Origin of the sequence: Streptomyces sp. MUSC 14, assembly GCF_001866675.1 — a bacterium.
Taxonomy (GTDB): domain Bacteria; phylum Actinomycetota; class Actinomycetes; order Streptomycetales; family Streptomycetaceae; genus Streptomyces.
Genome location: NZ_MLYN01000023.1, coordinates 1 through 56,719 on the forward strand (window position 1 = coordinate 1; position 56,719 = coordinate 56,719).

Below are 56,719 nucleotides of genomic sequence, written 5' to 3' on the forward strand. Positions count from 1 at the left end.
TCAGATGTCACCCGATCGTGCAGCAGACCCATTCGCCAACTCAAGCGCTCAGTCGCAGCACATGAAGATCTACATCTACGGCTGGAGTACTAGGCCGTGTCTCCCAACTTCGCCAGGCATGAAGGGCTTCGTCGAAGCTCGTAAACTCATTGCGTGGCATTCATGAGTACCCCGCACTGCTGTTTCCTGTGATCGGAAGGCGTTGAGGGCGATGCCAGACGGCATCGCCCTCCTTGGCGTGCCTGCTACGCGAACCACCTTCCTGGCGCTGCCCGTTCCTTCCTGAGGCAGTGACCTTCCTGTGCGCCTGCAGGCACGGTCCCTTCCCTTCGGCCGTGCCAGGAGTGCCTCGTGCCCGTGCTGCTTCGGTCATCACGCGTGAAGATCAACCCCTGCAAGCCACGCGCCGTTCGATTATGTTCGATTTGTAGCGCCAGAGTTCGTTTACTGCAGGCGCCGCTACCGTCTTGTCATGACGTGAGGAGTGGCCGTGCACAGCGGTGCTTTCCCCTGACTGAGCGGCCTCACGGACGAAGACCTACGAGTTCCTGGACGAGGTGATCCGGGCGGCTCAGGACGCCGGGACCCACACGGCCTTCCTCCGCTGGCTGGACGTCCTTGCGGATCAGCACATGCCCGTCCCCACGCTCCCTCACCGGGCCATGTCCTGACTGCCCCCCGGCCGCACGAGGGGAGAAGAGCCCCGGCTGTCTTCGGACAGTCGGGGCGGCTCTTGCGTCGTCAGCCCTCGTCTCGCGAGTAGCGGACCTCGGGCTCGTCGATCCAGCGGTACGAATAGTCCAGCACGGCCTTGACGTTCTTGACGCTACCCTCCGGCAGATGCTCCATGGCGGCCTTCTGGGCCGCTTCGACGGCTGCGTTGTAGGCGGCTCTCACTCTGGCCTCGCCAACCGTCGAACCCGCCGTCTGAAGGTCGAAGTCGAGGATGATCCTCAAGTGCTTGGGTACGGGGTCCTGCGCCATGATCCCTCCCTTGATGACGTACAAGACCGTCAGTATCGGCTGAGCGTGGGATCACTGCCATCGAACGGCCAAAAACCCTCAAGCAGATACGTGCGAGTAAAGCCGTGATGGGCCACCTCCAGTACGTCCACGTTTGCCAGTTGGGCCGCGGCCTGGAACCGCAGCAACGCCTGCTGGTCCGGGGGTTCGAGGTCGCCGAGCAGCAGCCGCAGTCCGCCCGAGCGGACCAGCATCGCGACTCTGGCGTCGTTCGGGCCGTCCGGCTCCGGCACCGGGCCCGGCGGCGGCCACAGGACCTGCCAGGCGAGCGGACCGGTGCGCCGCTCCTCCCCGGCGACAGCCCGCGTGACCGGGTCTGGCCGACCCCCGGGTGAAACCCGCGCACCCACTCCGCGCGGCGGGCGGCACTGGCCAGCCGGGCTCAAATACGGTGGCGGACGTGCTGCTGAGCTGTGCGTTTGTCAACCTGAAGCCCGGAGTCGGGAAGACGACCAGCGCTGTCTGGCTGGCCCATGCGCTCTACGAGCTGGGACTGCCCCCGCTGCTTGTCGACAGCGATCCGGCCGGTTCCGCGCTGCGCTGGAGCGAGCTCTCTGGCGGCTTCCCCTTCCCCGTGATCGCCCTTCCCGTGGGCGACGTACACCGTCGCATTGATGACTTCCTCGGCGGGCGGCAGGCCGTGGTGCTTGACGCCCCTCAGCTCGAGGACCACGCCCGGGTCGCCCGCAGCGTCATGCGCCACGCCAATGAGTGGATCGTGCCGGTCACTCCGGCCCCCATCGAGCTGGACCGGATGGCCCCCATTCAGACCGAGATGAGCGACGTGCAGTCCCTGCGTGCGGAGCCGGCCCGCACCGCGGTGCTGCTCAACCGCACCAACCGCCCCGACGCCACCCGCACCGGTCCCGACTCCGACGCCCGGGAAGTCCTCGCGGAGCGGGGGTTCGATGTGCTCGACACGCAGATCGCCCGCCTCGACCTGTACGCCCAGTCGTTCGGCGGTCCGGTCCGCGTCCAGAAAACGGCCTACATCGACCTCGCGAACGAACTCCTCAAGCGTCAGGAAGGCGTATGAATCAACGCAAGGACAACTACCGCGCAGCCTTGCAGCGCGGTCAGGCGGACCCGCAACCCCACACGCCCAAGGTGACCACGCTGAACAGCAGGTATGTCCGGATCACCATCGAGCTCGATCCGGAACTGCAGCGCCACCTGGACCGGTGGGCGGCGCCGACGGCCGCCCTGCTGACGAACACGGGTACGGTCGCCCTACGTGTCCTGACCGTGTTCGCTGCCAGCACGCCCTCGTCAGGCACGGGCAGCCGCACCTGACCGATGGTGGAGGGCGCCGTGACACTTCCTGGAGCCCCACCGTCGCCCGGTCCGAACAGTGCGGGACTCTGTCGCCCGCGGAACGGGCGTGTCGGCACGCACAGGCTCCGGTCGTGGTGTCGCGGTGGCGGGCCGAGGATTCGGGGGTGTGCCGGGGCAGGGCGGGACCACGGTGGTCGAAGCACCGTGCGTGCCTCGGTACGATCACCGCTGTCTCACCGCCGTCAGACGCCAGATACTGTGCGGCGCACAATTCCCCCTCCTTGTGCGGCCGCAGACGGTACTGCTCGCCCGACTGCACCAGGTGCCGTACGGCCTTGTACACGGCGACGAGTTCGGCCGCCCCATGTACCGGTGCACCGGCGATACCAGCAGCTGGACGACTTCCGCCACGGGCACGCCGCCCAGCCTGATCCGTGGGCGCCGGCGAGCGGTTCAGGAACGCACCCGCTGCTGTTCGTCCCACTGTGTCCGTGAGAGGGCGGTGGGCCGCGGAAGCAGGACGCCGTCCACGTGCAGGTCGACGTGCTCGTTGTAGAAGGCGACCATCCCCGCGATGGCGGAGCACGACACCGTCGGGAAGTCGTACGCCCAAGCGACATTGTCATGAGTGACGGCCCCGCTCACGAAGGACCAATACCCGCTGGTCCTGCCCTTGTACGGGCACGCCGTCACCTTGTCCGAGAAACGCAGCAGGGCCCAGTCGACGTAGGCGCGCTCCACGTAGTAGCGGGTCGGCAGGCCGGTTTCGAAGAGCTTCACCGAGGACGGCGCATCCGCCAGGACGGTGCCGTCCACCTCGACGCGCACGCTGCTGGACGAGCGCAGCGCGTCCACCCGCGTATACGGGCTCCTGGGGTGCACGAAGACCTGCTCTTCCTCCTCGTACCACGCGTCGATCGCGTCCCACCGGAAACGGGCGGTGCCGATGAGTACCTCCGGGGCCCCCTCGTCCCAGACCCACGCCGCACCCTCACGGACCTCGGAGCCGACCCGCAGCGAGTGCCGCCGCGCGGGGCCGGGAGCCAGGCGCCCCGTGCGGCCGTCGTCGGTCAGGACGCCCTCGGCCAGATCCCGCAGCGGAATACTGTACTGCGGGTAGCCGGGCCACTCCCACACATACACCGCGCGTCGGGTGTTGAATACCCACTGGCCGCCGACCTGCGCACGGATGCGCCGAGGCACCGGCTCGACATGTCCGACCGGGACGATGAGACCCGGGTAGTCCACACTCTCGTCCGTCATCGGCGATCACCTCAGTCCGCCCTGTCACTTCCGTACGCCCAGTTTCTCCGGCGGACGCGTGAACCGGCCACAGCAGGTTCCGATCATTCGAACAAGGCATCAGTCCGGAGCACGACCCGGTCCAGGGCGGCGAAGATATCGATGTTGAGCGCCTTGCCTTCCGGTACGGCTTCAATCACGGCGAGGCGCAGGGCGTAACGGTCCGGGGCCGACGGCCGGGTCGGGTCCGGACGGTCTGTCAGGCGTGGACCTGGGTGCCGACGCCCCGATACTTACAGCTACTGAGGTTTGATGCGTGATGTCGCTGGATCGACGTCTTGAACTGCGATGACGAGGGTCGCCGCGCGGCATCATGCGAAGATCACCAGTAACCGGCTCTCCCGCATTGGTCGTGAGGCGTGTTGGCCTGGCTCCTGAGGGAAGGGCCCGCTTCGCGGAGCTGCGCTAGTAGTAGCCCTTCGTGCCGTCGAGTAGCTCCCGGACGATGTCCGCGTGCCCCGCGTGTCGCCCCGTCTCCTCGACGAGGTGGATCAGTATCCAGCGGAGGTTGGCGCTGCCGTCGCGGAAGTCGGGGTGGCGGCCGGCGTCGTCCAGGTCGGCCGCGGCAACGATCTCGTTGCTGCGGGCGCACTGGGCCTCGTACTCCGCGAGGAGCTCTGCGAGGCGGCGGCCGTCGGTGTGCCAGTCGGCGTTCTTTCTTGACTCGTCGAATGCGGGGTTCTGCTTCTTGTCGCCGCCGAGGAACAGCACTTCCAGCCATATGTGCTCGGTCCAGCGCATGTGGGAGATGAGACCGGCCATCGTCATGGCTGGTGAGGTCGGGATGACCGGGCGGCGCGCGTCCTCGTCGCTCAGCCCTTTGCATTTCCAGCGCAGGATCTGCCGCTGCAGGTCCAGCCAGCCGATGAGCGCGGTGCGTTCGTCCGCTTGGCGCGGGGGGCGTTCCAGTTCCGATGACATGCCGGCGCACGCTACCAGGGCGGTCGGGAGGGGGGCACCTGGATGACGGGCTCTTCCGCGATTTACGATCTTGGTCACGGTTGGGGCCATCGGGGTGCTACTGGTGATCTTCGAAAATGCCGCGGGGCGGGCCCTCCTCTCCGCAGTTCAAGGCGTCGACCCAGCGACATCACGCATCAAACCTCAGTAGTACCAGTCGAATCCGCCAGCGCAAAGCGAACGGTCGAGTGGTCTGCCCCTCCCCGGACGGCGACAGCGGCGGGCCGGCGCTGGCTCCGGACCCCCAACCTCGCCCGCGGCGGACTGCCACAGGGCCACGAGTCGGGCGAGACGCTGGTCTTACTCTGTCGTCAGTGATCTCCCCGATCCTCGTCGAGGGGTACGCCGCGCCGCATTGCTTCCAGGGACGGGACCCGGGCCAGGCAATGCAGCTCACGGAGAGCCTCCTTCAGGTCCCTCGCCGAGATCCTCCGCTCAGGGCCTCTTCAGCGGCCGTCGCGCCTGCGCCGACGCCTGCGCCACAGCAATGGAAAACGGACTCGCCTCGCTCGGGAACGAGTTGAGCTCGTACAACACCGTCGACAGACCGGCACGACCGTCAGGCCGCGCGTTCGCGCTTCCTCCAGAGCGGTCAACGACTTCCTCCGCAGCAGCTACCCCACCCAGTACATCGAATTCGCGACGACAGTCTCCGCGGACGGCACCCCTCAGTCCTCGACCGTGAAATCGGCTGACCTCTCGGGCGGCAACCCGTCCGACGCCTACTACTCCGACCTCGCCGACGAGTACGTCAACGATGGCCCGCGGCCACCGCACGGTCTTCAGGAGTCCACACAACCCCCGATGATCACGCGCTGTCCGCTCTCGCTGTCGGCCAGGGGCACCGCAAGAGCACGAAGCCGGACTGGAACAGTTACTCAGGCAGGCCCTCAGCAAACAGGAGTCGCCGGTCGAGTGCTGACTGACGCATCTTCAGTGCCTCTGCGTACTCGGGCGACGCATACCATTCTTTGGCTCGATCCATATCGGGGAACTCGACGATCACGAGACGCCGTCCGGGAGGCCAGGCTCCTTCAACAGGTTCCGGTTGCGCGCCTCGGACAACGTAGCGGCCTCCGTAGCGATGGATCGAAGCCTCAGCCAACCTTCTGTACTCGTCCGCCAACGTCTGGTTCAAAATCTCCACCTCGGAGATCACATAAGCAGCCATGTGGGTCATGCTTCCACGCACCAGGGCGTGTCCTTCGTGTGCCCCTACGACCGCCGCTCAGGCACGGTCAAAGCACACAGATCACAAAGTCGCACTGGAGTAGGCCTCGATCGTGAGGCTCCCGGCCTTCTGGCCCGGCATAACTTTTGCCCCCCTGTCGACCATGACCCGAGGGGTGGCGTCACCAGGTCGGAAGGCGCCGGTAGATCGAGAGTGACCGCTGAAAATGCTCCCTGAGCGCACAGCGTCTGGAGCGCGATGGTGAAGCCGCAGCGGTCGGGATCGATGTCTGGGCCGGGACTCCGCCGCCTTGACCATCGCCCGGCGCAGGAGCGCAACATCTGTGCGTGCAGGATCGTGTGGTGTAGAGCGAAGTAGGCGCTTTCGTGTACCTAGCGGAGGCGTACGAGACGCTCGGCCGGGTAGCGGCGCTCGTTGACACCGCTCCTTGGACGCGACCCCGTTGGGCGAGACCCGGATTTTTCCGAAATCTGGTCTGGACGTTTCGGGAACGTCGTGTGTGGTTGTACAGCTCAACGAACTGTACAACCACACACGGGAGCTACCCAGCCATGTCGGACTTCTCGTGTCGTGTCCGGCCGAATGTCTTGGTAGAGAACTCTCCAGCCGGATCCGAGCTCTCGTGCCAGGCCACTTGCGAGTGACTCTCCTGTCGCAACGAATTCCTCCTCGGCTTGACGCGTCAGAAAACCGGATGAGATGGGGTCGTCGTGGTTGAGTGTTTGGTCGAATTGTTCAGCCCAAGTGGTGAATCGTTGCGCCAACTGAGGTGACAGATTCAGGCGAGAGTCACCGGGCGCAATGTCGCCAGCATCAGCACCGGTGAGCCAAAGCGGGTGGCACTCATAGTCCGCCATCACCTTGATGGTCTGCTGATTCCTGGTGGTCATCCCACGCTCCTTGGGTTGGCGCCGACGATGAACCCGTTGCCACCCACAGTCACGCCCACCCTCTGAGGCTTTCCCTTGTAGGTGAGTTCATAGATGGGGCGACCGGTCCCTTAACCCTGGTGTCCGACTAACTAACTAAGCCTTGTCCCGTAAATGATATACGGCAGACTGGCTGACCTGCTCACCTTCTCGGTCAACTGGCGAGGGCGAGATTGTGCAGGCGGCGATGCCGAGCATGGCGTGGTGGACGCCGTCGCCTTTGAGGCGGCAGTCGCGGAGGATCTTCCAGTTCTTCATGCGGGCGAAGGTGTGCTCGACGCGAGCTCGGACTTTCCGGTGGGAGGCGTTGTGTTTCTCCTTCCAGGCCGGTAGTTCGCTCTGGCCTTTCTCTCGGCGGTGTGGGATGACTAGGCCGGTGCCGCGGTAGCCGCCGTCCGCAATGACGGTGGTCTTGCCGACGGCGGCTTTCGCCCCGGACAGTTCCCATGCCTTGCAGTCGTTGCGGTTGCCGGGTAGCGGTCGGCCGACGGCGACAACCAGTCGGGTGTCTGCGTCAATGACGATCTGGTGCTTGGTGGAGTACCGGTAGTTTTTCGACTGCTCGGCGATGGTGTGATCGCGGGTGGGGACCAGGGTGCCGTCCGCGATCAGAACGGTGTCCTTGTGGAACCGCTTGCGCTGCTGGAGCGCAAGCGAAGGCCCGAGGTGGTCGATGATGCGATCGGCAGCCGACTTCGATACCCCGAACAGCGGTGCCAGCTGCCGCAGCGTGAGGTTGGTGCGCCAGTACGCGGCGACCAGCAGGACCCGGTCCTCCAGCGGAAGGCTCCACGGCCGGCCCTTGCGAACGGGGTCTGCACCCTCGCGTCGTAACGCCGTGATCAGCGTGCCGAACTGTCGCGGGCTCAGTCCGCTGAACGGGGCTGTCCAGGCAGGCTCCGACGCCGTGATCACACCAGTCACCGCATGATCATTCCACCGCTTCAGGAGCTCCCTGCTCAAACGCGAGGCGGCAGCGTTCGACCTGCTCAGCCACCTGCTCCATGAACCAGCGCATGATCTCGTAGGGGATGACGTGCTCGTCGTGGCTGTGGATATGGACGGCCGGCTCCAAGCTCGGGTCCTCGTCGGGTATCACCGCCACCATGAAGGCAGCTCCGGGCAGGTGGGTCTGTGCGTTGGGAATCTCAGCCCACGCAGCTGGCGCCGGCACGGCCTCGCTCAGCTCCACACACCAGGCGTCGTCCGGCAACGCGTAGTGGAACTGGACGGCGTAGTGGCGGCCTGCATGAACGCGCAGCTCTGGCATGCCAGCAGGCTGCCACAGCTGCCACGCCGGAGTCTCGCGAGTATCCGCTCAGCGCCTGGTGCCGCCGCCCCACCGACCATTTGTGGGACAGCTCTTAGTTCCTCATGCTCTGCGTAATTCGCAGGAACTCGGCGTCAGTCATGGACGGGTCGTCGGTCCAGACGGTGATGGTGTATCCGTTCTGGGTCCACACTGCCGTCCACGACAGGTCTGACGTCTTCTCAAGCCGGCCAGCATGACCGCTGAAGGACATCGGAGTCCCCTGTGTGGGTGTGGTCTCGCCAGCGTCCGCCGTGATACTCAGGGCGCCCGCCTGCTCTCCCTCGCCCGGGTTCCATTGATAGGTGTAGGTCCATGTGGGCTTGTCACCCCTGATGGGGGGCGCATTTCCGATCTTGCTCACCGCGATGACTTTTCCCGTAAGCGCGAAGCCGGACGGCAGGTATCGGGGGTAGGGGAAGTGCGTGTCGTCGAAGGGGATGATCCGCGACCCGGTGACGGAGTCGGTGATCTTCCTGTCACCCACCGGACTGTCGAGGGAGGCACTGGCGAGTCCTTCGTGTGTGACGCCGCACGAGTCGTTGGCACCCTGCATCGACGGCCGTTTCTCCTTCATTACCAGCGTGATGCCCTGGGCGGATTCGTGGGCTTCGAGGCGCGGCCTGTCCTCGCAGTCCGCCCACGCAATGGGGGTGGTCAAGGTACGCCCGTGGTTACTCATGAGCACGTTGTCCAGCACGGCCGAGTCGTGACTGTACGAGTCGTCCCAGACCATCCAGCCGGTCACAGCGCCCGCGAGGCAGACCAACGCGACGCCGGCCCACATCACGCGGCGGAAGCGTCGGGGGTTCTTCAAGGGCACGGTCGCATACTCCGTAGTCTTCCGGCGGATGGCTGACGCCAAGCCTGCCATGGCGGAACCGAAGAGAAAAAGGAGGCGGGGGCGTGCTCCGCCCCGCCCTGATGTCAACTGGTGGCGAGGGTCCAGTTCATGTCCTGGAGCGTCTGGTAGATCGGCACGTAGTAGAGACCCCTAAAGCACCACGGCGTGCGATTCCAGCCATCCGTCACAGTGCTTGAAGTTTCATCTGCCGGGCAGGGAACCGTGCTATCGAAGGTAGTGAGTGTTCCGCGTGCCTCGTCGGTCGTGAAGTTGTTCGCGCCGGCGAAGACGGGGGCGCCGCTATCGCCGTTGACTCCTGCGATGTCGTCCGCTGTTAGGGAGGTGGCGTAGGCGAGATCAGCGATCGGCCGGTACGCGCCGTTCTCGCCCGTGACTCCGATGTCGGTCTTGGAGACCTGGATGTTGCAGTGGACACCGCCGTTGGCGCCGTCCTCGCACACGTAGTCACCGACGTTGTTGTGGCCCCAGCCGCTGACCGGTTTCGCGTAGTAGTCGAACTGCAGCGCTGTCCCGTCGTACAGGGCGCCGCTGAGTTGAGGCTTCGGCAGGTCGATTCCCTGGACGTCATCGGTCATAGAGATCACGAGGCCGTCACTTGAGCCGACGGCGTCACCACCCAGATAAGTTCGCCAAAGGCCGTCGTTCCCGTTGCAGTGGGCGGCGGTGGTCAGCATGTTCACCCCCTTGTAGTTCTTGACGCCGAAGCCACTGGAGCAGATACCGCCGGTGGGATTCTTCAGCCCGGAACCTCCGGTCCAGGGTGCGGTGTCGTGCTGGCTGTGGGTCACCCCCACGTTGGGGCTTGCTGGGGCAGGACGCCTGGCCGGGGCCGTGGAAGTTGTGGCCTCTGCAGGCGGGGCCTTGTAGCTCGCAGTGGTGTTAACCTCGCGCTTTCATGAAGCGGGCTGTCCGGCAGGCGGTCACGCAAACAGAAAAAGCCTCTGACCAGCAAGAATGAGGATTGTCTAGGTCCTTGTTCCCGCTGAATCCAGAGGCACTTTCCAGGTGAAGAAGCCTACCGGCTCCTATCCCCATGTCCGCGTCCAGGGGGACGGCCGGGCCGCGGTCTCGCAGGCCGGTTCGGTCCTGCTGGTCGAAACCGTCCGCAAGAGTGGCCTTGACCAGGCCATATCCGCGGCCCTGGCCCCATGGCGGAAGCCCCGCGCCGTCCACGACGCCGGCAAGATACTCGTGGACCTCGCGCTGGCGGTCGCGCTCGGCGGGGACTGCCTGGCCGACATCGCCCTGCTGCGGTCCGAGCCGGCCGTGTTCGGGCCGGTCGCCTCCGATCCGACGGTCTCCCGCTTGATCGACACCCTCGCCTCGTCGGGCGAGAAGGCGCTCACGGCGATCCGCGCCGCACGTTCCGAAGTCCGCCGACACGTCTGGGAATTGGCCAATGACCGGGCTCCGGATGCCAGCGGGCAGGTGACCGTGGACCTGGACGGAGTGCTGGTCCACGCCCACTCGGACAAGCAGGACGCCGCCCCGACCTGGAAGAAGACCTACAGCCACCACCCGCTGATGGGATTCGTCGACCACGGCCCTGGAGGAACCGGCGAACCAGTCGCGGCCCTCCTCCGCCCCGGCAACGCGGGCTCGAACACGGCCGCCGACCACATCACCGCCACCCGCCTCGCCCTGGCTCAACTGCCGAAGAAGCACCGGCGGGGCCGACGGACTCTGATCCGCTGTGACTCCGCGGGTGGGACCCATGAGTTCGTGGCCTGGCTCGCCCAACGCGGGCGGTGGCTGTCCTACTCGGTCGGCATGATGATCACCGAGGCCATCCACCAGTACGTTCTCCAGATCCCGGCCTCGGCCTGGACCCCGGCCATCGAGTCGGACGGCAAGGTCCGTGACGGGGCCTGGGTCGCCGAACTCACCGGGGACCTGCTCGACGGCTGGCCACGGGGCATGCGGCTGATCGTCCGCAAGGAACGACCCCAACTCTGTGTCCGAGGGGGGACTTGAACCCCCACGCCCGATAAAGGGCACTAGCACCTCAAGCTAGCGCGTCTGCCATTCCGCCACCCGGACTAGGTGTCTGCCGCCTGGCCGGGGGTGTTCCCCGCGGCGACATGGACAACAATACCAAGGTTTCGGAGTGCCTTTCACCTGCGTATCCGTGCCCTGGGCGGCGGCCCCGGCCGACGGGCCGCCGAGATCGTTGACGGTATACAGAATGCGAGATCCTGTGTACACAGTGCGATTGATCAGGGCGTGAGCTGGTACTCCGGGAAGTTCCCGGGCGGCCGCTCGCCCGCCGGACCCCGGGTGACGGCGTGCACCAGGAGATCGCCGCCGACGAAGGAGCCGCGCCAGGAGGCACCGAAGCCGCCGAACAGTTCGTCGCGGTCCCCCCGGGAGCGGGGTACGCCGTGCCCGGTCTTGAAGGCGCGGATCTGCGGGACGAGCCGGTCGTAGACGGTCCGGTCGTCTGTGGCGAGGGTGGCGACCAGCGCGCCGTTGGACGCATTCATGGCGGCCAGCAGTTCGGCCTCGGTGTCGACGAGGACGATCGTGTCGACCGGCCCGAAGGGCTCCGCGTGGTGCAGTGGGGAGGAGCGTGGCGGATTGAGGAGAGCCATCGGGTGGACGTACGCCGTCGTGTCCTGCCCGGCCAGGAAGCGCGCCGGGTCCGGCCGGCCCCGGTGCAGCGATCCGGCGCCCCGCTCCACGGCCTCCGCGACCAGGTCGGTGAGTTCCTTGGCCTTGGCCGCGTGGATCAAGGGGCCGAAGTCGAGGTCCGGGAGCGGGTCGGCGGGGGCCGCCACGGCGAGGGGGTGGCCGACGCGTACGGCTCGGACCGCCGGGAGGTAGGCGGCGAGGAACGCGTCGAAGAGGGAGCGCTGGACGACGAAGCGCGGGTAAGCGGTGCAGCGCTGTTTTCCGTAGTCGAAGAGCTTGGGGATCACGGCGGCGAGCCGGTCCCAGCCGGAGAAGTCCCAGATGCCCCAGGTGTTCAGGCCCTCCTGTTCCAGGACGTGTCGTTTGCCGAGGTCGGCGACGGCGGTGGCGACGGCGGCGCCGGTGTCGCGGCCGCCGACGAAGGAGACGCAGCCGATCTCCGGCGCCCGCACCAGTGCCTGGCTCAGCTCCCGGCCGCTGCCGCCGACCAGGGTGAGGGGCACGCCTTCGCGGGCAGCCAACGCCGCGGCGAGAGTGAGGCAGGCTACGCCGCCATCGGTCGGGGTCTTGGCGATCACGGCGTTTCCGGCCAGGGCCTGGATGAGGACGGCGTGCACGAGCACGCTCATCGGATAGTTCCAGCTGGCGATGTTGGAGACCGGCCCGTCCAGCGGGGCCCGTCCGGCGAGCATCGGCTCGATGCCGTCTGCGACCGTGTCGCAGGCGGTGATCCCGCCGAAGACGTTGACGAAAACGGACTTCACGGCCGGGTCGGCGAGGATCACCTCCAGCCCATCGGCCATGATCCGCGCGGACGCTCCGCCGCCGATGTCGAGGAAGTCGGCGGGGCGGGCACCACAGCCGGCGACCACGTCCAGGGTGGACATGACCAGGCTGGCGCCGTTGCCGATGACCCCGACCTCGCCGTCGAGCCTGACGTAGTTGAGCCCGCGGGCGGCCGCCATCGCCTCCAGCGGATCGGGGTGCTCCTCGGCGTCCGCTCCCCAACGGTTCCGGCGGAAGCGTGCGTTGTCGTCCAGGGTGACCTTGCCGTCGAGGGCGAGGATCTGCCCCTGGGCGGTGCGCACCAGTGGGTTGACCTCGACGAGCAGCGCGTCCTCGCGGACCAGTACCTGCCAGAGCCGGACGAGGACGTCGGTGGTCCGCGGGGGCAGTCCGGCGGCCGCGGCGATGCGGGCCGCGACGGCGGAGGTGACACCCTCGGCCCGGTCGACGGGGATCCTGGCGACGGCCTCGGGGTGGTGCGCGGCCACCTCCTCGATCTCCATGCCGCCCTGCGCGGAGGCGATCGCGAGGAAGCCGCCGGCGGCGCGGTCGAGGACGTAGGAGACGTAGAACTCCTCTGCGATGTCGACCGGTTGGGCGAGCATGACGGTGCGGACCGTGTGACCTTTGATGTCCATGCCGAGGATCTGGCGTGCGGTCAGCTCGGCGGCGGCCGGGTCGGCGGCGAGCCTGACCCCGCCGGCCTTGCCGCGGCCTCCGGTCTTCACCTGTGCCTTGACCACGGCCCGTCCGCCGAGCCGCCGGGCTATCTCGCGGGCTTCCTTGGGTGTGCCAGTGACCTCGGCCCGCGGCACCGGGATGCCGTGGTCCTCGAAGAGCTGCCGTGCCTGGTGTTCGTACAGGTCCATGTGCGGCTCCTGTCCGCGCGGGCGGTCGCGAGCCCGCGACGCCTGCGGCGATGACGGTTGTGAAGGACTATGGGAGGGACTCCGTGAACAGCGGGGAGCGGGGGCGTGTTGCAGCTCCGCTGGCGCAAAGGTGGCGGACTCCGCTGACCGAAAACTGCGTCTGCCCCCTGGACACCGCCCACCGGAATGAGGGATAACAAGCTTCATACAGTATTCGTCGACTGTATGCAATCTACTGCATACAGCATGCCGTAGTACGCATACAGGACACCGCGAGCCATCCAAACCCCTATGAAAGGGACAGGACTTCGCCATGCCTGACGACACCCAGGACGTGATCTCCGGTGGTCACCTCGTTGCCAAGGCGCTGAAGGCCGAGGGGGTCGACCGCATCTACACGCTGTGCGGCGGCCACATCATCGACATCTACGACGGCTGCGTCGACGAGGGCATAGAAGTCGTCGACGTACGCCACGAGCAGGTCGCCGCCCACGCCGCCGACGGCTACGCCCGGATCACCGGCAAACCGGGCTGCGCGGTGGTCACCGCCGGCCCGGGCACGACCGACGCCGTCACCGGGGTCGCCAACGCCTTCCGCGCGGAGTCCCCGATGCTCCTGATCGGCGGCCAGGGCGCGCACTCCCAGCACAAGATGGGGTCGCTCCAGGACCTGCCGCACGTCGACATGATGACGCCGATCACCAAGTTCGCGGCGACGGTACCGGACACGGCCCGCGCAGCCGACATGGTCTCGATGGCCTTCCGTGAGTGCTACCACGGAGCGCCCGGCCCCTCCTTCCTGGAGATCCCCCGCGACGTCCTGGACGCCAAGGTGCCCGTGGACAGGGCGCGGGTACCCAAGGCCGGTGCCTACCGCGCCTCCACCCGCTCCGCCGGCGATCCCGAGGCCGTCGAGAAGCTCGCCGACCTGCTGGTCCACGCCGAGAAGCCGGCCATCCTGCTGGGCAGCCAGGTGTGGACGACCCGCGGCACCGAGGCGGCCGTCGACCTCGTGCGCACCCTCAACATCCCCGCGTACATGAACGGCGCCGGCCGCGGCACCCTCCCGCCCGGCGACCCGCACCACTTCCAGCTCTCACGGCGCTATGCCTTCTCGAACGCCGACGTCATCGTGATCGTCGGCACGCCGTTCGACTTCCGCATGGGCTACGGCAAACGCCTGTCACCCGACGCGACGGTCGTCCAGATCGACCTCGACTACCGCACCGTCGGCAAGAACCGCGACATCGACCTCGGCATCGTCGGCGACGCCGGCCTGGTGCTCACGTCCGTGACGGAGGCGGCCTCCGGTCGCCTCAACGGCGGTGCCTCCCGGCGCAAGGAGTGGCTGGACGAGCTGCGCACGGCCGAACAGGTGGCGGTCGAGAAGCGGTTGCCGCAACTGCGCTCGGACGCCTCCCCCATCCACCCGTACCGCCTGGTCAGCGAGATCAACGACTTCCTCACCGAGGACTCGGTCTACATCGGTGACGGCGGCGACATCGTCACGTTCTCCGGCCAGGTCGTCCAGCCCAAGTCCCCCGGCCACTGGATGGACCCGGGCCCGCTCGGCACCCTCGGCGTCGGCATCCCCTTCGTGCTCGCCGCCAAGCAGGCCCGCCCGGAAAGAGAGATCGTCGCCCTCTTCGGCGACGGCGCCTTCTCCCTGACCGGCTGGGACTTCGAGACCCTCGTCCGCTACGATCTCCCGTTCGTCGGCGTCGTCGGCAACAACTCCTCGATGAACCAGATCCGTTACGGCCAGGCCGCCAAATACGGCAAGGAACGCGAACGGGTCGGCAACACCCTCGGCGACGTCGCGTACGACAAGTTCGCGCAGATGCTCGGCGGTTACGGCGAGGAGGTCCGCGACCCCGCCGACATCGGCCCCGCGCTGCGCCGGGCCCGCGAGTCGGGCAAGCCGTCCCTGATCAACGTCTGGGTCGACCCGGACGCGTACGCCCCCGGAACCATGAACCAGACCATGTACAAGTGAGGAGCGCCAGCCATGACCAAGGCTCTTGACGGCATCCGCGTCCTGGACATGACGCACGTCCAGTCCGGGCCCTCCGCCACCCAGCTGCTCGCCTGGCTCGGCGCCGACGTCATCAAGCTGGAGGCGCCGGCCGGCGACATCACCCGCAGGCAGCTGCGCGACCTCCCCGACGTCGACTCCCTCTACTTCACGATGCTCAACTGCAACAAGCGGAGCATCACCCTCAACACCAAGACCGAGCGCGGCAAGGAGATCCTGACCGAGCTGATCCGGCGCTCGGACGTCATGGTGGAGAACTTCGGGCCGGGCGCGGTCGACCGTATGGGATTCACCTGGGATCGCATCCAGGAGATCAACCCCCGCATCGTGTACGCGTCCATCAAGGGCTTCGGCGAAGGCCCGTACACCGAATTCAAGGCGTACGAGGTCGTCGCGCAGGCCATGGGCGGGTCCATGGCGACCACCGGCTTCGAGGACGGCCCGCCCCTGGCGACGGGAGCGCAGATCGGCGACTCCGGCACCGGAGTGCATACAGTAGCCGGGATACTGGCTGCACTCTTCCAACGCGAACGCACCGGCCGCGGCCAGCGCGTCAACGTCGCCATGCAGCACGCCGTACTCAACCTCTGCCGGGTCAAGCTCCGCGACCAGCAACGACTCACGCACGGCCCGCTCGCCGAGTACCCCAACGAAGACTTCGGCGACGAGGTACCCCGCTCGGGCAACGCCTCCGGCGGCGGCCAGCCGGGCTGGGCCGTCAAGTGCGCGCCGGGCGGCCCCAACGACTACGTCTACGTCATCGTGCAGCCCGTCGGCTGGCAGCCGATCACCGAGCTCATCGGCCGGCCCGAGCTCGCCGACGACCCCGAATGGGCCACCCCCGAGGCCCGGCTGCCCCAGCTGAACAAGATGTTCCAGCTGATCGAGGAGTGGTCCTCGACCCTCCCCAAGTGGGAGGTGCTGGAGAAGCTGAACGCCCACAACATCCCGTGCGGGCCCATCCTGTCGACCAAGGAGATCATCGAGGACGCCTCGCTGGTCTCCAACGAGATGGTCGTCACCGTCCCGCACCCCGAGCGCGGCGAGTTCATCACCGTGGGCAGCCCGCTCAAACTCTCCGACTCCCCCGTGGAGGTGACGAGCTCACCCCTCCTCGGCGAGCACAACACGGAGATCTACGTCGGCGAACTCGGCCTCGGCGACGAGGAGCTGCGCCTGCTGAAGTCGAACGGAGTGATCTGACGTGATGGCAGAGGACCGAAAGCTGCGCGTCCGCGCGCTGCTCGACTCCGTGCGCGCCGAGGGCCGCACCGTGCTGACCGCGCCCGAGGGCAAGGTGATCGCCGACGCGTACGGGATCGCCGTACCGGGCGAGGAGCTGGCGAGGGACGTGGACGCGGCGGTGGCCGCGGCGGCACGCTTCGGCGGACCCGTCGTCATGAAGATCGTCTCGCCGGACATCCTGCACAAGACCGACGCCGGCGGTGTCGTCGTCGGCGTGGCGGGCGCGGCGGACGTGCGTGCCGCCTTCCACCGGATCGTCGACAACGCCCGCTCCTACGACGCCACGGCCCGCATCGACGGCGTCCAGGTCCAGGAGCTGCTGCCGCGGGGCCAGGAGGTCATCGTCGGCGCGGTCACCGATCCGACGTTCGGGAAGGTGGTGGCGTTCGGGCTCGGCGGGGTGCTCGTCGAGGTGCTGAAGGACGTGACCTTCCGGCTCGCTCCGGTGGACGGCGACGAGGCACTGTCGATGGTCGACGGCATACGGTCGGCAGAAGTCCTGCGCGGGGTGCGCGGACAGGCGGGCGTCGACCGGTGGGCGGTCGCCGAGCAGATCCGCCGCGTCTCCCATCTGGTCACTGACTTCCCGGAGATCGCCGAGGTGGACCTCAACCCGGTGATCGCGACGCCGGACGGCGCGGTCGCCGCCGACATCCGGATCATCCTCGCCGAATCGGCTCCAGTATCCCGTCGACGGTATACACGCGACGAAATTCTGTCGACGATGCGCCGCCTCATGCGCCCCTCGTCCGTCGCCGTCATCGGCGCCTCCAACGAGCCCGGAAAAATCGGCAACTCGGTGGTGCGCAACCTCATCGACGGCGGCTTCCCCGGCGAGATCCACCCGGTGAACCCCAAGGCCGACGACATCCTGGGCCGCAAGGCCTACAAGAGCGTCACGGACGTTCCCGGAGAGGTGGATGTGGCAGTCTTCGCCATTCCCGCCCCGTTCGTCGCCGCAGCCCTGGAGGAAGTGGGACGCAAGAAGATCCCCAACGCCGTCCTCATCCCCTCCGGCTTCGCCGAAACCGGCGAACACGAACTCCAGGCGGAGATCGTACGGATCGCGGAACGGCACGGCATCCGCCTGCTCGGCCCGAACATCTACGGCTACTACTCCACCTGGCACGACCTGTGCGCCACGTTCTGCACACCGTACGACGTCAAGGGCGGCGTGGCACTGACCTCACAGTCCGGCGGGATCGGCATGGCCATCCTCGGCTTCGCCCGCACCACGAAGACGGGCGTGTCGGCGATCGTCGGCCTCGGCAACAAGTCGGACCTGGACGAGGACGACCTGCTGACCTGGTTCGGCGAGGACCCGCACACCGAATGCATCGCCATGCACCTCGAAGACCTCAAGGACGGAAGGGCGTTCGTCGAGGCAGCACGCGCGACCGTCCCGAAGAAGCCGGTCGTGGTACTCAAGGCGGGCCGCACCGCGGCCGGTGCCAAGGCCGCCGGCTCACACACCGGAGCACTCGCGGGCGACGACGCGGTCTACGACGACATCCTCAGGCAGGCGGGCGTCATCCGGGCGCCCGGCCTGAACGACATGCTGGAGTACGCCCGCGCCCTGCCCGTCCTGCCCGCACCCAAGGGCGACAACGTCGTCATCATCACCGGCGCCGGCGGCAGCGGAGTACTGCTGTCGGACGCAGTGACCGACAACGGGCTGTCCCTGATGGAGATCCCGCCCGACCTGGACGAGGCGTTCCGCCGGTTCATCCCGCCCTTCGGGGCGGCCGGCAACCCGGTCGACATCACCGGGGGCGAGCCCCCGTCGACATACGAGGCGACCATCCGGCTGGGCCTCGAGGATCCACGGATCCACGCGCTCGTCCTCGGCTACTGGCACACCATCGTCACCCCGCCGATGGTGTTCGCCGAACTGACCGCGCGGGTGGTCACGGAGTTCCGCGAACGCGGGATCGAGAAGCCGGTCGTGGCCTCGCTCGCAGGCGACGTCGAGGTGGAAGAGGCCTGCCAGCACCTGTTCGAGCAAGGGGTCGTGGCCTACCCCTACACGACCGAGAAGCCGGTGGCCGTGCTCGGCGCGAAATACAAGTGGGCTCGCGCGGCAGGAGTGTTGGGAGGCGGCTCATGAGGTGAGTGACACGGGGGCCGAACGGCCGTGCGCGCCGGGCGGCCCCGGGACCCGTGCGCGCACGAAAGGCATTGGACAGGGGGCGCTGGCCAGAGCTTTCGACGCGAAGGGTGGAACCGCGACATGCACACCACCGATCCCCCAGCCGTCCTGCTGTGCAGGGAGGTGAGGGACCGCAGGGGCCGCGTGTACCGGGTCGGCGAGAGCGACGTCGATCTGCTGGGCCGCGGCCGAATCTGGATGGCCGTCCTGCCCTGGGCAGGCGTGACCGGCACAAGCTGTGCCGCGTACGCGTATCTCGCGGCGCGGGCCGCCCCCGGCGGCACACCGGGGTGGGGCGGAGGCCTGTGCCCGGCGGGCCTGTGGGCGTTGTCCCAGGCGGCCGTCGCCCTGCCGGCCGGGCGGCTGCGCGAGCGCGGCCGGCTCTCCGCCCGGGCGGCCATGACGAGCGCAGCGCTCGGCACCCTGCTCGGGTACCTCGCGCTCGCAGCTGCACCGCAACTCCCCATCATTCAACTGGTATTCGGGCTGCTCGCCGGTACCGGATCCGGGCTGGCGCTCGCGACCTGTCTGACGCTGCCGGGCAAGTGGTGGCCCGAACACCGGGGCGCAGCCACCGGTTTCGTGGTGAGCGGGCTCGCCGCGGGGGCCGTACCGTTCCTCTTCCCAGCGGTCCGGGAGACCCCTCCGCCGACCCTGCTCGCCCTCGCGGGCGCCGGGGCGTGTTTGGCGGTCGCCTCGGCCGGACGACCGTTGCGGGACCCGCCGCACAACTGGTGGCCGCCCGGCACCGATCCGCGGCCCGTCCCGACCGACACCCCGACCCGGTACACGCACCCGAAGAATCCCCCGGCCGTGCGCCACCACACCGTCCGGCAGGCGGCACGGACACCAGTGTTGTGGTGGACGTGGCTGTGCCTGCTGGGCGCGGCAGGTGCCACCGTGCTGGGCATCCGGCTGCAACCGTCGTACAGCCAACAGCTGGGCTTAAGCGCGGGGTTGATGGAATCAGCGGCCGTCGTGGGTGGCGTAGCGGCGGTGCCGGCCGGGCTGTGGTCGGACCGCGCCGGGCGGCGCACCGTGCTGATCGCGGCCTGTCTGCTGCTGGCCGTCACGCAGTTCGGCACACTGCTCGCGGTCCGTACCGGCGCCGCCGCCCTCCTGCTCGGCTGCGCCGGACTCACCGCGGCCGCCGGCACGTCGGTGCTGGCGCTGGTCATCGCACTGGCCGCGGACCACTTCGGCGAGAACCACAGCGCGAGCATCCACGGACTGCTCGCCGGCGCCTGGCTCCTCCCGGTCGCCGCCGCCCTCAGCACGACGGCTCCGACAACCGCCGCCCGGAACCCCCACACAGCCCTCCTCGCGGCCGGCTGCACCGGGCTCGTCTGCGCCGCCGTGGCGCTGTCGCTCCAAGCGCCGGGCAGGCTCAGCGCCCGGCGCATCGTCCCCAATCCCCACCCCCTCGGCGAGGAGATGGCCTGACATGACGGCTGATCCCACAACAAGGAAGACGTCGACCGAACCCGACGCCACGAAACGTTCGTACCGCGAAGTCACCGACCCCCGGGGACGGGTGTACCGCGTCGGCGAGACGGACCGCGACATCCTCGGCCACTCCCGCAAGCTCATGGTGTACCTGCCATGGGTCGCGATGATGGCCATCAGCGTCTCGGAATACGCCTACGGTTCCGCGGAGGACACCCTGGCCGACGCCCACCACTGGACGCAGAGCAACACCTTCTGGATCCTCAGCATCTGGGTGTTCTTCCAGGCCGGCATCGCCTTCCCGGCTGGCTGGATGCGCGAGAAGGGCGTCCTCACCGCCCGCCGCGCGACGTACATCGGCGGCGCGATGTGCCTGCTCGGCTTCCTCGCCCTGTCCCACTTCCACAACGTGTGGCTGGCCATACTCGGCTTCGGCGTCGTGGGCGGGGTCGGCTCCGGACTGATCTACGCCACCTGCATCAACATGGTCGGCAAGTGGTTCCCCGAACGGCGCGGCGCGAAGACCGGGTTCGTCAACGGCGGCTTCGCCTACGGCTCACTCCCCTTCATCTTCGTCTTCAACTACGCCTTCGACACCCACAATTACAACGAGGTGCTCGACCTGATCGGCGTCTACGTCCTGATCGTCGTGGCGATCTGCGCCTGGTTCTTCAAGGACCCGCCCAAGAACTGGTGGCCGGACGACATCGACCCGCTGTCGTACTCCGGGAACAGCAAGAGCGCCGCGAGCCTCGCCAAGAACCCGCCCGCCATACGGCAGTTCGCCCCGAAGGAGGCCATCCGGACCGGCATGCTGCCGCTCATGTGGGTCATGGTCGTCATCACCGCCGGAGTGTCCATCTTCGGGATCTCCTTCCAGGTCGACTACGCCAAGGACATCGGCTTCGGCCCGCTGGTGGCAGCCACCTCGATGGGTGTCATGGCCGTCATCAACGGCGTCGGGCGCGGCGTGGTCGGCTGGCTGTCCGACCTGTGGGGCCGCAAGACGACCCTGATCTTCGTCATCGTCGTCCTGGGGCTGGCCCAGTTCGGCGTCATCTGGGCCGGTGACATCAAGAACGAGTGGCTCTTCCTGTTCTTCGCCTTCCTCTCCGGCTTCGGCGGCGGCGCCTTCTACCCGATGTTCGCCGCCCTCACCCCGGACTACTTCGGGGAGAACTACAACGCCACCAACTACGGCCTGGTGTACAGCGGCAAGCTGGTCAGCGGCCTGTTCGGCGGCGGGCTGGGCTCCATGGTGGTCAACGCCTGGGGCTACCACGGCGCCTACGCGCTGGCGGGCGGCGTCTCCATGGTGGCGGCGGCGATCGCGCTGCTGCTGCGCCAGCCGGGCCGGCACGGCAGGACGGCGGCCGCCACCACACCGGAGGTCCAGCCGGCTTCCTGAGCCGTACCCCCGCCTGAGCGGTATCCCCGCCTGAACGCTTCCCGCGCCTGAGCGCCACCCGTGGTGGCTCCCCCTCTACGATCTGCACACCGATCACCGGAGGGGGAACACCGCATGCACACCACGCCGTCGGCCACGACGGCCGGGCAGCCCGAGGAGCGCGGGCGGGCCGAGGGCACCGGGGAGGCCGGGGAGACCGGGCGCCGCGTCACCACCCTGGAACTCTTCTTCGACCTGGTCTTCGTCTTCACGCTCACCCAGCTGACCGTGCTGCTCGCGCACGACCTGTCGTTCGCCACGGCCGGCCGGGTGGCACTGATCCTGATCGTGCTGTTCTGGATGTACGGCGCCTACGCCTACCTCACCAACCAGGTGCCGCCCGACCGGCCGTCGCGGCGGCTGCTTCTCATGTGCGGCATGGGCGCGTTCCTGGTGTGCGCGCTCGCCATCCCGCGGGTGTTCCAGGACACCGGTGTGGTCTTCGGTGCCGGCTTCCTGCTCGTGGTCGTCGTGCACACCGCCCTGTACACCCGCAGTCACGGCTGGGACTCGGTCTGGTACGGCGTCACCAACGCGCTGGCGGCCCTGTCGGTGACCGCCGCCGGGCTGGTCGACGGGCTCGCGGCGGACGGACTGTGGCTGCTCGCGATCGCCTTGCAGTGCGTGACGCCGTTCGTCGCCGAGCGCGGGCCGGGGCGCAGGGACGGACGCGGCACGGCGGTGCTGCGCGTGCAGCTCGGGGCCCTGGATCCGGCGCACTTCGTGGAGCGGCACGGACTGCTGCTGATCATCGCCTTCGGCGAGTCCGTCATCTCCATCGGGGTCGGCATCGGCGATCTGCCGCTCACGCCGGGCCTGTTCACCGGCGCGTTCCTGGCCCTCACGCTGTCCATCGCGCTGTGGTGGACGTACTTCGTGCGCGACGAGGAGGCCGCCGAAGCAGCGTTCCGGGCGACACCGCCGCCCGCGCGCTGGCGGCTGGCGATGAACGCCTACTACTACGCCTTCCTGCCGATGCTGCTGGGCATCGCCTATCTGTCGGCGGGCATCAAGACGACCCTCGGCCATCTCGCCCAACACCCGCACTGGGGACCCGCGTTGGCCCTCGCGGGCGGGGTGGCGCTGTTCCTCGCGGGCGACGCCGCGTTCCGGACGGCCCTCGGACTGCGTCCCGTCCGCCACCGCGTCACCGCCGTCCCGCTGGCCCTGGCCACCGCAGCGGTCGGCGTCCGCATGCCCGCCTACGGCGAACTCCTGTTGCTGGTAGCCGTGTTGGTCGCCATGCTGGCGATCGAGGCCCGCTGGTGCGCCCGGACCGCGGTCACCAGTCCGTCCCGGGACACGGCAGGCGCAGGGGAATGACGGTCGTCGAGCGGGGGGTCCCCTGTCTCGCTGGTCAAAGTCGATGGGTACTGGTTCAGGGCGCCTGGAACGATGTGCCCCGTGGATGTTGATGAGGCGGTGGCAGCGGACGGGGACGAACCGGAGTGGACGGGCGTGGTGAGCCAGCGCCTGCGTTGTTGTGTCTGTGGTGGGTCGACGGATGGTTCCGGGGACTATGTGCTCGTCGAACTGACGGCACAGTGCTCAGGCGCTCGCCAATGGCTGGGTGCGCATGCGGGCCACCTGGACTCCGTCCTGGCAGAAGGGTTCTCCGTGGAGATCCACCAGATGTAGCGGTTCCGCCCCCAGCCGGTATGGGTTGCCTTTGCGGAACCATGAAAACGGTGACGGGAGGGGCGAGCGCAGGGAGCTACGGCGGCCGGTTCAGGACTCGTTGCGGTGGTGGTACGAATGCCTGGTGTGCTCGGTGTGCTCGCGCATCAGCCGGCCGGCCTTCTGCTCGTCCCGCTCCTTGATGGCGAAGACGAGGTCGGAGTGCTCGGACCAGGAGGTGCCGCCACGCATCTTGGCGACGGGGGTGTAGTACCAGCGGACCCGGCGGTCGACCTGCGCGGCGAGCTCGGCGAGGACCACGTTGCCGGCCAGCTCCATGACCTTGGCGTGGAAGGCCGCGTTCAGCGCCACGGCGCGGGTCACGTCGTTCTTGGCGACCGCCGTCCGGCCCTCCTTCACGATCTCGAAGAGGGCCTCGACACCCTTCGCGTCGGAGTTGAGGGCCGCCAGCCGGGCCGCCTCCGCCTCCAGCAGGGTGCGGACCGTGAGCAGCTGGTCGGCCTCCTCCTCGGTCGGCTCGTGCACGAACGCGCCCTGCGCGGGCCGCAGATCGACCCAGCCCTCCGTGTTGAGCCGCTGCAACGCCTCGCGCACGGGCTGCCGGGAGACCCCGAGATGCCCGGCCAGCTCGCTCTCGACCAGATGCTGGCCAGGCTGCAGGGCGCGGGTGGTGATCAGCTCCAGCAGGGCCTCGTAGACGCGCTCGCGCAGCGGGCCGGGGCGTTCCAGCTTGGGCACGCTCCCCTGCGGCAGTCCGGTCGACAACATCACGGTCCCCCTCCTGGGCAGGCCTGGCGCGTGGGCGCTGGACGCTCAGTATCGATTGTCTTTTGTCTACAGTCTACGGTGCACAAAATCCAGGCCTGCTGCATACGGTTTCCGGCCCACTGCATACAGTCCCCGCTCACTGCATACGCTTCCGGCCGCTCGCGCACAGGCCTGCCTGTCGCACCCCACCTCACCCGGTCACGGGCAGCGTACGACCTGCCCGGCGTACGACAGGTTGCCGCCGAAGCCGAACAGCAGCACCGGATCGCCGCCGCTCAGCTCTCCCCGCTCGACGAGCTTGGACAGGGCGAGCGGGATGCTGGCCGCCGAGGTGTTGCCGGATTCGGTGACATCGCGGGCGATCACCGCGTTGACGGCGCCGAGTTTCTCGGCGAGCGGTTCGATGATGCGCAGGTTGGCCTGGTGCAGGACGACCCCGGCGAGGTCCTCCGGAGCGACCCCGGCCTTTTCGCAGGCCTGGCGGGCGATGGCGGGCAGCCGGGTGGTGGCCCAGCGGTAGACGCTCTGCCCCTCCTGCGCGAACCGCGGCGGGGTGCCCTCGATCCGCACCGCGTGTCCCATCTCGGGCACCGACCCCCACAGCACCGGCCCGATCCCCGCCTCCTCCCCCGGCCCGCACGCCTCGACCACGGCGGCCCCGGCCCCGTCGCCGACCAGGACGCAGGTGCTGCGGTCGGTCCAGTCGGTGACGTCGGACATCTTCTCGGCACCGATGACCAGCGCCCGGGTGGCCGCGCCGGCCCGGACGGCGTGGTCCGCGGTGGCCAGCGCGTGGGTGAACCCGGCGCACACCACGTTCACGTCCATCGCGGCCGGCTGCGGGATGCCGAGCCGGGCCGCGACGCGGGCCGCGGTGTTCGGGGAACGGTCGACCGCCGTGGAGGTGGCGACGAGGACCAGGTCGATGTCGCCGGGGGCCAGCCCCGCGGCGGCGAGGGCCTTGGCGGCGGCGTGCGCGGCCAGCTCGTCGACCGGCTCGTCGGGGCCTGCGATGTGCCGGGTGCGGATACCGACCCGGCTGCGGATCCACTCGTCGCTCGTGTCGACCATGCCCGCCAGGTCCTCGTTGGTGAGCACCCTGGCGGGCTGGTAGTGACCGAGGGCGGCGATGCGCGAGCCGTTCATGACGGAGATCCCCTTGATGCCGTGCGGGTAGCGGGATCCACCAGTCTGAACAGTGACTCACGGGTACGACGGCAGGTGAGGCCACAGGATTCGGGCGTCCGAGTTGTCGGCTTCCCTCAGACCCTCGGACACCCGAGCATCCGTCCCGGCCCGTCAGCCCGTGAACAGCTGCGTCGCCTTCTGCACGAGCTCGTACACCCCGTAGCCCAGGGGCACCGCCACCCACAGCCAGGCGAGGACGATCAGGCCCCTGCGGCTAGGCGGGCTGCTGTCGCTGGTCATCTGCGGCCTCCCTCGGAGCGGGGACGTGGTGGTGGCGGACGTGGACGGGACGGACGAGTTCGTTGGCGATGAAACCGATCACGAGCAGGCCGATCATGATGCCGAACGACAGTGTGTACAGCGACGCACCGTGCTTGCCCGCCTCCTTCTGCCGGTCGGCGATCCAGTTGACGATGAGCGGCCCGAGCACGCCCGCGGTGGACCAGGCGGTGAGCAGCCTGCCGTGGATCGCGCCGACCTGGTACGTCCCGAAGAGATCCTTCAGATACGCGGGTACGGTCGCGAAGCCGCCGCCGTAGAAGGAGAGGACGACGAGGGCGCACAGCACGAACAGCGGCTTCGCCGAGTCCCCGAACAGCGCGATGAGCAGGTACATCAGCGCGCCGACACCGAGGTAGACGCGGTAGATGTTCTTGCGGCCGATCCGGTCGGAGGCCGACGACCAGCCGATCCGGCCCGCCATGTTGGCCGCCGACAGCAGCGCGACGAAACCGGCCGACGCCGAGGCCGAGACCGGGGTGGAACTTTCCGTGAAGAAGTCCGTGATCATCGGAGCGGCCTTCTCCAGGATGCCGATGCCGGCGGTCACGTTCGTGCACAGCACGACCCACAAAAGCCAGAACTGCGGCGTGCGCACCGCACTGCGGGCCGACACCCGCACACCGTCGGCGTCGCCCGGTCCGCTCACGCCCGCGACCGGGGTGCCCGCGCCGGGCACCCGGACGAGGAGCACGCCGAGGGCCATGAACACGGCGTACGACAGACCGTGCACCAGGAACGCGAGGGCGATGGCATCGTTGTCACTGCCGAAGGCCGAGAGCATCTGCGCCGACCAGGGCGAGGCGATCAGCGCGCCGCCGCCGAAGCCCATGATGGCGATGCCGGTGGCCATGCCCGGCCGGTCCGGGAACCACTTGATCAGGGTGGAGACGGGCGAGATGTAGCCGATGCCGAGTCCGATCCCGCCGACGAAGCCGTAGCCGAGGACGATCAGCCAGTACTGCTTCGTCTGGGCGCCGAGCGCGGAGATCAGGAAGCCGGAGGAGAAACAGACGAGGGCCACCGTCATCGCCCAGCGCGGCCCGTTGCGCTCGACGAGCGTGCCGCCGAACGCAGCCGACAGCCCGAGCATCACGATCGCCAGCTGGAAAGGCAGGGCGCTCTGGGTGCCGTCGAGGTGCAGGGCGGACTCGAGCGGCGGCTTGAACACACTCCAGGCATAGGCCTGGCCGATGGAGAGGTGGACCGAGAGGGCGGCGGGCGGAACGAGCCAGCGGCTCCAGCCCGGAGGTGCGAGAGGGGGGCTGCTCATGCTCGCGGACGGTAGGGCCGGGGACGGGATTTGAGAAGGTGTGCGGTCGACCGTATGCGGTGAACGGTATGCGGGATGCGTCCAACGGTCGACCACCGACCGACGACCGCGCACGTGCTGCACGGACCCTTGCCGAGCCTCATTCCATACTGTAGACAATATTCAGTCGACAGGTTTTAGTCGACTTCTTCTCACCTCCGCGGTATCCCTCAAACCGAACGGAGTGTTCCCGTGAAAGTCGCTGTTCTCGGCGCCGGTGCCATCGGCGCCTACGTCGGTGCCGCGCTCCACCGCGCAGGCGCCGACGTGCATCTCATCGCCCGTGGACCGCATCTCGCGGCCATGAGGCAGCACGGAGTACGGGTGCTCAGCCCGCGCGGCGACTTCACCGCGCATCCCCGGGCCACCGACGACCCCACCGAGGTCGGCCCGGTGGACTACGTCTTCCTCGGCCTGAAGGCCAACGCGTACGCGGCGTGCGGGCCGCTGGTCGCGCCGCTGCTGCACGAGCGCACCGCCCTGGTGGCCGCGCAGAACGGCATTCCCTGGTGGTACTTCCACCGGCACGGCGGCCCCTACGACGGCCGCCGCCTCCAAAGCGTCGACCCGGACGGTGCCGTCAGCACCGTCCTCGCCCCTCATCGGGCTGTCGGCTGCGTCGTCTACGCGGCCACCGAGCTCCAATCCCCTGGTGTCGTACGGCACTTGGAGGGCACGCGGTTCTCCATCGGTGAGCCCGACCGGAGCGTCTCCGCGCGCTGCACGGACCTCAGCGAGGCGATGCGGACGGGCGGGCTGAAGTGCCCGGTGGAGGAGGACCTGCGCGGCGACATCTGGGTGAAGCTGCTCGGGAACATCTCCTTCAACCCGATCAGTGCCCTGGCCCGCGCCACCATGCGGCAGATGTGCCTGCACGGCGGCACGCGCCGGGTGATCGAGACGATGATGCGCGAGACGCTGTCCGTCGCCGAGGCGCTGGGCTGCACGGTGGCCGTGTCGGTCGAGCGCCGGCTCGCGGGTGCCGAACGCGTCGGCGACCACCGCACCTCCACCCTCCAGGACCTGGAGCGCGGCAAGCCGCTGGAACTGGACGTGCTGCTCGCGGCCGTGATCGAGCTCGCGGAGATCACCGGCGTGGAGGTCCCCACGCTGCGCACCGTGCACGCCATATCGGACCTGCTCGCCCTGAGGAGCGCGGCATGAGGGACACGGAGACACCACAGATACCGCAGATACCGCAGAAACGGCCGCCGAAGACCTACACCCGACTCACCCACCCCCTCCTCCGCGACGCACGCAACAAGCCCTTCCGGCAGGCCACCTGGGAGGAGGTGCTGGACCGGGCGGCGGACGGGTTCGCCCGGCACCGGGGTGCGTTCGGTATGTTCTCCTGCGCCCGCGCCACCAACGAGATGAACTACGTGGCACAGAAGTTCGCGCGGGTCGTGATGGGCACCAACAACGTCGACTCCTGCAACCGGACCTGTCACGCCCCGAGCGTCGCGGGACTGTCGGCGGCGTTCGGCTCCGGCGGCACGTCGTCGTACGAGGAGATCGAGCACACGGACGTCATCGTGATGTGGGGCTCCAACGCCCGCTTCGCGCACCCGATCTTCTTCCAGTACGTGCTGAAGGGGATCCGGGGCGGCGCCCGGATGTACGCGGTCGACCCGCGGCGGACCTCGACCGCGCAGTGGGCGGAGAGCTGGCTCGGGCTGAACGTCGGCACCGACATCCCGATGGCGCACGCGATCGGCCGCGAGATCATCCACGCCGGACTCGTCAACGAGGCGTTCGTCGCCCGGGCGACCACCGGCTTCGAGGAGTACCGCCGGCTGGTCGAGCCGTGGACGCTGTCGCTCGCCGAGAAGGCGACCGGCGTACCAGGCGGCGTCATAAGCGAGGCCGTCTGGAACGAGCTGCGGTCGGTCTCGCCCGACCACTACGGAATGACGTACGAGCGGCTGGAGGAACACCGTGGCATCCAGTGGCCCTGCCCGAGCACCCAGCAACTCGAACCGACCTATCTGCACGGCCGGTTGCGGGATCCCGATCCCCGACAACGGGGAGCGCTCGCCCCGTTCGGGCTGGTGGCGCACGACCCGCCGGTGGACCTCACCGACGAGCGGTTCCCGATTCGGCTGACCACCCGGCGGCGCCTGGACTCGTACAACACCGGGGTGCGGAGCGGTGGTTTCGCCTCGCCGCTTCGCCGTGGCGAGTACGTCGAGCTGTGCCCGGAGGACGCCGAGCGGTACGGGGTCGCGGTCGGCGAGGAGGTGCGGGTTTCCTCGCGGCGCGGTTCGGTGGTGGCGCCGGTGTGGATCGACACCGCGCTGCGGCCGGGCCTGGCCTTCATGACCATGCACTTTCCGGACGAGGTGGACACCAACCAGCTGACGACCGAGGCCAATTGCCCGATCGCGGGGACGGCGGAGTTCAAGGCGTCGGCGATCCGCATCGACAGGCTCCCGGCGACGGCGACGGCACAGGTGGGGTGAGGGCGTGGACCTGCGCTTCGGTGACTGCAGGCCGACGGACGAGGAACGGGCGGCCGTGGACGCTCTGTTGGGCCCGCCGGAGTCCTCCTGGGAAGGTGCTGACCGCACCGACGCCGATCTGCGGTGGGCACGTGGCGGGCGGGCGGCCCGCGACCGGCGCGACCTGCTGCTGCCGGGCCTGCACGCCCTGGGCGACCGCGTCGGCTGGATCAGCGAGGGCGGCCTGGACTACCTGTGCCGCAGGCTGACCGTGCCGCCGGCCGAGGCGTACGGGGTGGCGACCTTCTACGCCATGTTCTCGCTGCGGCCGCGCCCCGCGACCGTGCTGCACGTGTGCACCGACCTGGCCTGTACGGCGGCCGGCGCGGACGCGCTGTGTGCCGGGACCGAGGCCCGGCTGGGTCCGGACAGCGGGGTGGGCGTCGAGCGCAGCCCCTGCCTGGGACTGTGCGAACGGGCCCCGGCCGCGCTCGCGGTCCGGGCGGGCGAACAGGTCCGTACGGCCGTGGCGGCGGTGCCGCAGGCGGGGGACGCGTCGCTGATGCTGCTGGGCCGCGTCGGTGTGGTCGACCCGTCCTCGCTGGACGACTACCGGGCGCACGGCGGTTACGCGGCCCTGCGCCGGGCCTTCGAGCTGGGGCCCGCCGGGGTGATCCGCGAGGTGACCGACTCGGGGCTGGTGGGGCGTGGCGGTGCCGCCTTCCCCACGGGCCGCAAGTGGCAGTCCACCGCCGCCCAGCCGGACCGGCCACACCACCTGGTGTGCAATGCGGACGAGTCGGAGCCGGGGACGTTCAAGGACCGGGTGCTGATGGAGGGGGATCCGTTCGCGCTGGTGGAGGCGATCACCGTCGCGTCGTATGCAATATCCGCGCACCGGGCTTTCGTATACATCCGCGACGAATACCGGCGAGCGGTCGACAGTATGCAGTATGCGATCGACCAGGCCCGGGCCCGTGGCCTGCTCGGCGACGACATCCTCGGCCAGGGCTACCGCCTGGACATCGAGATCCGGCGCGGTGCCGGCGCCTACATCTGCGGCGAGGAGACCGCCCTGTTCAACTCGATCGAGGGCCACCGCGGCGAGCCGCGTTCCAAGCCGCCGTTCCCGGTGGAGAAAGGGCTGTTCGGGAGACCGACGGTCGAGAACAACGTGGAGACGCTGGTCAACGTGCTGCCGATCCTGACCCGGGGCGCACAGGCGTACGCGGCGGTCGGCACCGAGCGCTCCACCGGACCGAAGCTGTTCTGCGTCTCCGGCAGCGTGGCCCGGCCGGGTGTGTACGAGCTGCCGTTCGGGGCGACGCTGGGCGAACTGCTCCGGCTGGCCGGAGTGCGCGACGGGCTGCGGGCGGTACTGCTCGGCGGGGCGGCGGGCAGCTTCGTACGGCCGGACGAGCTGGACATCCCGCTGACGTTCGAGGGCACCCGCGAGGCGGGCGCCACCCTCGGCTCGGGTGTGGTGATGGCGTTCGGCGACACCGTCTCCCTGCCCCGGCTGCTGCTGCGGATCGCCCGGTTCTTCCGGGAGGAGTCCTGCGGGCAGTGCGTGCCGTGCCGGGTGGGGACCGTCCGGCAGGAGGAGGCACTGCGCCGGATCGCCGAGCGCTCCGGGGCGGCGGCAGCGGACGACATCGCGCTGCTGCGGGAGGTCGGACGGGCCATGCGGGACGCCTCGATCTGCGGTCTGGGGCAGACCGCGTGGAACGCCGTGGAATCCGCCATCGACCGTATGGGGGCGTACGCATGACCGTCACACCGCTCGGGATCCCCCGCCGGTTGCTGGAGTTCACGGTCGACGGCGCGCCGGTCCGGGTCCCGGAGGGCTCGACCGTGCTGGACGGCTGCCGCGCGGCCGGGAAGGACGTCCCGACCCTGTGCCAGGGCGACACGCTGCGCCCGCGGAACGCCTGCCGGGTGTGCGTGGTGGAGGTCGAGGGCTCGCGGACGCTGGTACCCGCCTGCTCCCGCAGGGCCGAGTCCGGGATGGCGGTGCGCACCGACACCGAACGGGCCCGGCACAGCCGGAAGATCGTCCTGGAGCTGCTGGCCTCCTCCGTCGACCTGTCGACCACACCGGGGGCGGCCGAGTGGATCAAGGAGTACGAGGCGAAGCCAGACCGCTTCGGCCCGGACGCGGCCCGGCTGGACGAGGAGCCGAGGGTCGACAACGACCTCTACGTGCGCGACTACGACAAGTGCATCCTGTGCTTCAAGTGCGTCGACGCCTGCGGCGACCAGTGGCAGAACAGCTTCGCGATCGCGGTCGCCGGGCGCGGTTTCGACGCGCGGATCGCCGTCGAGCACGACGCTCCGCTGACCGACTCGGCCTGTGTGTACTGCGGGAACTGCGTCGAGGTGTGCCCGACGGGCGCCCTCGCGCCGCGTACCGAGTTCGACATGCGGGCGGCCGGCACCTGGGACGAAGCACGGCAGACCGAGACGTCCACGGTGTGCGCGTACTGCGGAGTGGGCTGCACCCTCACCCTCCATGTGCAGGACAATGAGATCGTGAAGGTCACCTCACCGCACGACAATCCGGTGACCCACGGCAATCTCTGCATCAAGGGCCGTTTCGGCTACCAGCACGTACAGAACCGGGGCTGATCAGGACATGGGACGAGTCACGGAACGACGCAAGGTGCTCCGCATCCGGGACGGCGCGGTCTCCACCCGGCCGGACACACTCGTCGCCGAGGAACCCCTGGAGATCCGGCTGAACGGAAAGCCTCTCGCGATCACCATGCGGACGCCGGGCGACGACTTCGCGCTGGCGGCTGGGTTCCTGGTGAGCGAAGGTGTACTGGCTACTGCATACGATCTACAGAACATCGTCTACTGCGCGGGGGCGACCGCAGACGGCTCCAACACCTACAACGTGGTCGACGTGAGGACCGCGCCGGACGTGACATTGCCGGACTTCACCCTGGAACGGAACGTCTACACCTCCTCCTCGTGCGGCCTGTGCGGCAAGGCCAGCCTCGACGCCGTCCGCACGACCGCGCGTTTCCCCATCGCCGACACTCCCCCCGTCCAGGTCACCCCCGAGCTGCTGGCGAGCCTCCCCGACCGGCTGCGGGCGGCCCAGCGGGTGTTCGACCGAACCGGGGGCCTGCACGCGGCGGCCCTCTTCACCGAGGACGGCGAGCTGCTGGACATACGAGAGGACGTGGGCCGCCACAACGCCGTGGACAAGCTGGTCGGACGGGCACTCCAGAACGGCGACCTGCCCCTGTCACGGACGATCCTGCTCGTGTCCGGACGGGCCTCGTTCGAGCTGGCGCAGAAGGCGGTGATGGCGGGCATCCCGGTGCTGGCGGCGGTGTCTGCGCCGTCCTCGCTCGCGGTGGACCTGGCCGCCGAGACGGGGCTGACCCTGGTGGGTTTCCTGCGGGGCAGCTCGATGAACGTGTACGCGGGAGAGGACCGCATCGCCCTGCAGGAGGCGGCCGCCCAGGGCTGAGGCCGACTCCCCGCGGCACGGCGGCGGGGCCCCGCCGGCGGGGAGCGCCCCCCTGCGCCGCTGGGCCCCGCCGCAGAGCCTGTCGGGTGGCCGGTTGATTACGCCATGATGAGGTCTTCGGCGGTCTTGGTTCGCGCGGTCTTGCGGTGGGATTCATGGCTCCACCGCGATGACTGCCCGTCCAGCCGGACGGCCATCAGGCGGATCATCGCGACCTTGGTCATGGCCTCGGAGAGCACACTTCGTCTCCGCCGTTGGTCAGGAAGGATTTGCACCATGGCGCACATGCTGAACTACAACCTCGCCGTCCCCGATGCAGATGACGCCGGTGTCCTGTCCGCGCTGGTGGCTGAGGGTGACGAGCTCGACGCCCTGGTCAGGGCAGTGGACGACTGGTCCATACCGACACCGGCACCGGCACCGGGCTGGACGGTCGCCCACCAGATAGCCCACCTCGCGTGGGCGGACGCGAACGCGGTCGGCGCCTTACGCACTCCGGACGCGTTCGGCGCCGAGCTCGGGCGGGCGGAAGCCGAAGGCAGCGGGTGTGCGGACAAGGCCGCCGCCGCGGGAGCGGCCAAACCGCGGTCGGTACTTCTCGAGGAGTGGCGGGCCGGTCGAGCGGAACTGGCGGCGGCACTGCGCGACACACCATGGGACCACGCATTCCCCTGGTACATGTCGATGGTGACCCCGGCTCTGATGGCGCCCCTTCGTCTGATGGAAACCTGGGCACACGGGCAGGACGTCTTCGATGCTGTGGGCGTGCCACGCCGCCCGACGGATCGACTGAAGCACGTGGCGTCGCTGGGGGTGTTGGGGCGGGCGCTGTCCTTCGCCGCCGTCGGACTGCCTGAGCCGGCGGACCCCTTCCGCGTCGAGCTGACAGCACCTGACGGACGGACCTGGGTGTGGGGCCCCGAGGCTGCCGCGCAACGGGTACAGGGCGGCGCCATCGACTTCTGCCTGTGTGTCACCCGGCGTCGCCCCTGGTCCGAGACCAACATGACGGCGACCGGCGAGGACGCCCAGAAGTGGCTGGAGGTGGCGCGCGTCTTCCTCTGAGAGCTTTCGGGGCGCCTGTGTCACGCGAGACGCGTGACGGTTGCGATCTGCCCTCCGGACACGGCGACGGTCCCGATCGCGCGGTGTGTGCCAGTGCGACAACTCCGGGGCCGTCAGCGGCCCATGCTCGGCGTGATCAGCTGGCCACCCGACAGGCTCTCAGCCGCACCCCGCCGTCGCCGCGGCCTCGGCGAACTCGGTGATCAGGGGCGAGGTACGGCCGACCGCCCAGGCCAGCAACACCTGGTCCGGTTCGGCGTCGGTCACCGGTACGTAGCTGATGTCCGGGCGGGAGTACTGCTCGGCGATCGAGCGCGGGACGAGTGTGATGCCGCTGCCCGCGGCCACGCACTCGAACTTCTCCTCAACGGTGCGCACGGGCATGTCGCCCGGCCCGGGAAACGCGTAGCGCAGCCATGTCTCGCCGTCGAGGTCGGCCAGGGACAGCTCCGGCTTACCGCCGAGGCGGTGTCCGGCCGGGAGCATCGCCACGCGGGACTCGGTGTACAGGAGCCGCAGTTCGAGACCCTCCTCGCGCAGCGGAGCGCGCAGGTAGGCGATGTCGAGGGTGCCGTCGAGGACGAGTCGTTCCTGGTCGTCCCATTCGATGCGGCGTGCGCTGGTCTCGACGTCCGGGTGCGCGGCCCGGAAGGCACGCAGGGCGTGGGTGACGACGATGCCGGCGCGGAAGCCGACCACGAACCGGCGGGGCTCGTCCGCGGCCCGGCGCACCCGGCGTCGGGCGCCGTCGGCCGCGGCCAGCAACTGACGTGCTTCCCCGTCCAGTTGGCGTCCGGCGTCGGTCAATGTCACGCCATGGCTGTCGCGCACGAACAGCTCGACGCCCAAGTCCTTTTCCAGCGCCTTGATCTGACGGCTCAGCACTGGTTGGGCGATGTGCAGCCGCTCGGCGGCGCGGCCGAAGTGGAGCAGTTCGGCGACCGCGACGAAGTAGCGGACCTTGCGCAGGTCCAGGTCCATGACCACCCCTCTCGTCGGCAGGCCACGTTCCTGTGGTGATGCCTTCCGGGTATCGCCGCGAGCGGAAGAGGTCTTGGACGTACGCCCTCGTACGACCGCAGGCTGGAAGCATCCGATCGGGATGGAACATCGGCATCGAGAGGAATTTCCCATGGATCTGCGGGGACAGCGCGTGGTCGTCATCGGGGGTACTTCGGGCATCGGGCTCGCGGTCGCCGAGGGGGCGGCGCGGGAGGGTGCGGAGGTGGTGGTGGCCTCGCGCCGGCCGGAGAGTGTGGACGCGGCGCTGAAGCGGCTGCCCGAGGGCGCCGAGGGGAGGGTGCTGGACGCGATGGACGAGGACGCGGTGCGCGGCTTCTTCCAGCAGGTCGGCGCGTTCGATCATCTGGTGTACACGGCGGGTGAGGCGCTGCTGCTGGAGAGCATGGCCGAGACGACGGTCGAGCGGGCCCGGCGGTTCATGGACACACGGCTGTGGGGGGCGTACACGGCGGTGAAGCACGCCGCCGCCTCGATCCGCCCGGGCGGGTCGGTGGTGCTGACGACGGGGACGGCGGGGCGCCGACCGGTGCCCGGTTCGAGTGCCGCGTCGGCGCTGTGCGGGGCGATGGAGTCGCTGACCCGGGCGCTGGCCGTGGAGCTGGCACCGGTGCGGGTCAACGCCGTCTCGCCCGGCGTCGTGCGCACCGAACTGTGGCGGGAGTTGCCGGAGGATGTCCGGGAGGGGCTGTTCCGGTCGTCCGCCGAGTCGCTGCCGGTGGGACGGGTCGGCGAGCCGGCGGATGTGGCGGAGTCGTACCTGTATCTGATGCGCGGTGGCTACAGCACCGGGTCGGTGGTGGTCGTGGACGGCGGCGGCACGCTCGTCTGAGGCGTCTCTCGTCCCGTCAGCCGGTGGCGAGGCGGACGCCGGTGGCGGTCACGACCGTCCCGAGGCGGGGGAAGTCGAGCCGGACGGACGCCTCGTGCTCGGCGGCGGTGAAGGCGGCCATGGCGTCCTCCACGAAGACGAGGCCGTAGCCGAGGTCCGCGGCGGCGCGGGCGGTGGACTCGACACCGAGGTTGGTGGCGATGCCCGCGAACACCAGCGTGGTGACGCCTCGTTCGCGCAGCCGCTCATGCAGTCCGGTGCCCTGGAAGGCGCCGAGGGTGTGCTTGACCACCTCCAGGTCGCCGTGGCGGGCGAGTCCGGCCACCAGGCCGCTGCCGGGCGGCTGTTCGGCGACCGAGGGGCGTTCGACCCGGACGAGCACGACGGGCGCTCCGGCGTCGCGGAAGGTGTGCGCCAACTCCTCGGCGATGGCGAGCACATGTGTGCCGGTGCGGGGTTCCAGGGGCAGCGCGACGACGCGGTCCATCAGGTCGATGAGGATCAGGGCGGTGCGCTGCGGATCGAGCACGGGAGCTGCGGTCATGACGGAACGTTAGCCGCCGTCAGCCGTCCGTGCCGGAAATCCGGATCAACAGGTCCGTGAACTGATCGCGTTCGGCGGCCGAGAGCGGGGCCAGCAGGTCGTCGTTGGCCGCACGGGCAGCCTCCTCGCAGCGTTCGAGGAGGCGGGCGCCCTCGCCGGTGAGGGACACGGCGTTCTTGCGCCGGTCCCGGGGGTCGGGGGTGCGGACGACGTGGCCCGCGGACTGGAGGTCGTTCAGGACGCCGACCAGGTCCTTGGGGTCGAGGCCGACGCTGCGGCCGAGGTCGGCCTGGGCGACGGGGGCGAGGTCGCGGACGGCGGAGAGGACCACGTGGTGCCACATCTTCACGCCCTCGGCCGCGAGGGCCTCGGCGACCAGGGCGCGGCCCCGGGCGGCGGCCCGGCCGAGGAGCCAGCTGGGCAGGGAACGGATCGCGGGCAGGGGTGCGTCGGCCATGGCGGAAGCCTATCCGGAATTCATTGGACTTCCCAACGAAAACCGGCTACCGTTGGGACTCCCAACGATTCTTGGGTCTTCCCAACACTGATGTGCCGGGTCCGCCCGGCCCTGGAGGTGCTGATGCGTCGCGTTCGCTATGACCGCCCTGGAGGCCCGCTTTTCCTGGAGGGGGCGCCCGTCCCGGAGCCCGGCCCCGGGGAGCTGCTGGTGCGCTGCGAGGCGGTCGGCGTCACACTGCCGATCGTCCGCAAGGTCACCGAGGCCGCCGATCCCATCGCACTGGGCGGCGAGATCGCCGGTGAGGTGGTGGCGGCCGGTGAGGGCGCGACCCGCTTCCGGCCGGGCGAGCGGGTGACCGGGCTGTGCTTCGGCCACGGGTACGCCGACTTCGCCGTGCTGCACGAGGCCATGGCCTCGCCGGTACCGGACGGCGCGGGCGCCGTGGACGCGGTCGCGCTGGTGCGCAGCGGCCTGGTGGCGTTCGGGGCGCTGGAGGCGGCGCGGCCGGTACCGGACGAGGCGGTCCTCGTCACGGCAGCGGCGAGCGGCGTCGGGCATCTCGCCGTGCAGCTGGCGCGGGCGCGGGGCGCGGGACGGGTGGTGGGCGCGGTGTCCGATCCGGCGAAGGCGGACTTCGTGCGGGCGCTGGGCGCGGACGACTGTATTCAATATGCGGACGACAGTTGGGGGGATCCGGTCGATTGCATACTGGATGCGGTCGGCGGTGATCTGCTCACCCCGGCGCTCGCCGCCCTCGCCCCGCACGGCCGCCTGGTCGCCTACAGTTCGGGCGGCGGCACGATCCAGGCCTACGATCTCCTGGTCGGCGCCAAGTCCGTGATCGGCTTCCAGATGGCCCTGATCGCCCGCGGCCGGCCGGAGCTGTACGAGCAGTGGCGCAAGGAGTTGTGGCGGCTGTTCGCCGAGGGCGCCGTGACGCCCGCCGTGCACGCCGAGTTCGCCCTGGAGGACGCGGCGAAGGCGCACGAGGCGATCGAGACGCGCGCCAACGTCGGCAAGGTCGTCCTGCGTCCGTGAGGCCCCGGCGCACTCCGTGCGCCGCACGCTTCTTGTGGGGCGCCGGGGCCGCAACTACCGTCATCGGTGCGCATGTTGGACATCGGATGTCCGGATGTCCGGATGTCCGACCGACGAAGGGCAGGTCGTACCATGCCGTCAGGTCTTCGCGCCCGTCTCAGATCCGTACTCGCCCTCGTGTGCACGACGGCGGCGCTGCTCCTGGTGCCGCTCGCCGCACCCCACCCGGCACAGGCTCAATCCGTGGACATGACAACCCAGTTCGCCCAGCAGGTCCTGTTCAAGGCGTCCCAGGACCCCGGCTACGCCTGCTTCCGCATCCCGACGGTCGTCAAGGCCGTCGACGGCACACTGCTGGCGTTCGCCGAGGGACGGGTCCCCAACTGCGGGGACGCCACCGACATCGACATCGTGCTCAAGCGCTCCACCGACGGCGGCCGCACCTGGGGCCCGCTCCAGGTGGTCAACAAGGGCGACGGCGACACCCACGGCAACCCGGCGCCGGTCGTGGACCGCACCACCGGCCGCATCTGGCTCGCGGAGACGTACAACACGGGCCGTACGGACAGCGCCAGTTGCTCGGTGCCGTGCGACCGCACCCCGCACCTCCAGTACAGCGACGACAGCGGCCTGACCTGGTCGGTGCCGCGCGACCTGAGCCCGGAGATCCTGCCCACCGCCTGGAACTCCTGGTACGCGACCGGACCGGCGCACGGCATCCAGCTCACACACGGCCGGTACGCCGGGCGGCTGGTCTTCGGGGTCAACGCCGAGTCCTGGGACGGCACCCGGATCACCGCCAACCACGCCGCACTGATCGTCAGCGACGACCACGGCGGCCACTGGCGGGTCGGCGCCCGGGACACCTGGCCCATCGCCGAGGACGGCACCTTCCGGCAAAAACCCTCCGAACTCACCCTCGCCGAACTCGGCGACGGCTCCGTTCTGGTCAGCGGCCGGGAGCAGGACGGCACCGACCTCGGCCACCGCACCCAGGCCGTCAGCCGCGACGGCGGTTCCAGCTTCACCTCCGCCTTCCACGACCTGCCGGACCTGTACGCACCGATGGTGCAGGGCTCGCTGCTGCGGCTCGGCGACCGTCTGCTGCTCGCCTGCCCCGCCGACCCCGACCGTCGCCGCACGATGATGATCCGCTCCTCCTACGACGGCGGCCGCACCTGGGACAGCGTGGACCGCGGCACGGTCGTCACCACGGACTGGTCCGGCTACTCCGACCTGGTCCGCGTCGCCGGGGACACGATCGGCCTGGTCTACGAGGGCGGCGCGGTGGACGCGCGCGACGAGATCCGCTTCGCCCGCTTCACCGAGAGCTGGCTCGCCCCGCGCCGCGGCCCCGACCCGGTGACCGCCGACCTGGCCCCGCACGCCCGCCCGGCCGCGGTGCTCGGCGGCGCGAAGGAGACGCGGGGGGTGTCCGGCGGCGCGTTGGAGTTCAACGGCACCGACGCGGCCGTACGCCTGCCGTACAGCAGCCGGCTGCTGCTCGGCACGAAGGACTTCACGGCGTCGCTGTGGTTCCGGTACACGGCCACCACCGGTGAGCAGCCACTGCTGTGGATGGGCGGGATCGGCACCGCGCAGCCCCAGGTGTGGCTGCGCGGGGAGCCGGCGAACAACCGGATCCAGGGCCTGATCACCGTGCGGGACGGCGCGGCGGCTCCGCAGTCTGCATACGTTCGCACGAATACCGCATACAACGACGGCCAGTGGCATCACGTGGTGCTCCGGCGGGGCGGCGGCCGGCTGATGTTGTCGGTCGACGGTATGCAGTCGTCCGTATCCGACATCCCGGGGTCGGTCAGCCGCAACTCCCCCTTCGGCGTGCACATCGCTCAGCGCATGGACAGCCGGGCCTTCTTCACCGGCGCCATCGACGAGGTGCACGTATGGGACCGGGCCCTCACCGACCAGGAGCTGTCGGACCCGAAGGCCCTGCGGTCAGCGAAGGACACGGTCCTGTGGCTGCCCCTGGACCACGTGGGCCGCTGACGCCCCCGGCACGGCGTCCAGAACCTCCTCCGGATCGCGGGCGCGGCGCTTGGCGATGACCGCGCACACCATCAGCTGCATCTGGTGGAAGAGCATCAGCGGCAGCACGGCGAGGGAGGCGTGGGCGCCGAACAGGACACCGGCCATGGGCAGCCCGGAGGCCAGGGACTTCTTCGACCCGGCGAACTGGATGGCGATCCGGTCCGCCCGGCCGAAGCCGAGTGCCTTGCCTCCGTACCAGGTCAGCAGCAGCATCAGGGCCAGCAGGGCGGCCTCCACGACGACCAGGCCCCCGAGCCGCGCGGGGCTGACCTGGTGCCAGATGCCCTGGGTCATGCCCTCGCTGAAGGCGGTGTAGACGACGAGCAGGATGGAGCCGCGGTCGACCAGGCCGAGGACCTTCTTGTGCCGCGTGATGAAGCCGCCGATCCAGCGGCGCAGCAGCTGTCCGGCGAGGAACGGCACCAGCAGCTGGAGCACGATCTTCATCAGGGAGTCGGCGGAGAACCCGCCGCCGCTGTTGCCGAGGAGCGCCGCCGCCAGCAGCGGGGTGATCAGTATGCCGGCGAGGGAGGAGAAGGAACCCGCGCAGATCGCCGCGGGCACGTTGCCGCGGGCGATCGAGGTGAACGCGATCGACGACTGGATCGTGGACGGCACCAGCGTCAGGAACAGCAGGCCCTGGTAGAGCGGATGGGTCAGCAGCGTCGGCTCCAGCGCCCGCGCGGCGAGCCCGAACACCGGGAAGAGCACGAACGTGCACAGCAGCACCGTGGTGTGCAGGCGCCAGTGGCGCAGGCCTTCCAGTGCCTCCCGGGTCGACAGCCGGGCGCCGTAGAGGAAGAAGAGGAAGGCGATCGCGGTCGTCGACGCGCCCGAGGCGACGTGGGCGGCGGCCCCCCGGGCCGGGAGAAGTGCGGCGAGGCCCACGGTCCCCAGCAGCAGGACGATGTACGGGTCGATCGGCATCCAGCTGGGCCGGCGCAGGCGTGTCACGGTGCTCCGATGTGGTCTGTGTGTGCGTATGGGAGGGGCTGAAGGTGTCGCCGGTCGCAAGGTCGGTAGGTCGGTAGGTCGGTAGGTGTCGCTGAGTGTCTGTCTTCTCGCTCGGGCCCGCAGGAGCCCCCTCCATCGTCCCCCGCACCACGCTGATCGGGAATCCCGTACACCACTCTGACTGTCATCATGATGTGCGATAGACGGCTAGTCTGGTGATGTGTACGAGCCGGCGCAGCTGCGCAGCTTCCTCGCCGTGGCCCAGACCCTGAGCTTCACGCAGGCCGCGCGCCGGCTCGGGCTGCGCCAGTCCACGGTCAGCCAGCATGTCCGCCGTCTGGAGGACGCGACCGGCCGGCAGCTGTTCACCCGGGACACCCATGCGGTGGAGCTGACCGAGGACGGCGAGGCGATGCTGGGGTTCGCCCGGCGGATCCTCCAGGTGCACGAGCAGGCGACGGCGTTCTTCACCGGCGCCCGGGTGCGTGGCCGGCTCCGGTTCGGCGCCTCGGAGGACTTCGTGCTCACCCGGCTCCCGGAGATCCTGGAGGCCTTCCGCTACGACCATCCCGAGGTCGACCTGGAGCTGACCGTGGAGCTGTCCGGCACCCTGCACGAGCAGCTGGCCGCCGGAAAGCTGGACCTGGTGCTCGCCAAGCGCCGCCCCGAGGACCCCCGTGGCGAACTGGTGTGGCGCGACGACCTGGTGTGGATCGGCGCCGAGCGGCTGCGCCTGGACGCCGACCGGCCGGTCCCGCTGATCGTGTATCCCCCGCCCGGCATCACCCGGGCCCGTGCGCTCCAGGCCCTGGAGCGCGAGGGGCGGGCGTGGCGGATCGTATGCACCAGCGGCAGCCTCAACGGCCTCATCGCGGCCGCCCGCGCCGGCCTCGGCGTGATGGCGCACTCCCGGCGTCTGATCCCGCCCGGCCTGTTCCGCCTGCCGGACCGCTGCGGACTGCCCGACCTCGGCAAGGTCGACTTCGTCCTCGTCCACGGCCGCCGTCACGGCGCGGCGGAGGACGCCGCGAACGCTCTGGCCGCGGCCGTCCTGGCGGGCGGCGAACGGCTGGGGCGGCGCGGCGACTGACCGGAACGGCACACGCCGTATGTCGCGAGCAGGATGGTGTGGGCGGTAATCGGCCCGTACAGATTCGGTGGAGATTACGGCACCGAAACTTACTGACCCGTCAGTATTGTGTCCGGCCCTTCCCCATGTGAGGGCATTTTCCGGTCACCTCCCAGGAAATACGTGAGGTTTGCACGGTTAACCACCCCCTCCCGCCCGGTGACGCCGTGAGGTAGCTTTCACCGCGCTGTGCCGAGCATCACGGGCGTGACCGACAGCGAGGATCGGGGAGCGAGGTTTGCGCGAGTTCACCAACCCGCCGTTGGCGTCGGCGCCGCCGGTGGGCGGCCTGGCCGACGTCGTCTTCGAGCATGCCCAGAACGACCCCGCCCATGTCGCCCTCGGCCGCAAGGATCCCGACGGGCAGTGGCGCGATGTGACCGCCGCCGAGTTCCGCGACGAGGTCATGGCCCTCGCCAAGGGCCTGCTCGCGCGCGGCATCCGTTTCGGCGACCGCGTCGCGATCATGTCCCGTACCCGCTACGAGTGGACCCTGTTCGACTTCGCACTGTGGACGATCGGCGCCCAGGTGGTGCCCGTCTACCCCACCTCCTCGGCCGAGCAGTGCTTCTGGATGGTCTACGACGCCGAGGTGACCGCGGCGATCGTGGAGCACGAGGACCACGCGATGACCATCGCCACCGTCATCGACCGCCTCCCGCAGCTGCGCCAGCTGTGGCAGCTGGACGCGGGCTGTGTGCAGGAGCTGTACGACGCCGGCGCGCATCTGGACGACGAGACGGTGCACCGGCACCGGCAGGCCGTCACGCCGGACTCGGTCGCCACAATCATCTACACCTCCGGCACCACGGGCCGCCCGAAGGGCTGTGTGCTCTCGCACGGGAACTTCATGTTCGAGGCGGACACGATGATCCAGCGGTGGCAGCCGGTGTTCCACACCAAGAGGGACGACGAGGCCTCCACCCTGCTGTTCCTGCCGCTCGCGCATGTCTTCGGGCGGATGGTGGAGGTCGCCGCGATCCGCGGCAGAGTCCGCTTCGGGCACCAGCCGCAGCTGCACGCCGCCGCTCTGCTGCCCGATCTGGCCGCGTTCCGGCCGACGTTCATCCTGGCGGTGCCGTACATCTTCGAGAAGGTGTTCAACGCCGCGCGCCGCAAGGCGGAGAAGGAGGGCAGGTCGGGGCCGTTCGAGAAGGCGGTCGACATCGCGGTGAAGTACGCGGAGGCCGTGGAGGCCAAGGCGTGGGGCACCGGGCCCGGCCCGTCGGCGGGACTGCGCATGCAGCACCAGCTCTTCGACAAGCTCGTCTACGGCAAGGTCCGCGCGGCGATGGGCGGCCGGATCCGCAACGCGATGTCCGGCGGTTCGGGGATGGACCGGCGCCTGGGGCTGTTCTTCGCGGGCGCGGGCGTGCAGATCTACGAGGGCTACGGCCTGACCGAGTCGACGGCCGCGGCGACCGCCAATCCGCCCGAGCGCACCCGTTACGGCACGGTCGGCCAGGCCATCCCCGGGATGACCGTGCACATCGCCGACGACGGGGAGATCTGGCTGCACGGCGGCAACGTCTTCCAGGGCTACCTCAACAACCCCAAGGCCACCGACGAGACCCTGCACGAGGGCTGGCTGGCCACCGGTGACCTCGGCTCGCTGGACGAGGACGGTTATCTGACCATCACCGGCCGCAAGAAGGAGATCCTGGTGACCTCCGGCGGCAAGAGTGTCTCGCCCGGGGTGCTGGAGGAGCGGGTCCGCGAGCATCCGCTGGTGAACCAGTGCATCGTGGTCGGCAACGACCGGCCGTACATCGCCGCCCTGGTCACCCTCGACCAGGAGGCCGTCGAGCACTGGCTGCAGATGCGCGGCAAGCCGAAGCTGACCCCGGCGCAGCTGGTGCGCGACGCCGACCTGGAGACGGAGGTGCGGCGGGCGGTGGTGGCCGCCAACACCCTCGTCTCCCAGGCCGAGTCGATCCGTACCTTCCGCATCCTGGCGCAGCCGTTCACCGAGGAACACGGCCTGCTCACACCGTCGTTGAAGCTGAAGCGGAAGGCGATCGAGAAGGTCTACGACGACGAGGTCGAGGCCCTCTACCAGACCTGACGCAGCGTCACACTCTCACCCTTGGTCAGTGACGCTGCGTCATTTCCCGCCGGGTTACTTGATCGTCACGCGGAAGATCTTGTCGGAGCCGTCGGGGGCGTTGCCGTTGTTGTCGCAGTTGGTGGTGGACAGCCACAGTTCGTCGGTACCGGGGACCTTGGTGACGGTGCGCAGCCGGCCGTAGGAGCCGACGTAGTACGCGGTGGGGGTGCCGACGTTCTCGGTGTCGCCGTTGATGGGGATGCGCCAGAGGCGTTCGCCGCGCAGGGACGCCATGTAGATGACGTTGCGGACAACGGCGATGCCGCTGGGCGAGGCCTCGGAGACGTTCCAGGTGGCCTTGGGGTTGGTCATGCCGGGGACGCTGCAGGTGCCCTCGCAGGTGGGCCAGCCGTAGTTCGCGCCGGGCTTGATGAGGTTGAGTTCGTCCTTGGAGCTGTTGCCGAACTCGGCTTCCCACAGGCGGCCGTTGCGGTCGAAGGCGAGGCCCTGCGGGTTGCGGTGGCCGTAGCTGTAGACGTAGTTGCCGAACGGGTTGCCGGGCGCCGGTTTTCCGTCGGTGGTCATGCGCAGGATCTTGCCGTTGAGGGAGTTCTTGTCCTGGGCGAGATCGGGCTGCTGGGCCTCGCCGGTGGAGACGTAGAGGTAGCCGTCGGGGCCGAAGGCGAGGCGGCCGCCGTTGTGGTAGCGGTTCTTCTTGATGCCCTGGAGCAGGATCTTGTAGCCGGTGAGGGTGGTGCCGTCGTAGGTCATGCGGACGACCCGGTTGCCCTCGGCGGCGGTGTGCATGAAGTAGACGTAGTGGTTCGTGGCCCACCTGGGGTCGACGGCGACGCCGAGCAGGCCGCCCTCGCCGTTGGTGGTCACCGCGTTCGGGACGGTGCCGGCCTGGGTCCTCGTGCCGTCCTTGGTGACCTTCCAGACCCGGAAGTCGTCCCGCTCGGTGACGAGGGCGGTCTTGCCGTCGGGCATCCAGTAGGTGCCCCAGGGGATGGTCCAGCCGGAGGAGAGGGTGGCGATGGACGACGGGACGCCACCGTCGGTGGCGCAGGCCTTGGTGGTGAAGGAGACCGTGTTGCTCGGTGGTGAGACGTTGCCGGCGGCGTCGCGGGCGACGACGTCCAGGGTGTAGGGGCTGTTGCAGGCGAGCCCGGTGAGGGTGGTGGAGGTGCCGGTGGTGACGGTCTGGTAGACGGTCGAGCCGCTGCGGATGTCGTAGGCGGTCACGCCGTGGTCGTCGGTCGAGGCGCCCCAGGCGAGGTCGACGGTATTCGATGTGACGTCGACCGTATGCAATGTGCCGGGTGCGGTCGGCGGTGTGGTGTCGGAGCTGGGCTTCGTCGTGCAGTCGACGACCGGGCTGGCGGGCGAGGTGTTGCCGGCCGCGTCCCGGGCGATGACCGTGAGGTCGTAGGTGGTGTTCGGGGTGAGCCCGGTGAGCGTGTGCGTCGTGGTGGTGCCCGGCGCCTCGCCGATCTTGTTGCCGTGTTCGTAGAGGTCGTACGCCGCGACGCCCGTGTCGTCCGTCGAGGCGCCCCAGGACAGGGTGAGCCGGTCCTCGCCGATGTCCGAGCAGGAGGGCTGCCCGGGGCGGGTGGGGGGCTGTGTGTCGGTGGCGGCCGCGAGGCTCAGGCGGTCGAGGTTGGGGCCGCCGTTGTCGGTGGTGGCGGTCGCGCGGATCGTGTTGGTGCCCGCCTTCAGCCGGACGTTGACGGTCCTGGTGGCCCAGGTGTTCCAGTCGGTGGTGGCCGGGAAGGAGACAGCGGGTGCCGCGACGGTGCCGTTGACGGCGAGGTCCATCGGCCGGTCGGCGGGGGTGCCGTTCGCGTACCGCAGGGTGAGTGAGGCGGGGCCGGCGGTGGCCGCGGAGACGGTGAACTCCACGGAGGAGCCCTTGACGTTGGTGTAGTCGACGAAGCCGGTCCCGGTGTAGCCGGTGTGGTTGGTGGCGACGGCGCCCTGGGAGATCAGGGCGTCCTCGGCCTGGTAGTCGGTGGCGGCAAGGGCGGTGCCCTGGCTCAGGACGGCCAGCGGCAGCGCGAGTACCGCGGCCAGGCCGTAGAGCAGAACTCTCCTGATGGTCATGGCTGTTGGTCCCCTGTCCCCTTCAGCCCGTGTACCGGGTGAAGATCTTGAGGTAGTCGTACGGCTGCTGCGACACGCCGCTGCACGCGTCGCCGTCGGTGCCCGAGCCGCAGGGGCGGTCGCGGTTGACGGACCAGTAGGTCAGACGGGCGATGTGGTGCTGCTGGGCGTAGGCGAGCATGGTGCGGAAGTCGGCGGTGCGGACGCGCTCGGCGGAGTCGTCGGTCTTTCCGTTCATGGACGACAGCCCGATGCGGGCGTAGGCGGTGGTGTCGCTGTAGCCGTAGGCGGCTTTGACGCGGGCCTCGAGGCCGTCCACGGCCCGGGTGGTGAGGGTGCCCATGGTGGTGGTGCCGCCGCCGAAGTCGAACGGCATGACGCACCAGACATCGTTCTGCAGCCCGGACCTGGCGGCCCGCTGGATCATGTCGACGCCGGTGGCGTCGGGGCCGGTCGTGGTGGTGCCGAAGGTGATGACCGTCTTCAGGCCGGGGTTGTTCGCCTTCACCGTCTTCAGGGCGTCGATGACGCGCTGGCGTACGGTGGCGTTCGTCCACTCGGTGTTCTCGATGTCGATGTCGATGGCGTGCAGACGGTATGCAGTGATCAGTTTTTGGTATGCAGTCGCCAGCGCGCCGGCGCTCGTGCACTTCTCGCCCAGCTTCGCGCCGCTCCAGCCGCCGACGGAGACGATGACATCGCCGCCCGCGGACCGTATACGGTCGACCGTCGACTGATCACTGCCGCCGGTCAACGGTCGACTGCCGTCCCACTTCGGGTTGCAGGTGCCGTCGGACAGGACGAACGCGAGCGTGAACCACTTCACGCCGGTCGCCGACATCACCTTCGTCGGGTCGGGCGGACTCCCCCAGCCCAGGTACTCGTAGGGGGCGACGGCCATGCCGGGTACGGCGGCGGTGGTGGCCGCCGTCCGGTCCGAGGCCGTGGGCCGTACCCGGATCAGGCGGGTCTCCCCCGGTCGCAGGGTCGCGCTGTAGGAGCCGGTGACGGTGCCGCGGTGGGCGCCGGACCACAGGTCGGTGACGTCGCCGGAGCCGGTGAAGCCGATCCGGGACCAGTCCACGGAGACGGTGGCGGAGCCGACGGTCGCGGTGTTGAAGAGGGCAACCGTGTAGGAGCCGTCACTCTCGCGTTTGCTCCAGACCTGCTGGGATCCGTTGTCGGCCACGCGTTTCGCGGCGATGCCGTCCTGGTCGACGGCGATCAGCCGGTCGTTGGTGAGCATGGCCTTGTCGACCGGGTCGAGGTGGGTGAGGTCGGTGCCGAGCAGCAGCGGGGCCGCCGCCATCGACCACAGGGTGAACTGGGAGCGGCGCTGGTCGGCGGTGAGTCCGGCCCGGTCGCCGTTGCCGATCTCCAGGGAGTCGAGGTCGTTCCAGCCGCCGGGGCCGGCGTAGGGCTGCCAGGCGGCGGCCGAGTCGAAGCGGCGCGCGACGTGGGTCCAGTCGGTGAGGGGGTAGCCGCTGCCGTTCGGGCCCGGGCCGCAGTAGCACTCGACGTCGCCCTGGGTGCGCCAGCTGTTGGCGAGGGTGCGCCAGGTGGCGGCGTGGTCGACGGGGAGGTTGTTGGACAGGGCGAAGGTGATGGGGCGGCCGGTGGCGCGCAGGGCCTTGTCCCAGGCCTGGATGTCGGGGATGTCCTGGCTGCCCACGCCGTCGATCTTCAGGTAGTCGACGCCCCACGAGGCGAACTGCCGGGCCCAGGAGTTCACGAAGTCCTGGGCGCCCGGCTTGGTGTAGTCGAGGGCGTACATGTTCTTGCAGTTGTAGTTCTTCTCGGTCTTCGACGTGTCCGCGATGTCCTTGGCGTGGTACGGCGTGCCTTCGACGGGGGTGTTCTTGAGGACGGCGTTCTTGGCGATGCCGGGGGTGACGTAGAAGCCGAACTTCAGGCCCTTCGCGTGCACATGGTCGGCGACGGCCTTGATGCCGTGCGGGAACGTGGCGGGGTCGGCGCTCCAGCGGCCGTAGCCGTCGACGGTGAAGCCGTTGCTGTCGCACTTCTGCCAGAAGTCGTCGAGGTTGACCTGGACGAAGCCGTGCGAGGCGAGGCCCGAGGAGGCCAGGGCGTCGGCCTGGGCGTCGATCGCGGCCTCGGTCGGCTGACGGCGTACGAAGCTCCAGCTGCTCCAGCCCATGGCGGGCCGGACGGACTGGCCGTTGTCGGAGGCGGCCGCGGGGTGGGCGGCTTGGGTGAGCGGTACGGCGGCGGCGACGAGCAGTCCGGCCGCCACCGTTGTGAGTGTTCGGATGCGGGTCATGGGTGTCGTTCCCTGTTCACGGCGGGGGTGGCGTAGGAGGTGCCGATCCAGGCCTCGTCGATCCGCAGCTGCCGGTAGTGGGTGGTGTCGGTGGCGGCGGCCCAGGTGGAGTCGACCTCGAGGCGGACGTAGCGGGCGGTGCCGGCGGGCAGGGCGATACTCTGCACGCCGCGGGCGCTGGGGAGTTGGCCGGTGGTGACGGCGCTGCCCCAGTGGCTGCCGTCGTTGCTCAGGTACACCTTGTACGCCTTGATCCGCGCCGACTGTTCGGTGGCGGAGCGGGCGTAGGCGACGGAGTCCTCACGCTGGTTGAGCCCGAGGTAGCGGACCGTTCGGGCCGTGCCGAGGTCGAAGGTGAGGGTGACGGGCAGGGTCTTGTCGTTGTCCCAGTAGGTGAGGTAGGAGCCGTCGCCGGCGGCGGTGGCGGGGTGGCCGCTCGCGGCGGCGCTCGCGGTCACGGTGACGCCGGTCGCGATGCCCTGGCGGCCCGCGGTGATCACTTTGAGGACGGTGTCGTACGGGTCCCAGCCGCCGAGGCCGGTTAGGGTCAGCGTGCCGCCGGACTGCGACCACGCGACGGCTTTGCCGGTACGGAGGTTGGTGACCGAGGCGATGCGGTAGCCGTTGTCGCGGACGCGCAGCGTGGAGGTGCTCGGCGGGGTCAGGACGTGGATGTACTGGCGGTTCGGGTCGTCCTTGGCGATGGTGGTGACGCCGTGGGCGCCGTCGTTCCAGTTGCCGGGTGCGAGGCCGCCGTACATGTAGCCGCCGCCCTCGGTGCCGTGCAGGGACTCCCAGACCGGGTCGAGGTAGGAGTTCGCGAAGGTGTTGAAGGCGGCCTGGTTCGCCGGGAATCTGCCGTTGACCTGGGCGGTCTCGGCCATCAGTGCCTTGACGGAGGATCCGGCGTTGGAGACGAGGCGGCCGAGGGTGAGTCCGCGGTCGACGGTGGGGTCGGTGCCGTCGTACCACCAGGCGCCGGTGGACGGCAGTTTGAAGTCGGCCTCCGTGAGGCGGGGTTGGGCGGTGTATACAGCCTGCGGGTAATCGTATGCAGGCGTCATTCCCGTCTTCTGCTCATTGCTGATCATGTCCATGATCGGCGTGTCTTCGTTGTTGTTGCTGAGGGTGTAGTCGGGGCGCTTCTGGTAGATCTGCTGGTAGAGGTTGTGGCTCAGCCAGTAGTCGTTGTCGTTGTCGATCCAGAAGCCGCCGAGGTCCGGGTAGCGGTCCATGACCTCGAAGAAGTTGTCGTACGAGAACTCGCCGAAGCCGTCGCGGGTGGTCAGGTCGACCTGCTTGCCCTTGTAGGCGGAGTAGGCGGCGGAGTCGAGCCATTCGTGGCCGCCGTCGCTGTGCCACTGCGGGTCGTCGGTCATGTAGAGGATGACCTTCATGCCCTTGGCCTTGGCGGCTGCGATGAGTTCGCCGAGGAAGTCCCGCTTGGTGGAGCAGGAGCCGGGGATCTTCGAGGGCCAGGGGCGGGCGTAGCCGAGCCGGCTGTGGAAGGTCGCCAGTACGAGGTACTGCGTATGCAGTTTTCTGGCTTCGTTCACCCAGTAGTCCGGCGTCCAGCCGCCGGCGGTGACGTCCTTCTCCCAGGCGGCGCAGTCGGTGTGGGCGGGGGCGGTGCGCAGCCCCCAGTGCAGGAAGAGGCCGCCGACGGACGCGCGCAGGAAGGCCTGGCGGGGGTTGTCCAGGTCCGCCGGGCGGGCGGGTGTGCCGCAGTCCTCGCTCGATCCGGTCGCCGAGACGCGCAGGGCGCCGCCGGTGGTGGAGTGGCTGTCGGCCAGGCAGTAGCCCGTGACGTTCTGGAAGCCGATGTCGTGCGGGGACCCGCTGCCCTTCTGGGCGGTGAAGCGGGTCAGGCGGACACCGCTCGCCGCGTTCGCGATGACGGCGGGGCGGCCGTCGTCGGCGGTATACCGCACACTGCTGTCGGTGAACTGTATACCGTCGACATTGTGCAGGTACCAGCCGTACGCCGGCCGGGTGCCGATGCTGTTCGGGTTGTAGTCGCCCGGGTCGTTGCCCGGCACGCCCGTCGCCATGGTGCCGTTGCCGCCGGGGACCGTGATGTTGACGTCGGTGAAGGTGACCCCGCTGATCCGGTGGCCGTTCTCGCCCCACAGGGTCGGGCTGAAGGAGGGGCTGTTGCCGGTCGCCGTGATGTCGTCGTACGTGACATCGCTGATCGATCCGACACCGGGGCTGCCGCCGCACCGGCTTCGTGTGCCGATCTTCTCCATGATCGGGGAGTGGACGCCGGTCATCGTGATGTCGCGGTAGTGGACGTCGGATATCTTCGCGCCGTCCATGGAGACCATGCCGAGGCCGGACTTGTCGGCGCCCTCGATGCGGATCTTCTCGAACTGGTAGTCCGAGAAGTCGCCGCAGGTCTCCGAGCCGAACATCAGGGCGTTGCAGCAGCGCGCCGACAGCACCGAATCGCTGACCCGGACATGGCCGCTGGGGAGTTTGGCGCCGAGGGCGTAGTCACTCTTGAAGACCAGGGCGTCGTCGTTGGCGGATATGTGCGCGCCGGTGATCGTGACGTTCGTGGTGGAGATGACGTTCCAGCCGTCGCGGTCGCTCGCGGTGTCGATGGTCAGCCGGTCGGAGACGACGTTCGTGCAGCCGTTGATCAGGGCGGCGAAGTGGCCGCCGCGGCGCAGGGTGAGGCCGTCGCCGAGGCGCAGCCCGTCACAGCGGGTCAGGGACAGGATCTTGTCGGCCTGCCCGGACCTGGGGTTGCCGGTGATCAGGTGGCCCGCGCCGTCGATGACGCCGCCGCCGGTGAAGCCGATGTCGGTGAGCTTGTCGCCGTAGATCATCGCGTCGTGGAAGTGGCTGTGCCCGAAGTCCTGGTACTTGTCGTTCGGGTTGGACTCGGGCGGGTCGTAGGTGTTGGCAGAGGAGCCCTGGAGGGTGGCGCCCTGGTCGAGCTGGAGCGTCACATGGCTCTTCATGTGGATGGTGTTCCTGGACTGGTAGGTGCCGGCCGGGAAGCGGACGGTGCCGCCGCCGGCCGCGGCCGCGGCGGTGATGGCCTTGTCGACGGCGGGGGTGTCGTTGGCGTGGCCGTCGCCCTTGGCGCCGTAGGCGCGTACGTCGTACACGGCGGCGGGGCGGGCGGCGGGCCGCGGGGCCGCGAGGGCGGCGGGGTGGGACAGGCCGAGGACGACGGCGAGGGCGGCGAGAAGGATCGCCGCCGCCCTTCTCGCGTGGCCGGGGCCGGCGGTTTGGGGTGTCAACGGTCCGTTCCTCTAGGAGAGTTGGTAGCCGCGGAGGTTCGTGAGCAGGAGGTAGGTGTTCTCCAGGGAGCCCGAGGTGTCGCCGAGGGAGCGGTAGATGCCCCACTTGGGGCGCACGCGGTCGGCGAGGAACGTGTCGACGCCGCTCCTGGTCCTGTCGATGACCGTCGTGGAGCCGTTCTTGAGGATCCAGCGGACGGAGCCGGCGCCGCCGTTGCCGACCTTGATCTGGAAGTCGACGTCGGTCCATGTGTCGTGCAGTGGGTCGAGGCCGGTACTGCCGACGAGGATGTCGTCGACGGCGAGCCGGAGTTCGATGGTCTGCTTCCCGTTCTGGCGGCGCAGCGACTGCACGACGATCGGCGAGGTGCCGCTGCCGGGCTGCTTCATCTGCATGATGTGCGTGAAGGTGGTGGTCGCCTTGAGCGTGCTGGGGACGTACATCGAGTACGTGATCCGCCAGGTCTGCCCCTCGGTCCACTTCAGATAGCTGTCCGCGCCGGTGCGCAGGCCGGTGACCTCCTGGCGCTGCCGGTCGGGGGAGGTGTCACGGTCGACGGTGTGCATGTTGAAGCGCCAGTTGTCGCCGGTGGCGAAGATGTGCGGATGGCCGGCCGGGTGGGAGTGGGCGCGGTCGTCCTCGACGGTCTCGAAGGCGCCGAGTCCGTCGGTGCGCGCCGACGGCGACCACTTCAGCTGCCAGTCGGCGGCGTGGGCCGCGGTGGCGGGCAGGCCGGGCGGAAGTCCACTCGCGGCCGCCACGGCGCCGCCGAGCGCGGCCCCCAACACCACCCTTCTAGACGTGCTCATGACATTCCACCGTCCTCACGCAGTTGCTCGTTCATGATCAGGAAGGCGCCGAGCCCGTGGAAGTCGTTGACGGCCCGGGGGCGGGCGGCGTAGTACGCGTACGTGCCGACGTTGGTGCCGACGGAGATGCCGGACAGTTCGGTACGGCCGTCCGCGCCGACCGACAGCCGGGCCAGCACGCCCTGGTAGCCGCGCCGGGCCACGGCCCTGAAGTGCCCGTCCAGGTAGCCCTGTTGAGCACCCCGGTCGAGGGCGTAGGCGAACATGCTGGAGCAGGACGTCTCGGTCCAGTCGTCCGGCCGGTCCCCCTTGTCGATCACCTGGAACCAGCGCCCGGACGCCGGGTCCTGGTACTTCTCCAGGGCCGACGCCAACGTGCGGAAGATTCCCAGCAGTTGGGGACGGTACTGCAGGTTCGCCGGGATCGCGTCCAGGACGTTCACCGTCGCCATGGCGTACCAGCCGACGGCCCGGCACCAGTGCTCGGGGGCCAGTCCGGTGGCCGGATCGGCCCAGCTCGCCGACCTCGACTCGTCGTAGGCGTGCCGGAGCAGGCCGTTCGCGACCTGGAGGTGACGGCCGTAGACGTACAGCTGCCGGGCGGCCTCGCCGTCCGCGTACGCACCGTCGTGGAACTCCTGGCCGTATTCGACCAGGAACGGGTTCACCATGTAGGCGCCGTCCGCCCAGAGTTGATGGGCGCGGCTGCTGGTGTCGGCGTGCCAGAAGCCACCGTCGGAGGTGCGCGGATAGGTGTTCAGGCGGTCGCGGATCTTCTGGGCCGCCTTGCGGTAGCGGTCCTGGCCGGTCTCGTGGTGCAGGATCACCAGGAGCCGACCCGCCTGCATGCTGTCCAGGCTGTCGAACGACTGGCCGATGCTGCCGTCAGCGCTCACGAACCGGTCGACGTAGGCCTTGATGTACGCCAGCAGACGGGGGTCGTGCGTGCGCCGGTAGACGAGGTACTGACCGTAGAGGTACAGGCCCACCGGGTACGACCAGCCGCCGATGGTCTGCGGCGTGTAGCGCGCCATGGTGGAGTCGACGACGGCCGTGGACCAGTCGCGGGCGGCGGCGGGACGGGCGGACAGGGCAGTGGCGGGACGAACGGCGGGGGCGGGAGCGGCAGCGGCCGGGGGCACGGCGGCGGGCAGCGCCGTCAGGGCTGCGGTGGCGAGCGCGGCGGTGCTCAGCGCCGCGCGCAGGCGTCGGCGTCTCATGCTCCTCCTTCTCGGTAGGCGTACGCGGGCCGGTGCGCGGCGGGGCCGTGCACCAGGGCGTGGACGAGGGGGTGGTCCGGGGCGTGCCGGCAGGCGGGGTCGGTGCGGGCGGGGTCGCCGGTCAGGGCGTGGGCCTGGCAGCGGCAGCCGCCGTGGTCGACCGTGCGCAGGGCGCAGCCCCGGCACGGTTCGGGCATCCAGGCCTCGCCCCGGAAGGCGTTGAAGGCCTTCGACTCTCGCCAGATCCAGGCCAGTTCGCGGTCCTTCACGTTCGGCGGGTCCAGTCCGGGCAGGGCGCCGGCGGCGGGGCAGGGCAGCACCGTGCCGTCCGGGGCGACGGTCAGGGAGACGGCACCCCAGCCGCCCATGCAGGGTTTCGCGGTGGCGTCCACGAGATCGGCGGCGACCCACACCAACTCCAGTGTGCCTCCCAGCCGTTCACGCCAGCGGGCCACGCGGGTGCGGGCGCACTCGGTCTGGTCGGGCGTCGGCAGCAGGGCGGCGCGGTTGCGGGCCGCCCAGCCGTGGTACTGGGTGTTGGCCAGCTCGATCCGGTCGGCGCCCCAGTCGAGGGCGAGCTGGACCAGGTCGTCGAGAGCATCCAGGTTGCCGTGATGGAGGACGACGTTCAGACCCAGGGGAAGACCCGCCTCGCGCACCAGCCGGGCGGCACGCTCCTTGGCCCCGAACGACCGTGCGCCCGCGATGTGTTCAGCGGTCACGGGGTCGGCGTGCTGCACCGACAGCTGCACGCTGCGCAGCCCGGCCCCGGTCAGCGCGGCCAGCCGCCGCTCGCCGAGCCCCACCCCGCTGGTGACGAGCTGGGTGTAGAGGCCCGCGCCGTCCGCGGCGGCCACCAGGTCCGGCAGGTCGTGCCGCAGCAGCGGTTCGCCGCCGGACAGATGGGTGTGAACGACGCCGAGGGCACCCGCCTGCCGGAAGACCTCCGACCACTGTCCGGTGCTCAGCTCTGCTGACCGGCCAGTCAGTTCGACGGGGTTGGAGCAGTAGCCGCAGCGCAGCGGACAGGCGTGGGTGAGTTCGGCGAGCAGGGCCCAGGGAGGGGCAGCGACGGTCATCCGAGCCAGCCCTCCTTCCGTAACTGTTCGAGGAACGCGGGGACTTCGGCGGCTACGGCCGCGCACGGATGGCGTGCCGTCAGTTCGGCGACGACGGCGTCCACGTCCCGGACGCCGTCGCACAGCCGCAGCACCTCGCCCGCGCCGCCGTCGAGCACCACCACCCGCTCCGGCAGCAGCAACAGGTCGGCGCCCCGCACTCGGTCGCGCCGCAGCAGGACTCCCCGGGCGAGGACCGGCCGCCAGGGCACGGCGGGCGACAGCGGCGCGGGTGTCATGTCCCGCCTCCGACCGCCGTACCCGCCCTGCCCGTCGAGTCCGCAGCGCCCGCTGCGGTCGTCGCGTCCGCCGCGTCCACCGCGTCCAGCAGTGCCCACAGCACCTCGCACTTGAACTCCAGGGCGGCCACGGCCTGTTGCTGCTCGTCCGGGGTGCGGGCACAGGCCAGGACCAGGGCGAGGGCCTGTTCGGCGTCGCGGGCGCCCTGGGTGACGCGGGTGCGGAAGTAGGCGAGGCCCGCCGGGTCGATCCAGGGGTAGTGGCGTTCGAAGGCGGCGATGCGGGTGCGCATCAGGTCCGGGGCGGACAGCTCGGTCAGGGAGGCGGCGACGGCGTCGAGCACCGGGCGCCGCCGGCAGAAGTCGACGTACGCCTCCACCGCGAACCGCACCCCGGGCGGCACCCGGGACGCGTCCCACAGCTCCTCGCGGTCGAGCCCGGCCGCCTCGCCGAGCCGCAGCCAGCGCTCGATACCGCCCCCCGTGCCGTCGGTACCGTCCTGGTCGTGGATGCGGCGCAGCCAGGCGCGGCGGTCCTCGGGCCGTTCCAGAGCGGCGAGGATCAGCGCGTCCTTGACGGGGATGTGCCGCTGGTAGTGGAAGCGGGCGGCGATCCAGCGGCGCAGTTCGGCGGGGGTCAGTTCGCCGCGGTGCATCCGCCGGTTGAAGGGGTGGCGGTCGTGGTAGCGCGCCCTGGTGACGGCGCGCAGCCGCTCGGTGAACTCGGCGGCCGGCCAGGCGGCGCGGCCGTCGGCTTCCGGTGCCGCCGTGGTCATGCGGCCGGGGGCGGCTCGGGCGGGCGGCGGTCGGCGAGCGCGTAGGCGGTCACCTCCAGCGCGGTCTCCACGACACGGTAACCAGGGCTTCGCCAGACCTTTTCATCCGATGTCTTCGGGGTGCGGAGGTCCGTCCGGGTGGACAGGGAAGGGCTCTCGTTCATGGGTGCGTACTCGCTTTCCCGAGGTGGGGGAACTCATCAGGGAAGGCCAATGGGGACAGGGGAGAGTCGACGGCCAGGTCAGGGCCTGTTCACGTACGTGCACCGGGTTCATCGACACGTCCGGTGGCGCGATACAGAGTCGCGGGACGATGCGCCGCGGTCAATGGTCCGGACCGAAAACGTCGGATGCGTTTCCGGCCAATCTCCGCCGCGGAGGCTGACTCGCCGGTCAGTTCCCGCGGATTCCGCGGTCAGGAATGCGGCACGGCCGTTGATCGTTGACGATGGGAGAAGAACCTGTCGACAACCGAAGGATCACGAGGCTCGTGAGCAGCAAGGTCCCCCCGATCATCCTCAACAACGGCATCGAGATGCCCCAGCTGGGCTTCGGAGTCTGGCAGGTGCCGGACGACGATGCCGAGCGGGCCGTCACCACGGCGCTCGCGGCCGGGTACCGCAGCATCGACACCGCCGCGATCTACGGCAACGAAGAGGGCACCGGCAAGGCCCTCGCCGCCTCCGGCGTCCCCCGCGAGGAACTCTTCGTCACCACCAAGCTCTGGAACGCCGACCAGGGGTACGACGCCACCCTCCGCGCGTTCGACACCTCGCTGGCGAAGCTGGGCCTCGACCACGTGGACCTGTACCTGATCCACTGGCCGCTGCCCTCCCGCGACACCTACGTCGACACCTACCGGGCGCTCGAACAGCTCTACGCCGACAAGCGCGTGCGCGCCATCGGCGTGTCCAACTTCCTCCCCGAGCACCTGGAGCGGCTGATCGCCGAGACCTCCGTCATCCCGGCGGTCAACCAGATCGAGCTGCACCCGCACCTCCAGCAGCACGCCGCCCGCGCGTACCACGCGGAGCAGGGCATCGCGACCGAGGCCTGGTCGCCGCTCGGCCAGGGCAAGGGGCTGCTGGAGGTGCCGGCGATCGTCGCGATCGCGCAGAAGCACGGCCGCACCCCGGCTCAGGTCGTGCTGCGCTGGCACGTCCAGCTGGGCACCGTCGTGATCCCGAAGTCCGTGACGCCGTCC

The 56,719-nt window shown here is 69.6% G+C and carries 46 protein-coding genes, 1 tRNA gene and 6 pseudogenes (1 of these 53 cut by a window edge); 21 read left to right on the plus strand and 32 right to left on the minus strand.

The window, feature by feature from the left end:
- Positions 1-353 precede the first annotated feature (353 nt).
- The 3 genes and pseudogenes from BIV25_RS52690 to BIV25_RS46885 all read right to left on the minus strand — a co-directional run.
- Positions 354-437, minus strand: a pseudogene (locus BIV25_RS52690) (thymidine kinase); the annotation flags it as partial.
- 304 nt (positions 438-741) lie between these two features.
- The gene (locus tag BIV25_RS14175; RefSeq protein ID WP_143076632.1) at positions 742-1,008 is read right to left on the minus strand and encodes a hypothetical protein; all 267 of its coding nucleotides are present in this window, start codon (positions 1,006-1,008) and stop codon (positions 742-744) included.
- Between the two features lie 77 nt (positions 1,009-1,085).
- A pseudogene (locus tag BIV25_RS46885) lies at positions 1,086-1,337 on the minus strand (ComEC/Rec2 family competence protein); the annotation flags it as partial.
- Positions 1,338-1,414: 77 nt separating this feature from the next.
- Between BIV25_RS46885 and BIV25_RS14185 the strand changes: the two are divergent.
- Together BIV25_RS14185 and BIV25_RS50990 are read left to right on the plus strand one after the other, a co-directional pair.
- A complete protein-coding gene (locus BIV25_RS14185) occupies positions 1,415-2,059 on the plus strand; it encodes a ParA family protein (protein WP_256255802.1) in 645 nt (214 codons plus the stop codon).
- Positions 2,056-2,316 (plus strand): hypothetical protein, encoded by a 261-nt coding sequence (locus BIV25_RS50990; protein ID WP_071372661.1) that lies wholly within the window; start codon positions 2,056-2,058, stop codon positions 2,314-2,316. The genes BIV25_RS14185 and BIV25_RS50990 overlap by 4 nt, the downstream gene beginning before the upstream one ends.
- A 435-nt stretch (positions 2,317-2,751) precedes the next feature.
- Here BIV25_RS50990 and BIV25_RS14195 read toward each other — a convergent pair whose 3' ends face one another.
- From BIV25_RS14195 to BIV25_RS14225, 8 genes and pseudogenes are all read right to left on the minus strand, one after another.
- Positions 2,752-3,561: a DUF427 domain-containing protein gene (locus BIV25_RS14195; RefSeq protein WP_071372662.1), complete on the minus strand. Its 810-nt coding sequence runs from the start codon at positions 3,559-3,561 to the stop codon at positions 2,752-2,754.
- A 444-nt stretch (positions 3,562-4,005) separates the two neighbouring features.
- Positions 4,006-4,521, minus strand: coding sequence for a DinB family protein (locus BIV25_RS14200; protein WP_071372663.1), 516 nt, complete (start codon positions 4,519-4,521; stop codon positions 4,006-4,008).
- A gap of 913 nt (positions 4,522-5,434) precedes the next feature.
- Positions 5,435-5,731 carry a DUF1330 domain-containing protein gene (locus BIV25_RS14205; RefSeq protein WP_067136955.1) on the minus strand — a complete coding sequence of 99 codons (297 nt, stop codon included), beginning with the start codon at positions 5,729-5,731 and terminating at the stop codon, positions 5,435-5,437.
- Between the two features lie 533 nt (positions 5,732-6,264).
- Positions 6,265-6,642, minus strand: a complete 378-nt coding sequence (locus BIV25_RS50330; protein WP_143076633.1) for a hypothetical protein — start codon at positions 6,640-6,642, stop codon at positions 6,265-6,267.
- A 193-nt stretch (positions 6,643-6,835) separates the two neighbouring features.
- A pseudogene (locus BIV25_RS14210) lies at positions 6,836-7,605 on the minus strand (transposase).
- A gap of 7 nt (positions 7,606-7,612) precedes the next feature.
- Positions 7,613-7,951 carry a hypothetical protein gene (locus BIV25_RS14215; protein ID WP_071372664.1) on the minus strand — a complete coding sequence of 113 codons (339 nt, stop codon included), beginning with the start codon at positions 7,949-7,951 and terminating at the stop codon, positions 7,613-7,615.
- Positions 7,952-8,045: 94 nt separating this feature from the next.
- Positions 8,046-8,864, minus strand: coding sequence for a hypothetical protein (locus tag BIV25_RS14220; RefSeq protein WP_256255803.1), 819 nt, complete (start codon positions 8,862-8,864; stop codon positions 8,046-8,048).
- A gap of 53 nt (positions 8,865-8,917) precedes the next feature.
- On the minus strand, positions 8,918-9,643 hold the full coding sequence (locus tag BIV25_RS14225; protein ID WP_071372665.1) for a hypothetical protein: 726 nt from the start codon (positions 9,641-9,643) through the stop codon (positions 8,918-8,920).
- Between the two features lie 217 nt (positions 9,644-9,860).
- Between BIV25_RS14225 and BIV25_RS14230 the strand changes: the two are divergent.
- A pseudogene (locus tag BIV25_RS14230) lies at positions 9,861-10,802 on the plus strand (IS1380 family transposase); the annotation flags it as partial.
- 8 nt (positions 10,803-10,810) lie between these two features.
- Here BIV25_RS14230 and BIV25_RS14235 read toward each other — a convergent pair.
- From BIV25_RS14235 to sucC, 3 genes and pseudogenes are all read right to left on the minus strand, one after another.
- Positions 10,811-10,895, minus strand: a tRNA-Leu gene (locus tag BIV25_RS14235).
- A 176-nt stretch (positions 10,896-11,071) separates the two neighbouring features.
- Positions 11,072-12,193: pseudogene (locus tag BIV25_RS50995) on the minus strand (aldehyde dehydrogenase family protein); the annotation flags it as partial.
- Positions 12,185-13,141 (minus strand): annotated as a pseudogene (gene sucC / locus BIV25_RS51000) (ADP-forming succinate--CoA ligase subunit beta); the annotation flags it as partial. The pseudogenes BIV25_RS50995 and sucC, both read right to left, overlap by 9 nt.
- 313 nt (positions 13,142-13,454) lie before the next feature.
- On the opposite strand from sucC, the gene BIV25_RS14245 reads away from it, so the two are divergent.
- From BIV25_RS14245 to BIV25_RS14270, 6 genes are all read left to right on the plus strand, one after another.
- Positions 13,455-15,137 (plus strand): thiamine pyrophosphate-binding protein, encoded by a 1,683-nt coding sequence (locus BIV25_RS14245; protein WP_071372666.1) that lies wholly within the window; start codon positions 13,455-13,457, stop codon positions 15,135-15,137.
- Between the two features lie 12 nt (positions 15,138-15,149).
- Positions 15,150-16,379: a formyl-CoA transferase gene (gene frc, locus BIV25_RS14250; RefSeq protein WP_071372667.1), complete on the plus strand. Its 1,230-nt coding sequence runs from the start codon at positions 15,150-15,152 to the stop codon at positions 16,377-16,379.
- 4 nt (positions 16,380-16,383) lie between these two features.
- Positions 16,384-18,528 carry an acetate--CoA ligase family protein gene (locus BIV25_RS14255; RefSeq protein WP_071372882.1) on the plus strand — a complete coding sequence of 715 codons (2,145 nt, stop codon included), beginning with the start codon at positions 16,384-16,386 and terminating at the stop codon, positions 18,526-18,528.
- Between the two features lie 123 nt (positions 18,529-18,651).
- On the plus strand, positions 18,652-20,013 hold the full coding sequence (locus tag BIV25_RS14260) for an MFS transporter (RefSeq protein WP_071372668.1): 1,362 nt from the start codon (positions 18,652-18,654) through the stop codon (positions 20,011-20,013).
- A gap of 1 nt (position 20,014) precedes the next feature.
- Entirely contained in the window at positions 20,015-21,424 is a 1,410-nt protein-coding gene (locus BIV25_RS14265; protein ID WP_079176633.1) for an OFA family MFS transporter, read from the plus strand.
- Positions 21,425-21,538: 114 nt separating this feature from the next.
- Entirely contained in the window at positions 21,539-22,786 is a 1,248-nt protein-coding gene (locus tag BIV25_RS14270; RefSeq protein ID WP_079176634.1) for a low temperature requirement protein A, read from the plus strand.
- Between the two features lie 405 nt (positions 22,787-23,191).
- On the opposite strand, the gene BIV25_RS14280 is transcribed toward BIV25_RS14270, so the two are convergent.
- The 4 genes from BIV25_RS14280 to BIV25_RS14290 form a co-directional block, all read right to left on the minus strand.
- A complete protein-coding gene (locus BIV25_RS14280) occupies positions 23,192-23,869 on the minus strand; it encodes a GntR family transcriptional regulator (protein ID WP_071372670.1) in 678 nt (225 codons plus the stop codon).
- A gap of 198 nt (positions 23,870-24,067) precedes the next feature.
- Entirely contained in the window at positions 24,068-25,015 is a 948-nt protein-coding gene (locus tag BIV25_RS14285; RefSeq protein ID WP_071372671.1) for a beta-ketoacyl-ACP synthase III, read from the minus strand.
- A gap of 153 nt (positions 25,016-25,168) precedes the next feature.
- Positions 25,169-25,297 (minus strand): hypothetical protein, encoded by a 129-nt coding sequence (locus BIV25_RS52695; RefSeq protein ID WP_256255804.1) that lies wholly within the window; start codon positions 25,295-25,297, stop codon positions 25,169-25,171.
- On the minus strand, positions 25,272-26,609 hold the full coding sequence (locus tag BIV25_RS14290; RefSeq protein ID WP_071372672.1) for an OFA family MFS transporter: 1,338 nt from the start codon (positions 26,607-26,609) through the stop codon (positions 25,272-25,274). The genes BIV25_RS52695 and BIV25_RS14290 overlap by 26 nt, the downstream gene beginning before the upstream one ends.
- A 231-nt stretch (positions 26,610-26,840) precedes the next feature.
- Here BIV25_RS14290 and BIV25_RS14295 point away from each other — a divergent pair, with 231 nt between their 5' ends.
- From BIV25_RS14295 to fdhD, 5 genes are read left to right on the plus strand one after another with little or no spacing between them, the layout of a single operon-like run.
- Positions 26,841-27,812, plus strand: coding sequence for a 2-dehydropantoate 2-reductase (locus BIV25_RS14295; RefSeq protein ID WP_071372673.1), 972 nt, complete (start codon positions 26,841-26,843; stop codon positions 27,810-27,812).
- Positions 27,809-29,110 (plus strand): molybdopterin oxidoreductase family protein, encoded by a 1,302-nt coding sequence (locus BIV25_RS14300; protein ID WP_071372674.1) that lies wholly within the window; start codon positions 27,809-27,811, stop codon positions 29,108-29,110. The genes BIV25_RS14295 and BIV25_RS14300 overlap by 4 nt, the downstream gene beginning before the upstream one ends.
- A gap of 4 nt (positions 29,111-29,114) precedes the next feature.
- Positions 29,115-30,860, plus strand: a complete 1,746-nt coding sequence (locus tag BIV25_RS14305; protein WP_071372675.1) for an NADH-ubiquinone oxidoreductase-F iron-sulfur binding region domain-containing protein — start codon at positions 29,115-29,117, stop codon at positions 30,858-30,860.
- Positions 30,857-31,717 (plus strand): 2Fe-2S iron-sulfur cluster-binding protein, encoded by an 861-nt coding sequence (locus BIV25_RS14310; RefSeq protein ID WP_071372676.1) that lies wholly within the window; start codon positions 30,857-30,859, stop codon positions 31,715-31,717. The genes BIV25_RS14305 and BIV25_RS14310 overlap by 4 nt, the downstream gene beginning before the upstream one ends.
- Before the next feature lie 7 nt (positions 31,718-31,724).
- Positions 31,725-32,573 (plus strand): formate dehydrogenase accessory sulfurtransferase FdhD, encoded by an 849-nt coding sequence (gene fdhD / locus BIV25_RS14315; protein WP_071372677.1) that lies wholly within the window; start codon positions 31,725-31,727, stop codon positions 32,571-32,573.
- Positions 32,574-32,671: 98 nt separating this feature from the next.
- Here the strand turns inward: fdhD and BIV25_RS51005 are convergent, their stop codons facing one another.
- Complete coding sequence (locus tag BIV25_RS51005; protein WP_177235275.1) at positions 32,672-32,812, minus strand: hypothetical protein; 141 nt, start codon at positions 32,810-32,812, stop codon at positions 32,672-32,674.
- Positions 32,813-32,849: 37 nt separating this feature from the next.
- Between BIV25_RS51005 and BIV25_RS14320 the strand changes: the two genes are divergently transcribed.
- Entirely contained in the window at positions 32,850-33,638 is a 789-nt protein-coding gene (locus tag BIV25_RS14320) for a TIGR03084 family metal-binding protein (protein WP_079176636.1), read from the plus strand.
- Positions 33,639-33,797: 159 nt separating this feature from the next.
- On the opposite strand, the gene BIV25_RS14325 is transcribed toward BIV25_RS14320, so the two are convergent.
- Complete coding sequence (locus BIV25_RS14325; RefSeq protein WP_071372678.1) at positions 33,798-34,619, minus strand: LysR family transcriptional regulator; 822 nt, start codon at positions 34,617-34,619, stop codon at positions 33,798-33,800.
- A gap of 151 nt (positions 34,620-34,770) precedes the next feature.
- Between BIV25_RS14325 and BIV25_RS14330 the strand changes: the two genes are divergently transcribed.
- Entirely contained in the window at positions 34,771-35,490 is a 720-nt protein-coding gene (locus BIV25_RS14330; RefSeq protein ID WP_071372679.1) for an SDR family oxidoreductase, read from the plus strand.
- A 16-nt stretch (positions 35,491-35,506) separates the two neighbouring features.
- Here BIV25_RS14330 and BIV25_RS14335 read toward each other — a convergent pair whose 3' ends face one another.
- Together BIV25_RS14335 and BIV25_RS14340 are read right to left on the minus strand one after the other, a co-directional pair.
- Positions 35,507-36,034, minus strand: a complete 528-nt coding sequence (locus BIV25_RS14335) for an isochorismatase family protein (RefSeq protein ID WP_177235276.1) — start codon at positions 36,032-36,034, stop codon at positions 35,507-35,509.
- A gap of 19 nt (positions 36,035-36,053) precedes the next feature.
- A complete protein-coding gene (locus BIV25_RS14340) occupies positions 36,054-36,491 on the minus strand; it encodes a MarR family winged helix-turn-helix transcriptional regulator (RefSeq protein ID WP_071372681.1) in 438 nt (145 codons plus the stop codon).
- Positions 36,492-36,614: 123 nt separating this feature from the next.
- Between BIV25_RS14340 and BIV25_RS14345 the strand changes: the two genes are divergently transcribed.
- Together BIV25_RS14345 and BIV25_RS14350 are read left to right on the plus strand one after the other, a co-directional pair.
- Positions 36,615-37,532 carry a zinc-binding dehydrogenase gene (locus BIV25_RS14345; RefSeq protein ID WP_071372886.1) on the plus strand — a complete coding sequence of 306 codons (918 nt, stop codon included), beginning with the start codon at positions 36,615-36,617 and terminating at the stop codon, positions 37,530-37,532.
- Between the two features lie 132 nt (positions 37,533-37,664).
- Positions 37,665-39,542 carry a sialidase family protein gene (locus tag BIV25_RS14350; RefSeq protein WP_071372682.1) on the plus strand — a complete coding sequence of 626 codons (1,878 nt, stop codon included), beginning with the start codon at positions 37,665-37,667 and terminating at the stop codon, positions 39,540-39,542.
- Here the strand turns inward: BIV25_RS14350 and BIV25_RS14355 are convergent.
- Complete coding sequence (locus tag BIV25_RS14355) at positions 39,492-40,511, minus strand: bile acid:sodium symporter family protein (protein ID WP_071372683.1); 1,020 nt, start codon at positions 40,509-40,511, stop codon at positions 39,492-39,494. The two genes, BIV25_RS14350 and BIV25_RS14355, sit on opposite strands and share 51 nt — an antisense overlap.
- 247 nt (positions 40,512-40,758) lie before the next feature.
- On the opposite strand from BIV25_RS14355, the gene BIV25_RS14360 reads away from it, so the two are divergent.
- Both BIV25_RS14360 and BIV25_RS14365 read left to right on the plus strand, forming a co-directional pair.
- Entirely contained in the window at positions 40,759-41,628 is an 870-nt protein-coding gene (locus BIV25_RS14360; RefSeq protein ID WP_071372684.1) for a LysR substrate-binding domain-containing protein, read from the plus strand.
- A 277-nt stretch (positions 41,629-41,905) separates the two neighbouring features.
- Positions 41,906-43,732: a long-chain fatty acid--CoA ligase gene (locus tag BIV25_RS14365; RefSeq protein WP_071372685.1), complete on the plus strand. Its 1,827-nt coding sequence runs from the start codon at positions 41,906-41,908 to the stop codon at positions 43,730-43,732.
- Positions 43,733-43,786: 54 nt separating this feature from the next.
- Here BIV25_RS14365 and BIV25_RS14370 read toward each other — a convergent pair whose 3' ends face one another.
- Genes BIV25_RS14370 through pqqA form a run of 9 tightly spaced genes read right to left on the minus strand, consistent with a single transcriptional unit; the run spans position 43,787 to position 55,679 of the window.
- Complete coding sequence (locus BIV25_RS14370) at positions 43,787-45,817, minus strand: PQQ-dependent sugar dehydrogenase (RefSeq protein WP_071372686.1); 2,031 nt, start codon at positions 45,815-45,817, stop codon at positions 43,787-43,789.
- 22 nt (positions 45,818-45,839) lie between these two features.
- Entirely contained in the window at positions 45,840-48,098 is a 2,259-nt protein-coding gene (locus BIV25_RS14375; RefSeq protein ID WP_071372687.1) for an alpha-galactosidase, read from the minus strand.
- Positions 48,095-51,352 (minus strand): glycosyl hydrolase family 28 protein, encoded by a 3,258-nt coding sequence (locus tag BIV25_RS46895; protein ID WP_256255807.1) that lies wholly within the window; start codon positions 51,350-51,352, stop codon positions 48,095-48,097. Before BIV25_RS46895 ends, BIV25_RS14375 begins: the two co-directional genes overlap by 4 nt.
- A gap of 12 nt (positions 51,353-51,364) precedes the next feature.
- The gene (locus BIV25_RS14385; protein WP_071372688.1) at positions 51,365-52,162 is read right to left on the minus strand and encodes a heparin lyase I family protein; all 798 of its coding nucleotides are present in this window, start codon (positions 52,160-52,162) and stop codon (positions 51,365-51,367) included.
- A complete protein-coding gene (locus BIV25_RS14390) occupies positions 52,159-53,382 on the minus strand; it encodes a glycoside hydrolase family 105 protein (protein WP_071372689.1) in 1,224 nt (407 codons plus the stop codon). Before BIV25_RS14390 ends, BIV25_RS14385 begins: the two co-directional genes overlap by 4 nt.
- Positions 53,379-54,461 (minus strand): pyrroloquinoline quinone biosynthesis protein PqqE, encoded by a 1,083-nt coding sequence (gene pqqE / locus BIV25_RS14395; RefSeq protein WP_071372690.1) that lies wholly within the window; start codon positions 54,459-54,461, stop codon positions 53,379-53,381. Before pqqE ends, BIV25_RS14390 begins: the two co-directional genes overlap by 4 nt.
- Positions 54,458-54,739, minus strand: a complete 282-nt coding sequence (gene pqqD, locus BIV25_RS14400; RefSeq protein ID WP_071372691.1) for a pyrroloquinoline quinone biosynthesis peptide chaperone PqqD — start codon at positions 54,737-54,739, stop codon at positions 54,458-54,460. Before pqqD ends, pqqE begins: the two co-directional genes overlap by 4 nt.
- Positions 54,736-55,515, minus strand: a complete 780-nt coding sequence (gene pqqC / locus BIV25_RS14405) for a pyrroloquinoline-quinone synthase PqqC (protein ID WP_079176637.1) — start codon at positions 55,513-55,515, stop codon at positions 54,736-54,738. Before pqqC ends, pqqD begins: the two co-directional genes overlap by 4 nt.
- Positions 55,512-55,679 (minus strand): pyrroloquinoline quinone precursor peptide PqqA, encoded by a 168-nt coding sequence (gene pqqA, locus BIV25_RS49240; RefSeq protein ID WP_107486120.1) that lies wholly within the window; start codon positions 55,677-55,679, stop codon positions 55,512-55,514. Before pqqA ends, pqqC begins: the two co-directional genes overlap by 4 nt.
- A gap of 326 nt (positions 55,680-56,005) precedes the next feature.
- Here pqqA and BIV25_RS14410 point away from each other — a divergent pair, with 326 nt between their 5' ends.
- Positions 56,006-56,719, plus strand: the 5' portion of a protein-coding gene (locus tag BIV25_RS14410) for an aldo/keto reductase (protein WP_071372692.1). Its footprint extends 126 nt past the window's final position; only the first 714 of its 840 coding nucleotides appear in the window; its start codon is at positions 56,006-56,008; its stop codon lies beyond the right edge, outside the window.

What these genes read in the sequence shown, in the direction of transcription:
- pqqA (WP_107486120.1), bottom strand. Translation starts at nt 55,679, where the DNA reads ATGAACGAGAGCCCTTCCCTGTCCACCCGGACGGACCTCCGCACCCCG.
- BIV25_RS14325 (WP_071372678.1), bottom strand. Translation starts at nt 34,619, where the DNA reads ATGGACCTGGACCTGCGCAAGGTCCGCTACTTCGTCGCGGTCGCCGAA.
- BIV25_RS14220 (WP_256255803.1), bottom strand. Translation starts at nt 8,864, where the DNA reads ATGGCAGGCTTGGCGTCAGCCATCCGCCGGAAGACTACGGAGTATGCG.
- BIV25_RS14345 (WP_071372886.1), top strand. Translation starts at nt 36,615, where the DNA reads ATGCGTCGCGTTCGCTATGACCGCCCTGGAGGCCCGCTTTTCCTGGAG.
- BIV25_RS14195 (WP_071372662.1), bottom strand. Translation starts at nt 3,561, where the DNA reads ATGACGGACGAGAGTGTGGACTACCCGGGTCTCATCGTCCCGGTCGGA.
- BIV25_RS14320 (WP_079176636.1), top strand. Translation starts at nt 32,850, where the DNA reads ATGGCGCACATGCTGAACTACAACCTCGCCGTCCCCGATGCAGATGAC.
- BIV25_RS14355 (WP_071372683.1), bottom strand. Translation starts at nt 40,511, where the DNA reads ATGCCGATCGACCCGTACATCGTCCTGCTGCTGGGGACCGTGGGCCTC.
- BIV25_RS50990 (WP_071372661.1), top strand. Translation starts at nt 2,056, where the DNA reads ATGAATCAACGCAAGGACAACTACCGCGCAGCCTTGCAGCGCGGTCAG.
- BIV25_RS14285 (WP_071372671.1), bottom strand. Translation starts at nt 25,015, where the DNA reads ATGAACGGCTCGCGCATCGCCGCCCTCGGTCACTACCAGCCCGCCAGG.
- BIV25_RS14300 (WP_071372674.1), top strand. Translation starts at nt 27,809, where the DNA reads ATGAGGGACACGGAGACACCACAGATACCGCAGATACCGCAGAAACGG.
- BIV25_RS14375 (WP_071372687.1), bottom strand. Translation starts at nt 48,098, where the DNA reads ATGACCCGCATCCGAACACTCACAACGGTGGCGGCCGGACTGCTCGTC.
- BIV25_RS14340 (WP_071372681.1), bottom strand. Translation starts at nt 36,491, where the DNA reads ATGGCCGACGCACCCCTGCCCGCGATCCGTTCCCTGCCCAGCTGGCTC.
- BIV25_RS14270 (WP_079176634.1), top strand. Translation starts at nt 21,539, where the DNA reads ATGCACACCACGCCGTCGGCCACGACGGCCGGGCAGCCCGAGGAGCGC.
- BIV25_RS14310 (WP_071372676.1), top strand. Translation starts at nt 30,857, where the DNA reads ATGACCGTCACACCGCTCGGGATCCCCCGCCGGTTGCTGGAGTTCACG.
- pqqD (WP_071372691.1), bottom strand. Translation starts at nt 54,739, where the DNA reads ATGACACCCGCGCCGCTGTCGCCCGCCGTGCCCTGGCGGCCGGTCCTC.
- BIV25_RS14245 (WP_071372666.1), top strand. Translation starts at nt 13,455, where the DNA reads ATGCCTGACGACACCCAGGACGTGATCTCCGGTGGTCACCTCGTTGCC.
- frc (WP_071372667.1), top strand. Translation starts at nt 15,150, where the DNA reads ATGACCAAGGCTCTTGACGGCATCCGCGTCCTGGACATGACGCACGTC.
- BIV25_RS14255 (WP_071372882.1), top strand. Translation starts at nt 16,384, where the DNA reads ATGGCAGAGGACCGAAAGCTGCGCGTCCGCGCGCTGCTCGACTCCGTG.
- BIV25_RS14390 (WP_071372689.1), bottom strand. Translation starts at nt 53,382, where the DNA reads ATGAGACGCCGACGCCTGCGCGCGGCGCTGAGCACCGCCGCGCTCGCC.
- BIV25_RS14265 (WP_079176633.1), top strand. Translation starts at nt 20,015, where the DNA reads ATGACGGCTGATCCCACAACAAGGAAGACGTCGACCGAACCCGACGCC.
- BIV25_RS14260 (WP_071372668.1), top strand. Translation starts at nt 18,652, where the DNA reads ATGCACACCACCGATCCCCCAGCCGTCCTGCTGTGCAGGGAGGTGAGG.
- BIV25_RS14205 (WP_067136955.1), bottom strand. Translation starts at nt 5,731, where the DNA reads ATGGCTGCTTATGTGATCTCCGAGGTGGAGATTTTGAACCAGACGTTG.
- BIV25_RS50330 (WP_143076633.1), bottom strand. Translation starts at nt 6,642, where the DNA reads ATGACCACCAGGAATCAGCAGACCATCAAGGTGATGGCGGACTATGAG.
- BIV25_RS14280 (WP_071372670.1), bottom strand. Translation starts at nt 23,869, where the DNA reads ATGTTGTCGACCGGACTGCCGCAGGGGAGCGTGCCCAAGCTGGAACGC.
- fdhD (WP_071372677.1), top strand. Translation starts at nt 31,725, where the DNA reads ATGGGACGAGTCACGGAACGACGCAAGGTGCTCCGCATCCGGGACGGC.
- BIV25_RS14385 (WP_071372688.1), bottom strand. Translation starts at nt 52,162, where the DNA reads ATGAGCACGTCTAGAAGGGTGGTGTTGGGGGCCGCGCTCGGCGGCGCC.
- pqqC (WP_079176637.1), bottom strand. Translation starts at nt 55,515, where the DNA reads ATGACCACGGCGGCACCGGAAGCCGACGGCCGCGCCGCCTGGCCGGCC.
- BIV25_RS14350 (WP_071372682.1), top strand. Translation starts at nt 37,665, where the DNA reads ATGCCGTCAGGTCTTCGCGCCCGTCTCAGATCCGTACTCGCCCTCGTG.
- BIV25_RS14370 (WP_071372686.1), bottom strand. Translation starts at nt 45,817, where the DNA reads ATGACCATCAGGAGAGTTCTGCTCTACGGCCTGGCCGCGGTACTCGCG.
- BIV25_RS14335 (WP_177235276.1), bottom strand. Translation starts at nt 36,034, where the DNA reads ATGACCGCAGCTCCCGTGCTCGATCCGCAGCGCACCGCCCTGATCCTC.
- BIV25_RS14215 (WP_071372664.1), bottom strand. Translation starts at nt 7,951, where the DNA reads ATGCCAGAGCTGCGCGTTCATGCAGGCCGCCACTACGCCGTCCAGTTC.
- BIV25_RS14330 (WP_071372679.1), top strand. Translation starts at nt 34,771, where the DNA reads ATGGATCTGCGGGGACAGCGCGTGGTCGTCATCGGGGGTACTTCGGGC.
- pqqE (WP_071372690.1), bottom strand. Translation starts at nt 54,461, where the DNA reads ATGACCGTCGCTGCCCCTCCCTGGGCCCTGCTCGCCGAACTCACCCAC.
- BIV25_RS52695 (WP_256255804.1), bottom strand. Translation starts at nt 25,297, where the DNA reads ATGACCAGCGACAGCAGCCCGCCTAGCCGCAGGGGCCTGATCGTCCTC.
- BIV25_RS14200 (WP_071372663.1), bottom strand. Translation starts at nt 4,521, where the DNA reads ATGTCATCGGAACTGGAACGCCCCCCGCGCCAAGCGGACGAACGCACC.
- BIV25_RS14290 (WP_071372672.1), bottom strand. Translation starts at nt 26,609, where the DNA reads ATGAGCAGCCCCCCTCTCGCACCTCCGGGCTGGAGCCGCTGGCTCGTT.